46 protein-coding genes and 1 tRNA gene (1 of these 47 running past the window's edge) are annotated in these 56,930 nt (G+C 73.1%); 23 read left to right on the forward strand and 24 right to left on the reverse strand.

The window, feature by feature from the left end; translation table 11 throughout:
* Positions 1-14: 14 nt before the first annotated feature.
* From ACIGXE_RS01425 to ACIGXE_RS01470, 10 genes are all read right to left on the reverse strand, one after another.
* Complete coding sequence (locus ACIGXE_RS01425) at positions 15-1,292, reverse strand: hypothetical protein (RefSeq protein WP_399741269.1); 1,278 nt, start codon at positions 1,290-1,292, stop codon at positions 15-17.
* 15 nt (positions 1,293-1,307) lie between these two features.
* On the reverse strand, positions 1,308-2,312 hold the full coding sequence (locus ACIGXE_RS01430; RefSeq protein ID WP_399743681.1) for a glutamate ABC transporter substrate-binding protein: 1,005 nt from the start codon (positions 2,310-2,312) through the stop codon (positions 1,308-1,310).
* A gap of 182 nt (positions 2,313-2,494) precedes the next feature.
* Entirely contained in the window at positions 2,495-3,973 is a 1,479-nt protein-coding gene (locus ACIGXE_RS01435) for a hypothetical protein (protein WP_399741272.1), read from the reverse strand.
* A gap of 292 nt (positions 3,974-4,265) precedes the next feature.
* Positions 4,266-5,249 (reverse strand): N-acetylglucosamine kinase, encoded by a 984-nt coding sequence (locus ACIGXE_RS01440; protein WP_399741275.1) that lies wholly within the window; start codon positions 5,247-5,249, stop codon positions 4,266-4,268.
* Positions 5,240-6,505 carry a 6-phospho-beta-glucosidase gene (locus tag ACIGXE_RS01445; protein ID WP_399741278.1) on the reverse strand — a complete coding sequence of 422 codons (1,266 nt, stop codon included), beginning with the start codon at positions 6,503-6,505 and terminating at the stop codon, positions 5,240-5,242. Before ACIGXE_RS01445 ends, ACIGXE_RS01440 begins: the two co-directional genes overlap by 10 nt.
* Positions 6,506-6,513: 8 nt before the next feature.
* A complete protein-coding gene (locus ACIGXE_RS01450; protein WP_399741281.1) occupies positions 6,514-7,419 on the reverse strand; it encodes a carbohydrate ABC transporter permease in 906 nt (301 codons plus the stop codon).
* A 3-nt stretch (positions 7,420-7,422) separates the two neighbouring features.
* A complete protein-coding gene (locus ACIGXE_RS01455; protein ID WP_399741284.1) occupies positions 7,423-8,364 on the reverse strand; it encodes a carbohydrate ABC transporter permease in 942 nt (313 codons plus the stop codon).
* Positions 8,365-8,366: 2 nt separating this feature from the next.
* Entirely contained in the window at positions 8,367-9,710 is a 1,344-nt protein-coding gene (locus tag ACIGXE_RS01460; RefSeq protein WP_399741287.1) for an ABC transporter substrate-binding protein, read from the reverse strand.
* A gap of 61 nt (positions 9,711-9,771) precedes the next feature.
* Complete coding sequence (locus ACIGXE_RS01465; protein WP_399741290.1) at positions 9,772-10,986, reverse strand: ROK family transcriptional regulator; 1,215 nt, start codon at positions 10,984-10,986, stop codon at positions 9,772-9,774.
* Between the two features lie 211 nt (positions 10,987-11,197).
* On the reverse strand, positions 11,198-12,319 hold the full coding sequence (locus tag ACIGXE_RS01470; protein ID WP_399741293.1) for a mechanosensitive ion channel family protein: 1,122 nt from the start codon (positions 12,317-12,319) through the stop codon (positions 11,198-11,200).
* A gap of 224 nt (positions 12,320-12,543) precedes the next feature.
* Between ACIGXE_RS01470 and ACIGXE_RS01475 the strand changes: the two genes are divergently transcribed.
* Entirely contained in the window at positions 12,544-13,116 is a 573-nt protein-coding gene (locus tag ACIGXE_RS01475; protein WP_399741296.1) for an HNH endonuclease, read from the forward strand.
* A 58-nt stretch (positions 13,117-13,174) separates the two neighbouring features.
* On the opposite strand, the gene ACIGXE_RS01480 is transcribed toward ACIGXE_RS01475, so the two are convergent.
* Positions 13,175-16,210: a beta-N-acetylglucosaminidase domain-containing protein gene (locus tag ACIGXE_RS01480; protein WP_399741299.1), complete on the reverse strand. Its 3,036-nt coding sequence runs from the start codon at positions 16,208-16,210 to the stop codon at positions 13,175-13,177.
* A 159-nt stretch (positions 16,211-16,369) separates the two neighbouring features.
* On the opposite strand from ACIGXE_RS01480, the gene ACIGXE_RS01485 reads away from it, so the two are divergent.
* Genes ACIGXE_RS01485 through ACIGXE_RS01495 form a run of 3 tightly spaced genes read left to right on the forward strand, consistent with a single transcriptional unit; the run spans position 16,370 to position 19,009 of the window.
* Entirely contained in the window at positions 16,370-16,621 is a 252-nt protein-coding gene (locus tag ACIGXE_RS01485; RefSeq protein WP_399741302.1) for a hypothetical protein, read from the forward strand.
* A 1-nt stretch (position 16,622) separates the two neighbouring features.
* On the forward strand, positions 16,623-18,749 hold the full coding sequence (gene malQ / locus ACIGXE_RS01490; RefSeq protein ID WP_399741305.1) for a 4-alpha-glucanotransferase: 2,127 nt from the start codon (positions 16,623-16,625) through the stop codon (positions 18,747-18,749).
* Positions 18,750-18,769: 20 nt separating this feature from the next.
* Entirely contained in the window at positions 18,770-19,009 is a 240-nt protein-coding gene (locus ACIGXE_RS01495; protein ID WP_399741308.1) for a hypothetical protein, read from the forward strand.
* 79 nt (positions 19,010-19,088) lie between these two features.
* On the opposite strand, the gene ACIGXE_RS01500 is transcribed toward ACIGXE_RS01495, so the two are convergent.
* Entirely contained in the window at positions 19,089-19,586 is a 498-nt protein-coding gene (locus ACIGXE_RS01500) for a MarR family winged helix-turn-helix transcriptional regulator (RefSeq protein WP_399741311.1), read from the reverse strand.
* A 131-nt stretch (positions 19,587-19,717) separates the two neighbouring features.
* On the opposite strand from ACIGXE_RS01500, the gene ACIGXE_RS01505 reads away from it, so the two are divergent.
* The 5 genes from ACIGXE_RS01505 to ACIGXE_RS01525 all read left to right on the forward strand — a co-directional run bounded on the left by ACIGXE_RS01505 (position 19,718) and on the right by ACIGXE_RS01525 (position 25,734).
* Positions 19,718-20,671, forward strand: a complete 954-nt coding sequence (locus tag ACIGXE_RS01505; RefSeq protein ID WP_399741314.1) for an EamA family transporter — start codon at positions 19,718-19,720, stop codon at positions 20,669-20,671.
* Between the two features lie 5 nt (positions 20,672-20,676).
* Positions 20,677-21,690, forward strand: coding sequence for a DMT family transporter (locus ACIGXE_RS01510; protein WP_399741317.1), 1,014 nt, complete (start codon positions 20,677-20,679; stop codon positions 21,688-21,690).
* A gap of 136 nt (positions 21,691-21,826) precedes the next feature.
* Positions 21,827-22,753 (forward strand): LysR substrate-binding domain-containing protein, encoded by a 927-nt coding sequence (locus ACIGXE_RS01515; protein WP_399741320.1) that lies wholly within the window; start codon positions 21,827-21,829, stop codon positions 22,751-22,753.
* Between the two features lie 65 nt (positions 22,754-22,818).
* Entirely contained in the window at positions 22,819-23,940 is a 1,122-nt protein-coding gene (alc, locus tag ACIGXE_RS01520) for an allantoicase (protein ID WP_399741323.1), read from the forward strand.
* A gap of 57 nt (positions 23,941-23,997) precedes the next feature.
* Complete coding sequence (locus ACIGXE_RS01525) at positions 23,998-25,734, forward strand: FG-GAP-like repeat-containing protein (RefSeq protein ID WP_399741325.1); 1,737 nt, start codon at positions 23,998-24,000, stop codon at positions 25,732-25,734.
* 68 nt (positions 25,735-25,802) lie between these two features.
* On the opposite strand, the gene pepN (ACIGXE_RS01530) is transcribed toward ACIGXE_RS01525, so the two are convergent.
* The 4 genes from pepN (ACIGXE_RS01530) to ACIGXE_RS01545 all read right to left on the reverse strand — a co-directional run bounded on the left by pepN (ACIGXE_RS01530) (position 25,803) and on the right by ACIGXE_RS01545 (position 33,777).
* A complete protein-coding gene (pepN, locus tag ACIGXE_RS01530) occupies positions 25,803-28,376 on the reverse strand; it encodes an aminopeptidase N (RefSeq protein ID WP_399741328.1) in 2,574 nt (857 codons plus the stop codon).
* A gap of 141 nt (positions 28,377-28,517) precedes the next feature.
* Entirely contained in the window at positions 28,518-29,534 is a 1,017-nt protein-coding gene (locus ACIGXE_RS01535; protein WP_399741332.1) for an aspartate-semialdehyde dehydrogenase, read from the reverse strand.
* A gap of 194 nt (positions 29,535-29,728) precedes the next feature.
* Entirely contained in the window at positions 29,729-33,046 is a 3,318-nt protein-coding gene (locus ACIGXE_RS01540; protein ID WP_399741335.1) for a S8 family serine peptidase, read from the reverse strand.
* Positions 33,047-33,234: 188 nt separating this feature from the next.
* Positions 33,235-33,777 (reverse strand): CGNR zinc finger domain-containing protein, encoded by a 543-nt coding sequence (locus ACIGXE_RS01545; protein ID WP_399741338.1) that lies wholly within the window; start codon positions 33,775-33,777, stop codon positions 33,235-33,237.
* Positions 33,778-33,920: 143 nt separating this feature from the next.
* Here ACIGXE_RS01545 and ACIGXE_RS01550 point away from each other — a divergent pair, with 143 nt between their 5' ends.
* The 5 genes from ACIGXE_RS01550 to ACIGXE_RS01570 all read left to right on the forward strand — a co-directional run bounded on the left by ACIGXE_RS01550 (position 33,921) and on the right by ACIGXE_RS01570 (position 37,622).
* Positions 33,921-34,376 (forward strand): VOC family protein, encoded by a 456-nt coding sequence (locus tag ACIGXE_RS01550; protein WP_399741341.1) that lies wholly within the window; start codon positions 33,921-33,923, stop codon positions 34,374-34,376.
* Between the two features lie 54 nt (positions 34,377-34,430).
* On the forward strand, positions 34,431-35,336 hold the full coding sequence (locus ACIGXE_RS01555) for a pyridoxamine 5'-phosphate oxidase family protein (RefSeq protein WP_399741344.1): 906 nt from the start codon (positions 34,431-34,433) through the stop codon (positions 35,334-35,336).
* The gene (locus ACIGXE_RS01560; protein ID WP_399741347.1) at positions 35,333-35,905 is read left to right on the forward strand and encodes an HPP family protein; all 573 of its coding nucleotides are present in this window, start codon (positions 35,333-35,335) and stop codon (positions 35,903-35,905) included. Before ACIGXE_RS01555 ends, ACIGXE_RS01560 begins: the two co-directional genes overlap by 4 nt.
* Before the next feature lie 9 nt (positions 35,906-35,914).
* Positions 35,915-36,382: an NUDIX hydrolase gene (locus ACIGXE_RS01565; RefSeq protein WP_399741350.1), complete on the forward strand. Its 468-nt coding sequence runs from the start codon at positions 35,915-35,917 to the stop codon at positions 36,380-36,382.
* 91 nt (positions 36,383-36,473) lie between these two features.
* A complete protein-coding gene (locus ACIGXE_RS01570; protein WP_399741353.1) occupies positions 36,474-37,622 on the forward strand; it encodes a serine hydrolase domain-containing protein in 1,149 nt (382 codons plus the stop codon).
* Positions 37,623-37,625: 3 nt separating this feature from the next.
* Here ACIGXE_RS01570 and ACIGXE_RS01575 read toward each other — a convergent pair whose 3' ends face one another.
* Positions 37,626-38,456 (reverse strand): hypothetical protein, encoded by an 831-nt coding sequence (locus ACIGXE_RS01575; RefSeq protein WP_399741356.1) that lies wholly within the window; start codon positions 38,454-38,456, stop codon positions 37,626-37,628.
* A 173-nt stretch (positions 38,457-38,629) separates the two neighbouring features.
* Positions 38,630-41,176 (reverse strand): aminopeptidase N, encoded by a 2,547-nt coding sequence (gene pepN, locus ACIGXE_RS01580; protein WP_399741359.1) that lies wholly within the window; start codon positions 41,174-41,176, stop codon positions 38,630-38,632.
* A gap of 134 nt (positions 41,177-41,310) precedes the next feature.
* Between pepN (ACIGXE_RS01580) and ACIGXE_RS01585 the strand changes: the two genes are divergently transcribed.
* Complete coding sequence (locus ACIGXE_RS01585; protein WP_399741362.1) at positions 41,311-41,943, forward strand: DsbA family protein; 633 nt, start codon at positions 41,311-41,313, stop codon at positions 41,941-41,943.
* A gap of 126 nt (positions 41,944-42,069) precedes the next feature.
* Here ACIGXE_RS01585 and ACIGXE_RS01590 read toward each other — a convergent pair whose 3' ends face one another.
* The 3 genes from ACIGXE_RS01590 to ACIGXE_RS01600 form a co-directional block, all read right to left on the reverse strand.
* Positions 42,070-42,714 (reverse strand): superoxide dismutase, encoded by a 645-nt coding sequence (locus ACIGXE_RS01590; protein ID WP_399741364.1) that lies wholly within the window; start codon positions 42,712-42,714, stop codon positions 42,070-42,072.
* A 251-nt stretch (positions 42,715-42,965) separates the two neighbouring features.
* Positions 42,966-44,429 (reverse strand): amino acid permease, encoded by a 1,464-nt coding sequence (locus tag ACIGXE_RS01595; RefSeq protein ID WP_399741367.1) that lies wholly within the window; start codon positions 44,427-44,429, stop codon positions 42,966-42,968.
* A 117-nt stretch (positions 44,430-44,546) separates the two neighbouring features.
* Complete coding sequence (locus ACIGXE_RS01600) at positions 44,547-45,995, reverse strand: amino acid permease (protein WP_399741370.1); 1,449 nt, start codon at positions 45,993-45,995, stop codon at positions 44,547-44,549.
* 264 nt (positions 45,996-46,259) lie between these two features.
* Between ACIGXE_RS01600 and ACIGXE_RS01605 the strand changes: the two genes are divergently transcribed.
* On the forward strand, positions 46,260-46,853 hold the full coding sequence (locus ACIGXE_RS01605) for a biotin transporter BioY (RefSeq protein WP_399741373.1): 594 nt from the start codon (positions 46,260-46,262) through the stop codon (positions 46,851-46,853).
* A 224-nt stretch (positions 46,854-47,077) separates the two neighbouring features.
* Here the strand turns inward: ACIGXE_RS01605 and ACIGXE_RS01610 are convergent, their stop codons facing one another.
* Positions 47,078-48,553 carry an amino acid permease gene (locus ACIGXE_RS01610; RefSeq protein ID WP_399741375.1) on the reverse strand — a complete coding sequence of 492 codons (1,476 nt, stop codon included), beginning with the start codon at positions 48,551-48,553 and terminating at the stop codon, positions 47,078-47,080.
* 195 nt (positions 48,554-48,748) lie between these two features.
* Here ACIGXE_RS01610 and ACIGXE_RS01615 point away from each other — a divergent pair, with 195 nt between their 5' ends.
* Positions 48,749-49,243 carry a ribose-5-phosphate isomerase gene (locus ACIGXE_RS01615; protein ID WP_365340029.1) on the forward strand — a complete coding sequence of 165 codons (495 nt, stop codon included), beginning with the start codon at positions 48,749-48,751 and terminating at the stop codon, positions 49,241-49,243.
* Positions 49,243-50,061 carry an Fpg/Nei family DNA glycosylase gene (locus ACIGXE_RS01620; protein WP_399741379.1) on the forward strand — a complete coding sequence of 273 codons (819 nt, stop codon included), beginning with the start codon at positions 49,243-49,245 and terminating at the stop codon, positions 50,059-50,061. The genes ACIGXE_RS01615 and ACIGXE_RS01620 overlap by 1 nt, the downstream gene beginning before the upstream one ends.
* A gap of 37 nt (positions 50,062-50,098) precedes the next feature.
* Here the strand turns inward: ACIGXE_RS01620 and ACIGXE_RS01625 are convergent, their stop codons facing one another.
* Positions 50,099-51,328 (reverse strand): GNAT family N-acetyltransferase, encoded by a 1,230-nt coding sequence (locus ACIGXE_RS01625; protein ID WP_399741382.1) that lies wholly within the window; start codon positions 51,326-51,328, stop codon positions 50,099-50,101.
* Positions 51,329-51,435: 107 nt separating this feature from the next.
* On the opposite strand from ACIGXE_RS01625, the gene ACIGXE_RS01630 reads away from it, so the two are divergent.
* The 5 genes from ACIGXE_RS01630 (at position 51,436) to ACIGXE_RS01650 (ending at position 56,756) form a co-directional block, all read left to right on the forward strand.
* The gene (locus ACIGXE_RS01630) at positions 51,436-52,581 is read left to right on the forward strand and encodes a PP2C family protein-serine/threonine phosphatase (RefSeq protein WP_399741385.1); all 1,146 of its coding nucleotides are present in this window, start codon (positions 51,436-51,438) and stop codon (positions 52,579-52,581) included.
* Positions 52,582-52,733: 152 nt separating this feature from the next.
* Complete coding sequence (locus ACIGXE_RS01635) at positions 52,734-53,504, forward strand: ABC transporter ATP-binding protein (protein WP_399741388.1); 771 nt, start codon at positions 52,734-52,736, stop codon at positions 53,502-53,504.
* Positions 53,504-55,924: an FtsX-like permease family protein gene (locus ACIGXE_RS01640; protein ID WP_399741391.1), complete on the forward strand. Its 2,421-nt coding sequence runs from the start codon at positions 53,504-53,506 to the stop codon at positions 55,922-55,924. Before ACIGXE_RS01635 ends, ACIGXE_RS01640 begins: the two co-directional genes overlap by 1 nt.
* A 4-nt stretch (positions 55,925-55,928) precedes the next feature.
* Complete coding sequence (locus ACIGXE_RS01645) at positions 55,929-56,402, forward strand: HD domain-containing protein (RefSeq protein ID WP_399741394.1); 474 nt, start codon at positions 55,929-55,931, stop codon at positions 56,400-56,402.
* 159 nt (positions 56,403-56,561) lie between these two features.
* Complete coding sequence (locus tag ACIGXE_RS01650; RefSeq protein ID WP_365340041.1) at positions 56,562-56,756, forward strand: hypothetical protein; 195 nt, start codon at positions 56,562-56,564, stop codon at positions 56,754-56,756.
* Between the two features lie 107 nt (positions 56,757-56,863).
* On the opposite strand, the gene ACIGXE_RS01655 is transcribed toward ACIGXE_RS01650, so the two are convergent.
* A tRNA-Gly gene (locus ACIGXE_RS01655) sits at positions 56,864-56,930 on the reverse strand (it continues 4 nt past the right edge of the window).

The following is a 56,930-nucleotide window of genomic DNA, read 5'->3' on the forward strand; positions in this document are numbered from 1 at the left end:
TCCGGACTCCCCGCTCACCACTGACTTCCCCTGCCGTCCCTCGGCCCCGACAGCGTCTCCGCCGCCGCCTGCTGGTACCGCAGCACCGCCTGCTCGGCGGCCCGCAGGTCGCACGGGGCGCTCCACAGCATCCGGCGGGCCGCGTCGTACCGCTCGATCAGCAGCGGATCCTCCGCGGCGCCGAGCCGGGCCACCTTCGCCTTGTACGCGTCGAGCCGGCCGCGCAGCTCGGCGCGGACCGCCAGCGGCGCGGTCACCGCCGTCAACGACTCGCGGGCCCGGAGCAGTTCGTCCTCCGCCTCCCGCTCCAGGGAGTCCAGGAGCGGCGAGAGCCGGTGCCACTGGGCGTGCCTGCGGTACTCGGCGGCCGTGGCGAGCCGCTCCTGGAGCGCCGTCGGCGGACCGCTCACCGCCGGCACCTCCGAGGCGGCGATCTTCGCGAGCACCTCGCCGCGGGCCGCCCGGGCCTCGGCGAGCGTGCGGTCGGCCCGGGACAGCACGTCCCGCAGCCGCAGCAGCCGGTCCTCCGAGTCCTGCCGGACCTGGAGCACCGCCTCGATCTCCCGCCGGATGTCCTCCAGGGCGCGGGCCGCCGTGTCGTACCGCCCGGTGTCCGGGCGCCCGCCCCCGGGGGCCGAACTGCCCTGCGCCGACACCCAGAAGGCCAGCGGGTCGGACACGACCTGGGCGCGCAGCGCCGCCAGCTCGGCGGTGATCTCCGCGAGCTCGTCGCCGGCCGGGTGCTCCCCGGGACGCACCCCGACCGAGTGCGCGAGGGAACGGGTCCGGCCGAGCTCGGCGGCGAGCAGGTCTATCCGGGCGGGCAGCGCCGACCAGACGGCGTCGGCGGTGACCACCACGTCGAGCGAGGAGGCGTACAGCTCGTTCATCCGCCGGACCAGGCCGTCCAGGGTGAAGCGCTCGGCCAGCCGCTCCCGCTCCCGCGCCGCCCCCGGCACGTGCACGCTCTCGCCGCGCAGCCGGTCGGTGAGCTCGGCGAGCTCCTCCCGCCCGGGCCAGCGGCGCCGGGCCCGCACCTCACGGGCGTCGTGCAGCGCGGCCGTGTACGCGTCGAAGTACGCCCACAGCAGGGTGATCGTCCGCTCGGTGGCCTGCCAGCGGTCCCGGGTCGTGCCGGTCAGCTCGGCGCCCTCGAGCAGCCTGCGGCCGGCGTGGTCCTGGAGCGCGAGGAGCGAGTCCTCGACCGCCTTGTGCTCCGCGCCGAGCCGCGCCAGCGCACGGTCCACCTCGTCCCGGTCCATTACCGGCCCGGGGGGTCCCGCGACGCCCATCGATCACCTCTCGTTCTACTTGTACTTGGGAGCGGGCGGCCCGGATATCCCGGGCAGGTCCGCCTGCAGCCACTTCGCGTACGCAGCCTGCCAGGGGCCCTGCCGGTACTGCACGAGCACCTGGTTGACCCGGCGGACCAGGTCGTCGTTGCCCAGCTTGGCGGCGACCCCGTAGTACTCGGTGGTGAAGGGTCTTCCCTTGAGCTCGACCGCCGGATCCTGGGCGGCCTGGCCGGCGGCCAGCGCGTTGTCCGTGAGCACCGCGTCGACCTCGCCCATCTGGAGCCGGGCCAGACAGTCCAGCTGGTTGGGCACGGTCAGCAGGTCCGGGTCGTCCTTGGTGCCGTCGCCCACGTCCTTGTAGACCGCGCCGAACGACTTCTCGTCCAGCGCCTCGTAGGCCGTGGAGCCCTCGGCGGTGCAGACCCGCTTGCCGCTCAGGGAGTTGTCGTAACCGGTGATGGGGGAGGACTTGGGGGCGAGGACCTGCTGGCCGGCCTGGAAGTAGGCGGTGGAGAAGGCGACCTGCTGGATCCGCTTGCAGTTGATCGTCATCGTGCGCACCACGAGGTCGACCTTGTCGCTCTCCAGGGCGGCGATCCGCTGGTTGGTCGGGATGGTGCGGAAGATGACCGCGTTCTCGTCGCCGAGGATCCCCTTGGCGATCGCCTTCGCCAGGTCGATGTCGAAGCCCTGCAGCTCGCCGGGTATCTCCTTCACCGAACCGTCCGGGAGCCGGGTGACCGTCGGCGGCGTGCGGAAGCCCCACTTGTAGCTGGACTGGTCGACGCCCACGACGAGCTTGCCGCGCTCCTTGATCCTGGCGACCGTCGGCCCGTCGGCGGCCGAGGGCGTCAGCGAGGCCTCGGGGTCACGGCAGGTCTCGGCGCTCTCCGCGCTGACCTGGATCCCGTGCCCCACACCCGGACCGGAGCCGACCGCGGCGGCCGGGTCGTCCCCGCCGCTGCGCGGCAGCGCGAACAGGGCCAGCGCGGCGGTCAGTCCGCAGGCCACGGCCATGGCCCCGACCCCGCCCCAGCCGCGCAGCCGCGCGAGCCCGCGGGGTGCCGGCCGGGACGGCCGGGACGCGTACGCGGAGCCGTGGGGCAGAGCGGCGCCCGGCCCGCCCACGGGCCCGACGCCGTCCGGCACCGCGCCCGTCCCGCTCGTCTGCTCGACGCCGTCCGGCATCCCGCCCCCTCTCACCGGTACTCCGACAGTCTGCGGTTGACGCCCGCCACGGCGCACACCGCGGCGAGCACGCCGAGCGCGGCCGCGCCGAACGGCAGGCCGGTCAGCGCGTCCCGGCCGCCCTCGGCGGCGCGGGTGAACTCGTCCTGCTCGTGCGCCAGCGCCCGGCCGAGGGCCGCGTCGACCTGGTCGAAGGACTGGCCGGTCGACTCCGTGGTGCCGATGACGCGGTTCATCGCGCCGGTGAAGTCGCCCGCGTCGTCGAGGACCCGGGCCTGCTCGTGGCGCGTGCGCCACTCGCCGGTGCGGGCGGCGGCCTCGGTGAGCGGGCCGCTCCCCGCCTCGTCGTCGGCGAGCCGGCGCGCCGCCTCCAGCGCGGAGCCCAGCGCGGCCACGCTGCTCGTGTAGTCGGCCTCGTACTTGTCGCGCTTGCCGTCCTCGGTGAGCACGGCGCCGCGCGCGACCACGGCCAGGTTCTCGTTGGCGCGGGCCTTCAGGGAGCTGATCCGGGCCTCGTTGAGCACCTGGAGCGACTCCTGGCCGTGCGCCCGGGCGTCGTTCAGACCGGCCCGGGCCAGGCCGTGGCCGGTGAGCAGCCACAGCAGGGCGGCCACGCAGGCGGCGCTCGCGGCGAGCAGGCCGCGGTTGAACACCCGGTTCGTCCGCAGGTAGTTGCGGCGCTGGGCCCAGGCCAGGGAGGCGAGGACGACCACCCCGAGGGCCAGCGACAGGAAGGGCCAGGCGCGCGCCTCGTCGTCGTCCTGTCCGAGCCGCGCGGTCTCCAGCGCGTACAGGCGCTCGGCGGCCGGCAGCAGCTCACGGCTCATCGTCTGGTTCGCGTACCGCAGGTAGGCGCCGCCGAGCGGCAGGCCCTGCCGGTTGGCGGCACGGGCGCGCTCGATCAGGCCCGTGTAGCGCGGCAGGTGCTCGTTGAGCGTGGCGATCTCGCGGGCCGCCACGCCGTCGGCGTCCGTGCTGGCGGCGGCCCTGACGAGCAGCCGGGAGGCGGTCGTGACGTCGTCCGCGTACCGCCGGCGGATCTGCGCGGACTCCTGTGGGCCGGCCAGGAAGCCGCTCGCCGCGGTGGCGTCCGCGTCGGCCAGCGAACGGTAGATGTCGGCGGCGTCGGCGCTCAGCGGCTGGCTGCGGCCCACCACGTCGTCCGCGTACGAGGCCCGGTCGGCCACCTCGAAGGACGCGACGGCCCCGAAGGCGACGACCAGAAGGGCCAGGACGGCGCCGAGGATCCGCAGCCGGCCCGGCTCGGTCGTGGCGGCCCGGCGCAGCACCTCGCGCCCCTGTGCCCAGGCACCGGGCGCGGCGGGCGGCGGCACGGCCCCGGACCCCGCCCCGGCCGGCCCCGACCGACCTGCCCGGCCCGGTCGTCCCGGCTGCCCCGGCTGTGCGGGCACGCCGGAACCCGGCCGCGCGGTCGCGGCGGTGGCGCCGGGCGCCGCCGAGGCGGCGGCCGCGTTCGGCGGGTATGTCACGTGACCTCCCCCTCGGTCTGAGACGTCGACCCGTCCTGCCGGTGGAGCGGCGGACGGACTACCCGGCCAGCAGTATGGCCGCAGCGCCCGTCCCGCACACCGGGATTGACCTGATCTTGTTCCTATCGTGCCCCACGCGTCCGCCGCTTCCGCAGGCGAACCCCCCTTCGCACCCCTCTCACCTTGAATACGTCGCGCGGCCGAAATCGGTTCCACCCCGGACGTCCTCGAACGGGTGAACATGCGTGCGGGGCGCCCCCGGAAGGACGCCCCGCGACACACCCGGCCCGGCTCAGGACGCGTAGTGCTCCCGCAGCCGCGCCGCCGCCGACCCGGACGCCCCCACCGCGTCCAGGGCCAGCAGTCCCGCCCCGAGCACCGGCGGCGCGGTCACCACGCCGACCACCGCCTTCGGCGCCTTCACGGCGAGCAGTTCGGCGATCCGCCGGTCCAGCCGCGGATGCCGCGCGGCCAGCACGCTGCCGCCCAGCATCACCGGCGCCGCCACGTCGAGCAGCCCGAGCCGCCCGAGGGCGACCGAGGCCAGCGCCACGACCTCGTCGGCCAGCCGGTCGACCAGCGCCTGGGCCACCGGATCGCCCTCCGCGCTGGTCCGGAACAGCACCGGCGTCAGCTCGTGCTTGCGCTCCAGCGGGACGCGGCCCAGGTGCAGCGCCTCGATCAGCGCGTACATCGTCGGCAGCCCGAAGTGCGCGGGCAGCGCGCGGGCCAGCGCGGTCGGCTCGCCCCGGCCGTCCTCGGCGCGCGCGGCGAACCACAGCGCCTCGTCGGCGAGCCCCCCGCCGCCGCCCCAGTCGCCGGAGATCTTCCCGATCGCGGGGAAGCGGGCGGTCCGCCCGTCCGGCACCATTCCGACGCAGTTGATACCCGCCCCGCACACCACGGCCACGCCCCGCGGCTCGTCGATCCCGGCGCGCAGGATGGCGAAGGTGTCGTTGCGGACCCCGACCGAGCGGCTCCAGCGCCGCGCGTACAGGGCCTTCTCCAACTCCAGCTCCTCCACCGCGAGATCGGCGTTGGCGAGACAGGCGGCAATATGTGCGAACACGGGCGAAAGCCCCGCGCCCCCAGCCGCCGTCCATGCCCGCTCCACGATCTCCGCGACCGTGTCGAAGGCCGCGTCCACCCCGACCACCGGCGGCTGGAACCCGCCGCCGCGCGCCGCGCCGAGGACGGTGCCGTCCGGGGCCAGGACCGCGACGTCGGTCTTGCTGTTGCCGGCGTCGATCGCCAGCAGTGTCCCGTTCAGGCCCACGCGAGGTGCTCCCGGTTGTGCGCGATCAGCCGGTCGGTCAGCCCGTCGGCCCGGTCGAACTGCCCCACCAGCGGGTGCGCGAGCAGCGCCCTGAACACCCGGTCCCGACCACCGCGCAGGGCGGCCTCCAGGGCCAGGTCCTCGTAGGCGGTGACGTGCGAGATCAGGCCCGCGTACAGCGGGTCGAGCGGGGCCACCGGCAGGGGCGAGGCCCCGCTCGGCCCCACCGCGGCCTGCACCTCGATCACGGCGTCGTCCGGCAGGAACGGCAGCGTGCCGTTGTTGTACGTGTTCACCACCTGGTACGGCGAGCCTCCGCCACCGAGGAGCGAGGCCGCCAGGTCCACGGCCGCCTCCGAGTAGAACGCGCCGCCGCGCCGGGCGAGCAGCTCGGGCTTCTCGTCGAGCGCCGGGTCCCCGTACATCTCCAGGAGTTCCTTCTCCATCGCCGCGACCTCCGCCGCCCGCGAGGGCTTGGTGCGCAGTTCCTCGACGACGGCGTCGTGCGCGTAGAAGTAGCGCAGGTAGTACGAGGGGACGACGCCGAGCCGGTCCAGGACGGAGCGCGGCAGGCGCAGGTCGGCGGCGATCGCGTCGCCGTGCTCGGCGAGCAGCCGGGGCAGCACGTTCTCGCCCTCGGGGCCCCCGAGCCGTACCCCGGTCTCCCAGGTCAGGTGGTTGAGGCCCACGTGGTCGAGATGCACCTCGGCGGGCGTGACACCGAGGTGCGCGGCGAACCGCCGCTGGAAGCCGATCGCCACGTTGCACAGGCCGACCGCCTTGTGGCCTGCCTGGAGCAGCGCCCGGGTCACGATGCCCACCGGGTTGGTGAAGTCGATGATCCAGGCGTCCGGGTTGGTGCGGCGGACCCGCTCGGCGATGTCCAGGACCACCGGGACGGTACGCAGCGCCTTGGCGAGACCGCCGGCGCCGGTGGTCTCCTGGCCGACGCAGCCGCACTCCAGCGGCCAGGTCTCGTCCCGCTCGCGGGCCGCCTGCCCGCCGACCCGCAGCTGGAGCAGGACGGCGTCGGCGCCGTCGACGCCGGCGTCGAGGTCCTGGGTGGTGACGATCGTCCCGCCGTGCCCCTGCCGGGCGAAGATCCGGCGGGCGAGCCCGCCGACCAGGTCGAGCCGCTCCGCGGCCGGGTCGACGAGGACGAGTTCGGTGACGGGCAGGGTCTCGCGCAGGCGCGCGAACCCGTCGATCAGTTCGGGGGTGTAGGTGGAGCCGCCCCCCACGACAGCGAGCTTCATAACGTCGGCTAGCCCTTCACTCCGGTCAGTGTGACGCCCTCGACGAACGCCTTCTGGGCGAAGAAGAAGACGAGGATCACGGGGGCCATGACCAGGACGGTCGCGGCCATGGTCAGATTCCAGTCGGTGTGGTGCGCGCCCTTGAAGGACTCCAGGCCGTAGCTCAGGGTCCACGCGCCCGGGTTCTCGGAGGCGTAGATCTGCGGTCCGAAGTAGTCGTTCCACGCGGCGAAGAACTGGAAGAGCGCGATCGCCGCGATGCCCGGCTTCGCCATCGGCAGGACGACGCGGACGAGGGTGCGCAGTTCGCCGCAGCCGTCGACCCGGGCCGCGTCGAGGTACTCGTCGGGAATGGTCAGCAGGAACTGGCGCAGCAGGAAGATGGAGAAGGCGTCGCCGAAGGCCATCGGGACGATGAGCGGCCACAGCGTGCCGGACAGGTCCAGCTGCTTGGCCCAGAACAGGTACATCGGGATGACCACGACCTGCGGCGGCAGCATCATCATCGAGATGACGAGCATCAGCGCCGGCCGGCTGCCGCGGAAGCGGAACTTGGCGAGCGCGTAGGCCACCGGGACCGAGGACACCACGGTCAGGACGGTGCCGAGGCCCGCGTACAGCAGGGTGTTGCGCCACCAGGTGAGGAATCCGGGGGTCTCGAGGACGCGGACGTAGTTGTCCCACTCCCAGGTGTCCGGGGTGAGGTCGCGGGTGAGCGCCTGCTGGTCGCTCATCAGCGAGGTGAGCAGCACGAAGACGAAGGGCAGCACGAAGAACAGCGCGGCCGCGACGCCGAGCGAGTGCACCGCGATCCAGTGCAGGACCGCCTTGCGGCGGGCGGTGCGACCGGCCGGGGTGTCGGCGGTCCGCGCCGCCACCGGGGCGGCTTCGCGTTCCTGGAGGGTCTGGCTCATGGTTCAGTCACCTGCCTGGACGAGACCGCCGCGGCGGCGCATGAGCAGAGCCGTGCAGGCCATGGCCAGGGCGAAGAGGACGAGGGCGGTGGCGCAGGCCGCTCCGTAGTCGAAGCGCTGGAAGCCGAGGTTGTAGACGAGCTGCGGCAGGGTGAGCGTGGACTTGTCCGGGTAACCGGGCTCGAACTGCTGGCCGGAGCCGCCGATGACCCCGGAGGCGACCTTCCCGGCCACCAGCGGCTGCGTGTAGTACTGCATGGCCTGGATGACCCCGGTGACCACGGCGAACATCACGATCGGCGAGATGTTCGGCAGCGTGACGAAGCGGAAGCGCTGGAAGGCGGACGCCCCGTCGAGCTCGGCGGCCTCGTACTGCTCCTTCGGCACGTCGAGCAGCGCGGCCATGAAGATCACCATGAGGTCGCCGACGCCCCACACCGCGAGCATGGTGAGCGCGGGCTTGGACCAGGCGGCGTCGTTGAACCAGGCGGGCGCCGGGACGCCCAGCCCTTCGAGGACCGAGTTCACCGGGCCGGTGCCGGGGTTGAGCAGGAAGACGAAGGCGAGGGTCGCCGCGACCGGCGGAGCCAGGTACGGCAGGTAGAAGAGGGTGCGGAAGACCCCCGCGCCCGTCTTGATCCGCGTGATGAGCATGCCGACACCGAGCCCGAAGACGACCCGGCAGGCCGTCATCACGACCACCAGCCAGAGCGTGTTGCGCAGCGCCGGCCAGAACAGCGGGTAGTCCCGGAAGATGTACGTCCAGTTGGCCGCACCGTTGAAGGACGGGGCGGCGAAGCCGTCGTAGTCCATGAAGGAGAAGTAGACGGTCGAGACCAGCGGGTACGCGAAGAAGACGCTGAAGCCGATCAGCCAGGGCGACAGGAACGCCGCCGTACGAAGCGCCGCGCGGCGGCGCTTCGAGCGGAGGGTGGGTGTGCTCACGGCTACTTCGCCTTGGCGATGTCGGTGTCGATCTGGCGCGCGGTCTTCTCCAGGCCGCCCTTGAGGTCGCCGACCGCGCCCTTCTCGTACTGGAGGGCGAAGTCCTGCAGGGTGTTGAGATAGGTCGCGCCGTTGACCGCGCCCGCGGGGGTGTTGGACTTCGGGTGCCGGGCGATGTCCAGGAAGGTCGTGAAGCGCGGGTCGAACTTCAGGTTCGGGGACTTGAGGGCGTCGAAGGTGGAGGGCACGTTGCGGATGCCGTTGGCGAAGGCGACGACGGCCTCGGTGTCCGTGGTCATGAACTTGACCAGTTCCCAGGCGGCGTTCTGCTTCTTGCTCTGCGGGGCGATGCCCATGATCGTGCCGGACAGGAAGCCCTTGCCGTAGTCGGCGGCCTGGCTGTCGGGGACCGGCATCGGGGCGACGCCGATCTCGAACGGCACCTTGGCGTCGGTGGCCATGCCCAGCCGCCATTCGCCGTCGAGCTGCATGGCGACCTGGCCGGTGTGGAAGGGGTGCTTGGCGCCCCACTCGTCGCCGAAGCTGGTGCGGTACTTCTCCAGCTTGGCGTAGCCGCCGAGCTCGTCGACCATCTTCTTCTGCGTGGTCATCATCTCGGCGACGCCGGGGTCGGTCGCGACGGTCGACCTCCCCTGCGCGTCGAAGTACGCCGGCCCCCAACTGCCCAGGTAGTGCTCGGTGGTGGTCTCGTAGCCGTGGTAGTTCGGCATGAAGCCGAGCTGCTCGTAGCCGTCGCCCTTGGCCTTGGTGAGCCGCTTCGCGTAGGCGAGCAGCTCGGAGTACGTCCTCGGCGGCTTCGCCGGGTCGAGGCCGGCCGCCTTGAAGGCGGTCTTGTTGTAGTAGAGGCCGTAGGCGTCGGTGAGCAGCGGCATGGCGCACCGCCTGCCCTCGAACTGGGTGTAGTCGAGCAGCGTCTTCGGGATGATCTTGTCGAGGTCGAGCTTGGACTTCTCGATGAAGGGCTTGAGGTCGGCGAAGGCGCCCGACGAGCAGAACTTGCCGACGTTGGACGTGGTGAAGGACGAGACGACGTCGGGTCCCTTCGAACCACCGGTGCGCAGCGCCTGGTTGAGCTTGTCGTCGTTGATGTTGCCGACGACCTCGACCTTGATGTTCGGGTGCGCCGCCTCGAAGCGCTTGATGTTCTCGTTGATGGCCTGCACCTCGGAGGGGGCGGACCAGCCGTGCCAGAAGGTGATCGTGGCCTTGGCGTCGGGGTCGTCGGTCGCGCCGTTGTTCGCGGAGCCGGTACAGGCGGAGGCGAAGAGGGCTATGGAGGCGGTGGCGGCGAGCGTGGCGACCAGCCTGCGGGGGCGTGCGGGCATGACGAGTACTCCCTGGAACGGGTCGAGGTGAGGTGAGGGGAGAGCAGGGGAGGGGGACGGGCTAGCGGGAGGTGTCGAACACCTCGTCGCGGGTGGCGGCGAGGGCGGATTCGAGCGCGCCGCGCAGGACGGGGTGCCGGTCGACGGCGGCGAGGACGAGCCGCGGCCGGGAGGCCGCGAGATCGGCGAGCTGGGTCTGGACGCGGGCGCGCAGCGGCTCGCCGCCGGGGCTGACGGCGGCGCCGGACAGGACGATCAGCTCGGGGTCGAGCACGGCGACGAGGGCGGCGAGGCCGGTGGCGAGGCGCTCGGCGTAGGAGTCGAGCAGTCCGGCGTACCGCTCGTCCTCCTCGTGCCGTTCCGCGGCTTCGCGCAGGAGCCGGGCGGCGACCTCGACGTACGGCTGTTCGGGCGTGCGGATGCCGAGGGCCTTGGCGATCCGGGGTACGGACTGCACGCCGGCGAGCTCCTGGAAGCCGCCCGAGTTGGCCTTGGCGACCTGCCGGACGAGCGGGGTGCCGGGTACGGGCAGGAAGCCGACCTCGCCGGCGCCGCCGGTGAAGCCGCGGTGCAGGCGCCCGCCGAGGACGAGCGCGGCGCCGAGTCCGGTCTCGTTCCACAGGAGCACGAAGTTCTCGTGACCGTGGGCGGCGCCGAGGCGCTGTTCGGCGATGGCGACGAGGTTGACGTCGTTCTCGTACTCGAACGGCATGGGCAGGGCGACGGCCAGCTCGTCGAGCAGGGTGGGCGAGTGCCAGCCGGGCAGGTGGGAGGCGTAGCGCAGCCGCCCGGTGGCCGGGTCGAAGGCGCCGGGCGTGCCGATGACCAGGCGGTGTACGTCCCCGAGGGCGAGCCCCGCCTCCTTCGCGGCCCCGCCGAGGGCGTCGACGACCTGCCGCACCACGTCCTCGGCCCCGCGCCCGGGCGTGGGGACCTGGAACTCCCCGACGACCTCGCCGGTGATGTCGGCGACGGCGGCGTGGATGCGCTCCGGGCTGACGTCGAGCCCGGCGGCGTACGCGGCACGCGGGTTGACCGCGTACAACTGCGCGTTCGGCCCCGGCCGCCCCGCGGTGGTCCCGGTGGCGACGACGAGCCCGGCGGCCTCGAGGCGCGCGAGCAGCTGCGAGGCCGTCGGCTTGGACAGCCCGGTGAGCTTCCCGATCCGCGTCCGCGACAACGGCCCGTGCGCGAGCAGCAGATCGAGGGCGGCGCGGTCGTTCATGGCGCGCAGCACGCGCGGGGTGCCGGGGGTACCCGGGGTCGTACCGGCCATGAGGCTCTCTCCACCTTGCCGAGATGCACTGTTAGGAAAGTTTCCTATTGGGTTGGGAGGAAGGTAAGGCCGAGGTCAGCGGAGCGTCAATACCCACGGAGCCGATCGTTACCCCGGTGACGTCCGGCGGGGAGCCGGGTGGTTCCGCGGCCGGACGCGGAAGGGGCGCCTCGCCGGACCGGCGAGGCGCCCCTTCCACAGGTGCTTGAGGTTACTTCGTGATCTCCGGCTTCGGGAGCGGGGTCGCCGCCGCCGACTGCGGGGAGGACGGGGAGGAGAAGACCGACGGGGCCGACATGCCGGCGGTCGGGTCGGACTTCGCCGGTTCGTCCGCCTGGGCCGGGATGCCGCCGACGATGCGGATGCCCGCCCGGTCCAGGGCGCGCTTGATGCGCCAGCGCAGTTCGCGCTCCACGCCCAGCCGCTTGCCGGGCATCGTCTTCGCGGAGACGCGGACCGTCATGGAGTCGAGGAGGACCTCGGTCAGGCCCAGCACCTCCACCGGGCCCCACAGGCGCTCGTTCCAGGGCTCTTCCTTGGACATCGACTCGGCCGCCTCGGTGATCACCTCGCGCACCCGGTCCAGGTCCTCCGTCGAGCGGACCGTCACGTCCACCGCGGCCGTCGCCCAGCCCTGGCTGAGGTTGCCGATGCGCTTGATCTCGCCGTTGCGCACGTACCAGATCTCGCCGTCGACCCCGCGCAGCTTCGTCACCCGCAGACCGACCTCGATGACCTCGCCGGAGGCCACGCCCGCGTCGATCGAGTCGCCCACGCCGTACTGGTCCTCGAGGATCATGAACACGCCCGAGAGGAAGTCCGTCACCAGGTTCCGCGCGCCGAAGCCGATCGCGACACCGGCCACACCGGCCGAGGCCAGCAGCGGTGCCAGGTCGATCTTGAAGGCGCCCAGAATCATCAGCCCGGCCGTGCCGAGGATGAGGAACGACGCCACCGAGCGCAGCACCGAACCGATCGCCTCCGAGCGCTGCCGGCGCCGCTCGGCGTTGACCAGGAGGCCGCCGAGGGCCGTGCCCTCCACCGCCTGAGCCGACCGGTTCATCCGGTCTATCAGCTTGGTCAGCGCCTTGCGGACCAGCATCCGCAGGGTGAGCGCCACCACGAGGATGAGGACGATCTGCAGGCCCGTGTTCAGCCAGGTGGACCAGTTCTGCTCCACCCAGCCCGCGGCGTTCGTCGCCTTCTCGGCCGCCTCGTCCAGGGTCACCGGAACGTGCGTCGGGTCGTCGGCGGCGTCGGGGGCGGCGCTCAGGGCGCCGGACCAGGACACGGGGGGCACGGGGGGACCTCCAGGCAGGCGTTCGCAATCCATCCACACTAACGGGGACCGTCGGCCTCCCCGTCCGCTTGTGCACACGTGTGTGTACGGGAAGACGGCCCGCGGCCGGGGAAGACTCCCGAACACGTCCCGATGTGGTCGAGAACACCCCAGGGCCGTTACCCACACGTGGTGGCGCACCGGCCCGCCATGAGGAGAAACTGGGAGCAGTTCGTCCCGGCGCGAGCCACGCGCCGCCGGCGTCTTAGGAGGCATCCGTGCCGCATGTCCTGGTCCTCAACGCGTCGTACGAGCCGCTCGGCGTCGTACCGCTCCGCCGCGCGCTCGTCCTCGTCCTGGAGAACAAGGCACTCTGCCTCGAGGAGTCCGGCGCCTTCCTGCACAGCGAGAGCCGTGTCATCGCCGCGCCCAGTGTGGTGCGCCTGAAGCGGTTCGTGCGGGTCCCCTACCGGGGGCCCGTTCCCTTGACCCGCAGAGCGCTGTTCGCCCGTGACGGCGGGCGCTGCATGTACTGCGGTGGCGTCGCAACCAGCGTCGACCACGTCATTCCGCGCAGCCGCGGGGGGACGCACGCCTGGGAGAACGTCGTGGCGGCCTGCCGCCGCTGCAACCACGTCAAGGCCGACCGGCACCTGCGCGAGCTGGGCTGGCGGCTGCGGCACCAACCCGCCCCGCCGACCGGACTGGCCTGGCGGATCATCGGAACCGGCCACCGCGACCCGCGGTGGCTGCCCTACCTCCAGCCCTACGGCGCGGACGACGTCCTGGCCCGGATCGACTCCGTCGGCACCGCCCCCCACCCGCCTCAGGGGGCCGTGACGACCGGTTGAGCCGGGCCTTTCGCGTATCCGGCTCCCCGCCGGAGCCGTCCGGCTCCGGCGGGGAACTTCAGGGGGAGGAGGGCGGCGTCGCCCCGCCCTCCGGCTCCTGCTCGCCCGCGTCCGCCGGAACGTCACCCGGCTGCTCCGGCGTGCGCGGACGGTCCTCCACCGCGTAGGTCTCCACCGTCCACAGCGAGTAGCCGTACTCCGTCGCCCGCGCGTCTCCCTGCACCCGCAGGAAGCGCGTGTCGGCGGCGTCCATGCGGACCGACTCCACGCCGCCCCGGCCGTCCCGGACCGTCGCCGCCGTGCGCCAGGTGCGCCCGTCGGCGGAGACCTGGACGCGGTAGCGGGAGGCGTAGGCGTCCTGCCAGTGCAGCACCACCCGGCCTATCCGGGCCGGCTCGGCCAGCTCCATCTGCCACCACGCGCCGTCCTCCAGGGGCGAGGACCAACGGGTGGCCGGGTCGCCGTCCAGGGCGTGCGCGGCCGGGAAGTCGGGGGTCTCGTCGCCCGAGGACGAGGCCGTGGCCGTACGGGCCAGGTCCGGGCCGCCGGTCCGGGGGAACGCCCGCACGGTCAGGACCCGCTCCTCGCCGGCGAACGCCACCGGGACGGTGTACGAGCCGGCCGGCACGTCCGCCGCCACCGACACCTCCAGGGGAACGGTCGCCCGGGTGCCGCGCGGCACCACCCCCTCCTTCGGCAGCCGGACCGTGATCCCCTTCGGCGCGCGGGCGGTCAGCGCCCCGCGGACCTCCGCGGCGCGCCGGCCCTCCAGGACCACGTCCACCCGCTGGGCCGGCCCGCCGATCTCGGCGTCCGTCTCGGCACGGGCCAGCTCGAGCCCCGCGCGCGGCTCGTCGGCGAACCACGGCACCAGGGACCGCACCCGGCCCGGCACGCCGCTCCACACGATCCGCAGGGCGTCGGCCCGGAGCCCCTTCAGGTCCGCCTGGGTCCAGCCCGAGGCGGCGAGCGGCCCGAGGCGGCGCCAGCCCTCGCCGGGCACGTACGCCTCCAGGAAGCCGCCCGCGACCCCCGGCTCGGTCATGACGGTGAGCGTCTCCACCGGCCGCGAGCGGTCCAGGCGGACCGTGTACGCGTCCTCCGCCACGTCCGCCCGCACCGCCCGGCCCCGGTCGGCGCCCGTCCAGGCCGCCGACTCCTGCGCCGCGCGCGCGAGGAAGCCGTCGAGGACGCCCTCGCCGACCGTCACCCCGCCCGGCTTCAGTCCGGCGCGCCGCCGCTCCAGGTCCAGCTGGGCCCGCCAGGCACCGGCGCCGTCGCCGCGGGCCTGGGCGAGCAGCATGTCCACGGCCGTCTCACCCGCCGCGCCGTAGCGCGCGAGCCGGTCCAGCCACGGGCCGGCCTCGGTGCCGAGCGTGCCGCCGGCCGTGTCCTTCAGGCGCGCGGGCGCCTCGCGCATGACGGTGAACGCGGCCCGCAGCTCGCGCGCGGCCTTCTCCCGGGCCGCCGGGTCACGGCCGGCGCGGCTCGCCCAGAAGGCGGAGGCGAGCGGCTTCAGATAGGCGGACTCGCCGTCCGGGTCGAGGATCGAGGAGGCGCCGTTCCCGGCGAGCGCCCGCAGTGCCTCGCGGGCCTTCGGCTCCGGCCCGGCCAGCTCGTCGACGGCGGCGCGCCAGGACTCGTCCGGGCGGTAGGCCTTGGGGTTCCAGGCGTAGTCGGCGGTGGTGAAGAGGGCCACCCGGGAGGCCGCGGCCTGCTCCATGCCGGTGGCGAGGAAGCCGGCGGAGCCGGACGCCACGGCCGGCGCGCGGCCGGTCGCCGGGCCGAGGAAGAGCCGGTCCTGCGCGTAGTCGTTCACCGGGTAGTTGTCCATGGTGACGAGCGGGTGGCGCAGCGCCTTCCGCGCCCCGGCCAGCTCGCCGCCGGTGATGGTGCGCGGCACCGCCCCGACACCCGTCCAGGCCACCTCCACGCGCGCGTCGAGCGCGTCGGCCAGGGCGGTGCGGTAGGCGGTGGCGCCGTCCTGGTAGTACTCCGTCGGCATCAGCGACGGCGCCGCGGCGCCCGGGTGGCGCTCGGTGAGGTGCCGGGCGACGGCGTTCGCCACGCGCGCGTGCGCCCGGGCGGCGGCCTCCGGGCCGCGCCCGAAGGTGTCGGCGTCGTCGGAGCAGTGCCACTCGCTGTAGCTGACGTCCTGGAACTGCACCTGGAAGGCGCGCACCCCGAGCGCCCACATGGCGTCGATCTTCCTCGTGAGCGCCGCCAGGTCGGCGTCGGAGGACAGGCACATGGCCTGGGCGGGGGCCACGGCCCAGGCGAGCGTCACGTGGTTGGCGGCGGCCCGGGCGGCGAGCTCGCGGAACGCGGCCCGCTCGGCGGCCGGATAGGGCTCGCGCCACAGCGCCCGCCGGTACGGGTCGTCCCCGGGCGCGTACAGGTAGCGGTTCTGCTTGATGCGGCCCATGAAGTCGAGCTGGGCCAGCCGGTCCGCCTGCGACCAGGGGCGGCCGTAGAAGCCCTCGGTCAGGCCGCGGACGGCGGTGGCGGGCCAGTCGCGGACCACCACGCCCGGAAGGGTGCGGTCCGGGCCGACGAGTTGACGGAGTGTCTGGACGGCGTGGAAGAGGCCGTCGCCGCCGACGCCGTCGAGCACGACGGTGTCCCGGCCCTGGATCCTGCCGGCCGCGAGCCGGTAGCCGCCGTCCGGCAGGTCGCCCCGCTCGGGCACCCGCAGGGCGCGCAGCGCGGCCTCCGTTTCGAGGCTGTCGCCGAACCGGATCAGCGGGCCGCGCCCCGGAGCCGTCCCGTGCACGGTGCGCACCCCGGCCGCCCGGAGCAGGTCGCGCAGGGCCGTCACGGCGTGCGGGTCGGCGTCGGGCGCGGTGAGCAGCGTCACCTCGGAGCCCAGCGCGACGGCCGGTCCCGTCCTGGTCAGCGACTGGGGGCGGGGCCACACGCCGGACGTCGTGCCGACCGAGGGCGCCGCCGGGGTCGCCGTCGGGTCGGGGGCGGTCACGGGGGAGGGGTCGCCCGGCGCCGCGTACGCGCCGCCCGGCGTGGCTCCGCCGAGGAGCCCGCCGATGACCGCGACCGCCACGGCCGTCGCGGTCCGCTTCCTGCGTCCGAGGTGCACAGGGGGCTCCCTTCGGTCCCTTGGGTCACGACTGGGTCACGAGCCCACCACCCGGGCCGACGGAGTGTCAATGCGGCTGGTCGAACTGTCTGCTTTGCCCGGCGGCCTTTCGGCGAGGTGGCACCGTTTCGCCAAATTCGGCCGGTAAAACGGGGAACGATGGGTAGGGCTCCACCCACTGTCCTGATGTCTTACCTGTCGAGACGAAACCCGGGAGATCCCGTGACCGCGACCGACCACGCCTGCAAACGGATACGCATTCCCCGCCAGGGCGTGCCGCTCACCAGCGAACCGCCCCTCGCCGATGCCACGCCCCTCATCAGCGAACCGCCCCTCGCCGAGGCGGCCCCCTTGACCAGTGAACCCACCGCCCGCACCACAGCGGGCGGTTCGGAGTCCCCCGGAGTGTGACGTGACCCTGGCCCGTCTCGCCGCCCTGCACGGCGTCGCCACCGACTACGCCCCTTCCGAGGGCGTCACGGTCACCGTGCCCGACGCCACCGTGGTGGCCGTCCTGCGCGCCCTGGACGTCGACGCGTCCACGCCGGAGGCCGTCGCCGCGTCGCTCGACGCGGCGGAACGGACCGGCCGGGAGCGGCTGCTGCCGCCCACCGTGGTGCTGTGGCGGGAGGAGCCGGGGGAGCCGGAGGGGGCCGCCGCCGACACCCGCGCCGCGGGCCTCCGGCCGCCCCGCGGCCTGCCGCCCGGCACCCGGCTCACGGTCACCACCGAGGACGGGCGGACCGTCACGGGCCCCGACTGGCGCGGACTGCCGCTCGGCGTGCACCGGCTCGCCGCGCACGCCCCCGACGGGCGCCGCTGCGCCGCCACCCTGATCGTGGCCCCCGCGCGCGTGCCGGTCCCCGAGGGGCGCGCGTTCGGCCTGCTCGTCCAGCTCTACTCGCTGCTGTCCGCCCGCTCCTGGGGCATGGGCGACCTCGGTGACCTGCGGGAGCTCGCCGACTGGGCGGGCCGCGCGCACGGCGCCGGCTTCGTGCAGGTCAATCCGCTGCACGCGGCCGTGCCGGGGGCGCCGACCGACCCCTCCCCGTACCGCCCCTCCTCGCGCCGCTTCCCCGACCCGGTGCACCTGCGGATCGAGGACGTCCCCGAGTACGCGTACGTCGACCCGGCCCGCCGCGAGGAGCTCGACCGGATCCTCGCCGAGGCGGCCGAACTGCGCGAACGGGTCCTCGGCAAGGGCGCCCTGATCGACCGGGACGCGGTCTGGGACGCCAAGCGGCGCGCCCTGGAGCTCGTGCACACCGTCGAGCTGGGGCCCGGCCGCCGGGCCGCCTACCGGGACTTCCTGGCCGAGCGCGGCCGGGCCCTGGAGGACCACGCCACCTACCAGGCGCTCGCCGAGCGGTACGGGCACCAGTGGCGGGCCTGGCCGGACGGGCTGCGCGACCCGCGCGCCGCCGAGGCGGCCGTGCGCGCCGACGCCGAGCTCGCCGAACGGGTCGAGTTCCACTGCCGGCTCGCCTGGCTGACGGACCGGCAGCTCGCCGACGCCGCACGCACCGCGCGGGAGGCCGGGATGCCGGTCGGCATCGTCCACGACCTGGCCGTGGGCGTGCACCCGGACGGCTCCGACGCCTGGGCGCAGCAGCACGTGTTCGCCGCCGGGATGTCCGTGGGCGCCCCGCCCGACGCCTTCAACGCGCGCGGCCAGGACTGGGGCCTGCCGCCCTGGCGCCCCGACGTGCTGGCCGCCGAGGGCTACGCCCCGTACCGCGGGCTGCTGCGCGAACTGCTGCGGCACGCGGGAGCGTTGCGCATCGACCACGTGATGGGCCTCTTCCGGCTGTGGTGGGTGCCCGAGGGCGGCGAGCCCACCCAGGGCACGTACGTGCGCTACGACCCCGAGGCGATGCTCGCCGTCCTCGTCCTGGAGGCGCACCGGGCCGGCGCGGCGGTCGTCGGCGAGGACCTGGGGACGGTCGAGCCGGGGGTGCGTGAGGCGCTCGCCCGGCGTGGGGTGCTCGGCACCTCGGTGCTCTGGTTCGAGCGGGACTGGGCCGGTACGGGCCGCCCGCTGGCCCCGGAGGACTGGCGGGCCGACTGCGTGGCCACCGCCACCACCCACGACCTGCCGTCCACCGCCGCGCGGCTCTCCGGGGACCATGTGACGCTGCGCCACCGGCTCGGGCTGCTCACCGGCGACCTGGAGCGGGAGCGCGGCCGGGACAGCGCCGAGACCACCGAATGGCTGGGGGTGCTCCAGCGGCTCGGCCTGCTGCCGGAGGGACCGGGCGACGAGGCCGCCGAGATCCGCGCCGTCCACCGCTTCCTGGCCGCCACCCCGGCCCGCCTGGTCGGGGTGTGGCTCCCGGACACGGTGGGGGACCGCAGGCCGCAGAACCTGCCGGGGACCTGGGACCAGTACCCGAACTGGCGGCTGCCGGTCGCGGGCCCGGACGGGCAGCCGCTCACCCTGGAGGAACTGGCCGCCGCGCCCCGCGCGCACGACCTGCTCCGGACCCTCGCGGAGCGGGTCCGAGCCCGTACGGCACCCCCGGGCGCGCGGTCCGTTTAGGTGTTCGCTACTTTTGCACCGTGGACAAGAAGAACGCCCTGCGCGCCGGCGCCGTCGCGGCCGGTACGACGCTGATGATGCTGCTCATGTCGTCCCCCGCGCTCGCGCTGACCCGCGACGACGGCGACGACCCGGCCCCCAAGCTGTCGGTCGCCGAGACCCTCGGTCTGTACGTGGCCGCCCCGCTGGTGCTGTTCCTGGTCATCGCGGGCCTGGTGATGGTGCTCGACCGGTCGAAGGACCGCGTCAAGAAGGCGTAGGTCTCACTCCTCCGTTCCCGAGGGCGCCGCGCGGTACGTCACCGCGCGGCGCCCTCGTGTGTCTCCGGCCGCCCCGGTGTCACACCGTGGTGGCGAGGAGCTTGCGCAGCAGGCCCGCCAGCTCTTCCGCCTCTTCGCGGGTGAGCGCGGCCTCCAGGGCCTCGCGCTGCCGGCCGAGCCCGGCGCCGACGGCCTGGTCCACGAGCTCCCGGGCCTCCTCGGTGAGGGTGACCCGCAGGCCGCGGCGGTCGTGGGGGTCGGGGCTGCGGGTGATGAGCCCGGCCCGCTCCAGCTTGTCGAGCCGGCCGGTCATCCCGCCCGTCGTGATCATCAGGGTGGCGGTCAGCTCGCGCGGGGAGAGCGTGTACGGCTCGCCCGAGCGCCGGAGCGTGGCGAGCACGTCGAACTCGCCCAGCGACATCCCCCCGTACGGCGCGTAGGCCTTGTCCACCTTGGCGCGCATGGCGTTGGCGAGCCGGTAGATCCGGCCGAACACGGCCATCGGCAGGGTGTCCAGATCGGGGCGGACCCGCGCCCACTGGTCGGCGATGGCGTCGACGGCGTCGTGATTCTCCATGGCCCCAGTTTCCCTCTTGGCTGACTCAGTTGCAAGAAAGCCACTTGCACGCAAGTAGCTTAGTGGTAAGTTAATTACCGCCAAGCCAGTCCGGGTCGCCGCCCGGCCCGTCCAGCGCAGGGGGAACCGTCATGTCCCGCAAGGCCGCCACCATCGCCCTCACCGCCCTCGCCCCGATCTCCTGGGGCTCGACCTACTTCGTCACCACGGAGTTCCTGCCGCCCGACCGGCCGCTGTTCACCGGCCTGATGCGGGCCCTGCCCGCCGGCCTCCTGCTCCTGGCCGTCACCCGGAAGCTGCCGCAGGGCGCCTGGTGGGGGAAGTCCGCGGTCCTCGGCGCCCTCAACATCGGAGCCTTCTTCCCGCTCCTCTTCCTCGCCGCCTACCGCCTGCCCGGCGGAGTGGCCGCGGTCGTCGGCTCGGTCGGACCGCTCTTCGTCGTGGGCCTCGCCGCGCTCCTGCTGGGCGACAGGCCGACCGTGAAGGCCACGCTCACCGCCGTCGCCGCCGCCTTCGGCGTCAGTCTCGTCGTCCTCAAGGCGGGCGCCGCCTTCGACACCGTCGGCGTGGTCGCCGGACTGCTCTCCTCGCTGTCGATGTCCGCGGGCACCGTCCTCACCAAGCGCTGGGGCCGCCCCGAGGGCGTCGGCGCCCTCGCCCTCACCGGCTGGCAGCTCACCGCGGGCGGTCTGGTCCTGCTGCCCGTCGCCCTGCTGATCGAGGGCGCCCCGCCGGCCCTCACCGGCACCAACCTCGCCGGCTACGCCTACCTCGCCTTCGGCAACACCGCGATCTCCTACTTCCTCTGGTTCCGTGGCATCGAGCGCCTGAGCGCCTCCTCGGTCACCCTGCTCGGCCCGCTCTCCCCGATCACCGCCGCCGTCATCGGCTGGGCCGCGCTCGGCCAGGCGCTCGGCCCGGTCCAGCTGGCCGGCATGGTGATCGCCTTCGGTGCCACGGTCGTGGGGCAGCTGAACCCGGCGCCGAAGCCCCGGAAGGCGCCGGTGGCCGAATCGTTCAGCTCTACTGAAAAGAACGGTCAGGAAGTTTCGATGGACCTGGAAGGTTCGGCGGTGCGACGGTAGGCGGCATGACACCGACCACCGCACGCCGACCGACCGTCACCGCCACCGACGACACCGCCCCCGACTCCAACGCCACCGATACCGCCGTCACCGCCCGTACCACCGCCACGGCCACCGAGAGGCCGGCGCCCGCGAGGAAGACCCGGGGCGCCGGCCTCGGCGTGCTCCTGGCGCTGCTCGCCACCCTCGTCTGGAGCGGCAGCTTCGTCGCCACCCGCGACATGGCCGACTCCGTCCCGCCCGTCCAGGCCGTCTTCTGGCGCTGGGTCATCGCCCTCGTCGCCGTCGCCCCGTTCGCCGCCCGGCCGTTCTGGCGGCAGCGCAAGGTGATCCGCCGTCACCTCCGGTTCGTCGCGCTCGCCTCGCTGTTCGGTGTCACCCTCTACAACACCCTGGTCCACCAGGCCGGTCTGACCACCTCCGCCTCCAACATGGGCATGATCATGGCCGCGTCCCCGGTGCTGATGGCGGTCTACGCCCGGATCGGCGGCGAACGCCTCGGCGCCCGCCGCCTCCTGGGCATGCTGGCCGCCGTCCTCGGTGTGCTGCTGCTCGTCGGCAAGGGCTCCCTCGCCCTCGAGCTCGCCGCCGGCGACCTGTGGATGTTCGCCGCCGCCCTGTCGTTCGCCACGTACAGCGCGATGCTCAAGCGCAAGCCCGCCGGGATCGACGGACTCGCCTTCCTCGTCACGACCTTCGCGCTCGGCGCCCTGATGCTCGCCCCGGCCTACGCGGCCTCCCTCACCGTCCAGGGCGGTTTCCCCGTCACGCCCGGCACCGTCGGCCCGCTGCTCTACGTCGGCGTGATGTCCTCCGCCGTCGCCTTCTTCGCCTGGAACAAGGCCATCGGCCTGATCGGCGCGGCCCGGGCCGGAGTCGTCTACTACCTCCAGCCGGTCTGCGTCGCCCTCCTCTCGTACGCCCTCCTCGGCGAGCGCCTCGGCGTCATGGGCGGGGCGTGCATGGCGCTGATCCTGGGCGGCGTCGCCCTGGCCAGTGCGACCCGCGCGCGGGGATGAGCGGGACGCGCGCCCACAGGCAGGCGCCGTCGACAGGCGGGCGCGTTCGCGGGCGGGCTCGTCTGCGGGAGGGCGTCCCCGGCCGGGGCCACCGGCCGGGGACGCCCCGTACGCCGTGCCCGGTAGGTTGCGCCCCATGACCGAGTGGGACATCAAGAAGCTCCAGATCCTCCGCACCCTCCGCGACCGCGGCACCGTCACCGCGACCGCCGAGACCCTGCTCATGACCCCCTCGGCCGTCTCCCAGCAGCTCAGCAACCTGGCCAAGCAGCTCGGCGTGCAGCTCCTGGAGGCGCACGGCCGGCGGGTCCGGCTCACCGACGCCGCGCATCTCGTACTGCGGCACGCCGAAGCGGTGTTCGCCCAGCTGGAGCGGGCCGAGGCCGAACTCGACGCCCATCTGCGCGGCGAGGCCGGGCGGGTGCGGGTCGCCGCGTTCTCCACCGCCGTGCCCGCGCTCGTCGTCCCCGCCGTGCAGGCGCTGCGCCCCGCCCATCCCGGGCTCGACGTCCGGGTCCGGGAGGCCGAGGCGGCGGAGGCGTACGAACTGCTCGCGACCGGCGAGGCCGAACTGGCGCTGTCCCTCGCCGCCCACGCGCCGACCGCCCGCGACCCCCAGTTCACCCGGGTGCCGCTGCTCGCCGACCCGCTCGACCTCGCCCTGCCCGCCGGGCACCCGCTCGCCGACGCCCCGGGTCTCCGGCTCGCCGACCTCTCCGCCGAACCGTGGATCTTCGGCGGCTCCGGACCCTGGTCGGAGATCACCACCGCCGCCTGCGAGGCGGCCGGCTTCGTGCCCGAACAGGCCCACAGCGCGGCCGGCTGGACCGCGATCCTCGCCATGGTCGAGGCCGGCATGGGCGTGGCCCTGGTGCCCCGGATGGCCGCCGCCGAGCGCCGTACGGGCACGGGTTCGGGCGTCGTCATGCGGGTGCTCTCCGCCGACCAGCCGCGCCGGCACGTCGTCGCGGCGGTACGGCGCGGGGCGGAGGAGGGCCCGGCCGTGGCGCGGGTCCTCGCGGCGCTGCGCCAGGCGGCCGTCCAGCGGGAAAGTGTTCAGTAGAGCTGAAAAGATCTGTCGAAAACATTCGATGGACCTGTGTGGTCGTGCGGCGGCACAGTCGAGACATGAGCCTCTACGACGACACCGACCCGCACGCCAACGACGCCGCCCCCTACGCCGGCGGCGACCCCTACGCCGACTACCGCGCCGGGGACTTCCCGTTCACGGAGCTCGTCGACCTCGCCGACCGCCGCCTCGGCGCCGGAGTCGTCGCGGCCGGCGACGAGTTCTTCGCCGAGCGCGAGAACCTCCTCGTCCGGGAGCGGGCCGTCTTCGACCCCGAGCACTTCGGGCACAAGGGCAAGGTCATGGACGGCTGGGAGACCCGCCGGCGCCGCGGGGCCGACGCCGACCACCCGTTCCCCGCCCCGGAGGACCACGACTGGGCGATCGTCCGCCTCGGCGCCCCGGGCGTCATCCGCGGCGTCGTCGTCGACACCGCCCACTTCCGCGGCAACTACCCGCAGCGGGTGAGCGTCCAGGCCACCGCCGTCGAGGGCACCCCCGGCCCCGAGGAGCTCCTCGGCGCCGCGTGGGAGGAGCTCGTCCCGCCCACCCCCGTCCGCGGCCACGCCGCCAACGGCTTCGCCGTCGACGCCGAACGGCGCTACACCCACGTACGGCTCTGCCAGCACCCCGACGGCGGCATCGCCCGCCTCCGGGTGCACGGCGAGGTCGTCCCCGACCCCGAGTGGCTGGACGTCCTCGGCACCCTCGACCTCCTCGCCGTCCTCAACGGCGGTGTGTACGAGGACGCCTCGGACCGCTTCTACTCCTCGCCGACGCAGATCATCCTGCCCGGCACCTCCCGCAAGATGGACGACGGCTGGGAGAACCGCCGCCGCCGGGTGCGCGGCACCCACGACTGGGTCCGTTTCCGGCTCGCCGCCCAGGGCGCCGTCCGCGCCGTCGAGATCGACACCGCGTACCTCAAGGGCAACAGCGCCGGATGGATCGCGCTCCAGGGGCGCAACGGCGAGCACGGCGAGTGGTTCGAGATCATCCCGCGCACCCGGCTCCAGCCCGACACCCTGCACCGCTTCCGCCTCGCGGCACAGGCCGTCGTCACCCACGTCCGCCTCGACGCCTTCCCCGACGGCGGTATCGCCCGGATGCGCCTCCACGGCAGCCTGACCGAGCAGGGCGCGGCCGAACTGCGCGCCCGGTACGCCCGGTTGACCGCCTGACGTCCCGCCTGTCGGCCACTCCGACAGCTGTACGAAAAGATCACTAGGCTCCCGGGCATGAGACTTCTCCACAGAGCGGCCGCCGTGCTCGCGCTGCTGGCCGCCGCGGTCCTCCCGACCGCGGCGCCGGCCGCCGCCGACGTCGTCGACCCCGCCACCGCACCGCCGGTGCGGGTCATCACGTACAACGTCTGCGGCGCGTCCACCTGCCAGAGCACCCTGGACCTGCCCGCCTGGACCGCCAAGGTCAAGGAGCAGACCCTCGCCTGGGACGCCGACGCCCTGATGCTCCAGGAGCTCTGCTTCACCCAGTGGACGTCGGTGCGCACCGCGCTGGCCGAGGCCGGCTACACCGCCGTCTGGGGCTTCGCGAAGAAGACCCCCGGGTGCGAACACTGGGGCGGCACCGACACCGGCTTCGGCCTCGGCATCTTCGTCAAGGCCTCCGCGGTCGACCGCTACACGGCCAACCTGACCACCCCCGGCACCGAGCCCCGCCCGGTGCTGTGCGCCCGGGGTCCGATCGACGGCCGTACGACGCTCGTCTGCAATGCCCACCTCGACCAGAAGATCACGCCCGACAACGGCTCGGCCGAGGCGCTCCGGTACGTCGACGGTTGGGCCGCGGGGCTCCCCGTGATCCTCGGAGGCGACTTCAACGCCGGTACGGAGCCGGTCTACGACCCGATGCTCGACCCGGTCCGCCAGGGACTGCCCGGCACCGGCCCCTTCGCCGAGGCCGACGAGAACGACCACGACTGGTACGCCCGGGCCGGCTGCGACGCCGCGGCCACCGAGTGCCACTCGGGCGAGCCCACCGTGGCCTCCGGCAAGAAGTTCGACCACGTCTTCCTGAGCGCCCGGGACTTCCACACCGTCCGCGCCGACGCCCTCGAACCCGAGATGCCGGCCGGCGCGAAGCCGCTCTCCGACCACCAGCTGCTCGTCGCCGCCGCCTACCCCGAGCCCCGGCCCGGCACCTCCGTCGGCGGCGACCTCACCGGCGACGGCCGGGCCGACTTCCTCGCCGTCAAGGACGACGGCAGCCTGCGCCTCTACTCCGGCACCGGCGGCGGCGCCCTCGCCGGCATGCGCCAGATCGGCACCGGCGGCTGGACCGGCGCCGCCGTCAGCCACCGCGGCGACTGGACCGGCGACGGCCGCGAGGACGTCCTCGCCCGGATCGGCGACGAGCTGTGGGTCTACCCGAACAAGGGCAGCGGCGAGCTCGGCGCCCGGATCGCCATGGGCGGCCGCCCCACCGGCTGGTCCAACGCCGGCGCCACCCCGCTGGCCGCCGGCGACGTGGACGGCGACGGCCTGCCCGACGTCCTCGCCCGCAGCACCACCGGCCTCTGGCTGCACCGCGGCGGCCCGGCCGTCGACGGCAGGCCGACCTTCGCCGCCAAGGCGGCGCTGCAGATCGGCGACGCCGAGTGGGCCGGCTACGACGTCATCCTGCCCGGCGACGTGACCGGCGACGGCAAGGCCGACGTGTGGGGCCGTGACCGCGTCACCGGGCAGATCCGGCAGTACGCGAGCCAGGGCGCCCAGCACCTGGCCACACCCCGCGACCTCACCGGCGGCCCCTGGACCGCCGCCGACCGGCGCCTCGCCGTCTCCGCCGGCGACGTGACCGGCGACGGCCTCACGGACCTGTGGACCACGCGCACCGCGGGCACCGCCGAGGACCTGGAGTTCCTCCCGGGCACGGCCAGTGGCATCGCGGGCGGCCTCGGCACCCCGACCACCATCGGCACCGGCGGCTGGCAGTGGCTCACGGCGCTGGGCTGACCCGGTGAAGGCAGAGGGGCCCTGGACCGAAACCGGTCCAGGGCCCCTCCCTTGTCTCACACGAGCCGTCAGGCGGACGCCGCGTCCGCCGCCCGCGCCTTCAGGGCCCGCTCGACGCCCGCGCGGCACTCCGTGACCATACGGCGCAGCGCCGGAACGGGGTCGTGCTCCGCGATCCAGGCGTCCGTGGCGTCCAGGGTCTCCTGCGAGACCTGGAGCGTCGGGTAGAGGCCGACCACGATCTGCTGGACCATCTCGTGGCTGCGGGTCTCCGAGACACCCTTGACGGCGGCGAAGTACTTCTCGGTGTACGGGGCGAGCAGCTCGCGCTGGTCGGCCTGCACGAAGCCGCCGATCACCGCCTCCTGCACCGCGTTCGCCAGCTTGTCGGACTCGACGACCGACGCCCACGCCTCGGCCTTGGCGGCCTCGGTCGGGCGGGCCGCGCGGGCCGTGGCGGCGTGCCGCTCGCCCGCCGCCGTACGGTCGCGCTCCAGCTCCGCCGCGATCTCCGGCTCGTCGAAACGGCCGGTCGCCGCGAGCCGCTGCACGAACGCCCAGCGCAGCTCGGTGTCCACGGCCAGCCCCTCGACGACCTCGCTGCCGTCGAGCAGCGCGGCGAGCAGGTCGAGCTCGGCCTCCTCACGGGCGGTCGCCGCGAAGGCCCGCGCCCACGCCAGCTGGTGGTCGCTGCCGGGGGCCGCGGCCCGCAGCTGCTCCTGCGCCGCCGCGCCCCAGCGGGCCAGGCCCTCGGCCCGCCACTCCGGCGCCGCGTACAGGTCGAGGGCCGCCTTGACCTGGCCCTGCAGCGACTGGACCACGCCGATGTCGCTCTCCTTGACGATGCCGGACAGCACCAGGTCCAGGTACGCGCGCGTGGGCATCTCGCCGTCCCGCGTCATGTCCCAGGCCGAGGCCCAGCACAGCGCCCGCGGCAGCGACTCGGCGAAGTCGCCCAGGTGCGCGGTGACGTTCTTCAGGGACACCTCGTCGAGGCGGACCTTGGCGTACGACAGGTCGTCGTCGTTGAGCAGTACGACCGCCGGGCGCTGCCGGCCCGAGAGCTGCGGGACCCGCGTCAGCTCGGCCGCGTCGATGTCGAGCTCGACCCGCTCGGTGCGGACCAGCTTGCCCGCGCCGTCCAGGTCGTAGAAGCCGATCGCGATCCGGTGCGGCCGGAGCACGGCCTCGCCCTTCGCGCCGGCCGGCAGCGCCGGGGCCTCCTGGCGGACGGCGAAGGAGGTGATGACGCCGTCGTCGTCGGTCTCGATCGCGGGGCGCAGGATGTTGATGCCCGCGGTCTCCAGCCACGCCTTCGACCAGGCCTTCAGGTCACGGCCGGAGGTCTCCTCCAGCGCGCCGAGGAGGTCGGTGAGACGCGTGTTGCCGAACGCGTGGCGCTTGAAGTACGCCTGCACGCCCTTGAAGAACTCGTCCTGGCCGACGTACGCCACCAGCTGCTTGAGGACGGAGGCGCCCTTGGCGTAGGTGATGCCGTCGAAGTTGACGAGCACGTCCTCCAGGTCGTTGATCTCCGCCATGATCGGGTGCGTCGACGGGAGCTGGTCCTGGCGGTAGGCCCAGGTCTTCTCCGCGTTGGCGAAGGTGGTCCAGGCGTGCGGCCAGCGGGTGCCCTCGACGGAGGCCTGGCAGGCGACCGAGGTGAAGGTCGCGAACGACTCGTTCAGCCACAGGTCGTTCCACCACTCCATGGTGACGAGGTCGCCGAACCACATGTGGGCGAGCTCGTGGAGGATGGTCTCGGCCCGGCGCTCGTACGCCGCGTCCGTCACCTTCGACCGGAACACGTACTGGTCGCGGATGGTGACCGCGCCCGCGTTCTCCATCGCGCCCGCGTTGAACTCCGGCACGAAGAGCTGGTCGTACTTGGCGAACGGGTAGTCGTACGCGAACTTCTCCTGGAACCAGGTGAAGCCCTGCCGCGTGACGTCGAAGATGTGGTCGGCGTCGAGGAACTCGGCCAGCGAGGGACGGCAGTAGATGCCCAGCGGGACGACCTGGCCGTCCTTCTCGTACGTCGAGTGCACCGCGTGGTACGGGCCGACGATCAGCGCCGTGATGTAGGTGGAGATCCGCGGGGTCGGCTCGAAGACCCACACGTCGTCCTTGGGCTCCGGCGTGGGGGAGTTGGAGATCACCGACCAGCCGCTCGGCGCCTTCACGGTGAACTGGAAGGTCGCCTTGAGGTCGGGCTGCTCGAAGGACGCGAAGACGCGGCGCGCGTCCGGCACCTCGAACTGGGTGTACAGGTAGGCCTGGCCGTCGACCGGGTCGACGAAGCGGTGCAGGCCCTCACCGGTGTTGGTGTACGCGCAGTCCGCGACCACCTTCAGCTCGTTGCGGCCCTCCTTGAGGTGCGCCAGCGCGATCCGGGAGTCCCGGAAGACGGCGGCCACGTCGAGGGCCTCCCCGTTCAGCACCACCTCGTGCACGGCGGGGGCGACGAGATCGATGAAGGTCTCGGCACCGGCCTCGGCGGAATCGAAGTGGACGGTGGTGACGGACCGGTAGGTGCCGCCCTCCTGCGCACCGGTGAGGTCGAGGTCGACCTCGTACGCGTCCACGGACAGCAGCTTCGCCCGCTGCTGCGCCTCTTCACGGGTCAGGTTTGTGCCAGGCACCCGGTCAACTCCTCGGTTTCGTGACGTTTGGCCCATCCTTCCACGGGGTGTGCGGGCCGCGCACGGTTCCTTTCCCAGGGCGAACACGTCAAGGGGCGGCCACCCGCGCGGGTGGCCGCCCCTGAGGCGTACGGACGGGTGTCAGCCCTTGAGCTCCGCCGCGACGAGCTCCGCGATCTGCACGGCGTTCAGCGCCGCGCCCTTGCGCAGGTTGTCGTTGGAGAGGAACAGCGCCAGGCCGTGCTCGACGGTCTCGTCGACCCGGATGCGGCCCACGTAGGAGGCGTCCTTGCCGGCCGCCTGGAGCGGGGTCGGGATCTCGGAGAGCTCGACGCCCTCGGCGTCCTTGAGCAGCTCGTAGGCGCGCTCGACGCTGATCGGACGCTCGAAGCGGGCGTTGACCTGGAGCGAGTGGCCGGAGAAGACCGGGACGCGCACGCAGGTGCCGGAGACCTTGAGGTCCGGGATCTCCAGGATCTTGCGGGACTCGTTGCGGAGCTTCTGCTCCTCGTCCGTCTCGAAGGTGCCGTCGTCGACGATCGAGCCGGCCAGCGGCAGCACGTTGAAGGCGATCGGGCGCTTGTAGACGCCGGGCTCCGGGTACGCGACGGCCTCGCCGTCGTGGGTGAGCTCGGTCGCGCGCTCGGCGACGGCCTTGACCTGGCCGTCCAGCTCGGCGACACCGGCCAGGCCCGAGCCGGAGACGGCCTGGTAGGTGGTGGCGACCAGGGCGGTCAGGCCGGCCTCCTGGTGGAGCGGCTTGAGGACCGGCATGGCGGCCATCGTGGTGCAGTTCGGGTTGGCGATGATGCCCTTCGGGCGGTCCTTGATCGCGTGCGGGTTGACCTCGGACACCACCAGCGGGACGTCGGGGTCGCGGCGCCAGGCGGAGGAGTTGTCGATGACGACGGCGCCCTGCGAGGCGACCTTCTCGGCGAGGGCCTTGGAGGTGGTGCCGCCGGCCGAGAAGAGGACGATGTCGAGACCCGTGTAGTCCGCGGTGGAGGCGTCCTCGACGGTGACCCCGTCCAGGACCGTGCCGGCGGACCGGGCGGACGCGAAGAGCCGCAGCTCGTCCACCGGGAAGTTCCGCTCGGCCAGAATCCTGCGCATGACTGTGCCGACCTGACCGGTGGCTCCGACGATTCCGACCTTCACGGGACTCCTCCGAATATGTGTGCAGGGTGGTGCCGCGACCATCATGCGTACGGCCCGGGGCGCCTTGTCCAATCGATTGTCCAAGGGACGGGACGGCCCCGCGAGACCTGAAGACGCCAAAGGGGGCGGACACCGTTCCGGTGCCCGCCCCCTCTACTCCGCATGTCGGAGTGTGAGCCTCGTCATGGTCCCCGCTACGGCGTGACCTTCTCGATCACGACGCTGCCGGTGCCCGCGGCGGTGCCGCGCGCGTTCAGCAGCTGGACCTCGCCGAAGAAGCTCCGGCCCTCGGGCGCGGCGGCGTTCACCAGGACCTCGGCGGCGACCTGCGCGGAAGCGCCGTTCGCCAGCTGGACCTGCTTCGACTCGTCGACCTTCACCGAGCCCAGCGCGGACGAGAAGTACACGTCCTTGTAGTCGTAGCTGGTGCCCTCGGCCGACGGCACCGAGTAGCCGTCGATGACGACGGTGTAGGTGCCCGCGGCGGGCTTGATCAGGGTGACGGACTCCTCGGAGTCGCCGTCGGCGGACTGGCCGACCTGCGTGTCGCCGAGCTTGACCGTGAGGTCGAGGTCGGCGGCCAGGTCGGAGCTGTTGCCGATGGCGATGTCCAGGCGCTCCACGCCCTCACCGATGGTGACGGTCTTGATCTGCTGCTCGTGGTGCTTGATGAGCGCCTTCTCGGTCTTCTGTGAACCGAGCGGGCCGCCCTTCAGGTGCCCGTCCAGCGCGGCGAAGCCGTTGGTGACCTTCCACTGCACGGCGGCCGGGGTGCCGACCTTCGCCTCGGCCACGGTCTGGACGGCCGGGTCGAAGTCGGCGCCGAGGACGGACACGTTCAGCGCGAACGGGTTGTCCAGGTCCGGCGAGGTGCGGCGGGACTCGACGATGATCTCCCAGACGCCCGGGACCGGGTTGGCGTAGGAGCGCAGGTCCGGACGGCAGGTGTTCGCCGGGTTGTAGTGCGGGTAGCACTGGTTGGTCGCGTTGTCCTCCAGGGCCACGCCGTACGGGTGCTGGGTGATGAACCGGGTCTGGCTCTTCTCCTTCAGCCCGCTGAGCGAGACCTCCAGGGTCTTGGCGCCCTTCGGCACGGTCACGAAGTACGACTTGTGGCTGTTGCGCTCCGTCGAGCCGGTGGCCGAGAAGCCGTAGCCCGGGGCGACCAGGGCGTTCGAGACGACCGAGGTGGCGAGGATCTGCTTGTCGACGCCCTCGGTGCGCTCGTCGTCGGCCTCCAGGATGACGCTGTGCACGCCCGCGGTGGTCGGACGGGCCTGGAGCTTGACGGTGACCGGCTTGTTCAGCGGCAGGTCGATCTCGTCGTCGCCGAGGATGCGGAAGGTGCCGTCGTTGTACTTCAGGTCCAGCTCGTGCTCGATCGGCCGGTCCGGGCCGCTCGTGCGCGTGATGGTGACGTCGTAGACCTTCTTCTGGCCGACCTTGAGGCCGCCCTCGCGGTCGTACACACCGGTGCCGGTGTGCGGGGCCGGGAAGATCACGGTGTCGACCGGGGCCTCGACCTTGTAGTCGTGGGCGGTGGCACCGTCCTTGATCGACTCCCAGGCCTCGACGATGTCGATGAGGCCGGCGCCCTGCTCGTGGGCCGCGACGCCCGGGATCCGCCGGGCGGTCGAGACGAGCGCGGTGCGCAGGGTGAGCGGGGAGAGCTCGATGTGCTTCTGCTTCGCGGCGGAGATCAGCAGCGCGCTCGCGCCCGCCGCCTGCGGCGAGGACATCGAGGTGCCGTTGAGCATGCCGTAGCCGGCGGGCAGCGTGTAGCCGGCCTCCGCGACGCCCGCGCCGGGCTGCCAGGTCGGGATGGTGTTCACGGCCGAGCCGGGGGCGGTGATGGTCGGCGTGAAGCCGCCGTCCTCACGCGGGCCGCGCGAGGAGAACGGGAACATGTTGTACCGCTTGGTCACGGCCGAGCCGTAGTTGGCGGCCCAGGTCTCCCGGGAGACGCCGGCGCCGACCGACAGGACCTTGTCGGCCAGGCCGGGGTCGCCGATCGTGTTGATGCCGGGGCCCTCGTTGCCGGCCGAGATGACCAGCTGCACGCCGTACTCGTCGATGAGACGGGTGTAGAGGCGGGCGCGCACGTTGTCGCCGTCGTTCTGCAGCGGGAGGCCGCCGATCGACATGTTGACGATGTCGACGCCGCGGTTGGCGACGAGGTCGATCATGCCCTCGGTGAGGGCGGTGTTGGTGCAGCCGCCGGTCCAGGTGCAGGCACGGGCGGAGACGATCTTCGCGCCGGGGGCGGCGCCGTTCATCCGGCCGCCGAAGAGGCCGTGGGCGGCGGTGATGCCGGCGACGTGGGTGCCGTGGGAGGACTCGACGAGACCGACGTTGACGAAGTCGGCCTTCTTGCCGACCCAGGTGCCGCCCAGCGGGTCCATCGGCACGTCCTTGCGGATCTGCACGACGAACGGGGTCTTCTCGACGACCTCGGTGGCCGGGTTGTCGGTGCCGAAGTAGCCGATCTGGTAGCCGTCCTTGTACGGCTTCATCGGCTCGTTGTTGGTGAAGTCACCGTCCTGGTCGGTGTCCACGCGCACGGTGCCGGCGGCCGGGTCGTACAGCAGGCCGAAGCGGTCGGTGGTGTCGCCGTCCCGGTTGATGTCGCCCTTGGGGTCGCCGCCCGCGGTGACCGACTCGCTGAAGCGGCTCCACTGGAACGAGCCCTCGGGGGCCTTCCAGCTCTGGCCGCCGGCGGTGAAGGCGGAGCCCGTGACCGGGGTGATCTGGGCGCGCCAGGTGCCGTCGCTCTCGGTGAGCGGGTCGGTGGCGGTGACCCAGTCGACGATCTTGCGCTCGCCGGTGGTGGTCTTCTGCAGGGCCGGGTGGCCGAGGTCGACACCGGAGTCGAGGATGCCGATGGTCACGCCGCGGCCGTCGGCCTTGGGGTGCTCCTTGACGAAGTCCACCGCACCGGTCTCGAAGGACGGGTTGTAGGGGTTCTTCGCCGGGGTGTACTTGCCGGGGGCCGGGTACGTCTGGGTGACGGTCGTGCCGTCGACGGCGCCCGTGGTGCCCGCGTCCGGGGTCGGGTCGTCGATCTCGATCTCCGCCTGGAGGTCGATCGACTGGACCGAGGACAGCTTGGTGGCCGCCTTGATGGCGGCGTCGGCCTTCGCGGTCGGCAGGGTGGCGCGGACGTAGCCGAGCTTGTCGTCCTGCTTGCCGACGGAGGCGCCCGGGACGGCGTCGAGCTGGCCCGCGACCTGCTCGGTGGCGCCGGGGGCGGTGGCGACGAGGACGGTGACGTTCGGGGTGCCGGCGGCCTCGGCCTCGGACAGGCGCTGGGCGTCGGTCGCGCCGAGCTTGTCGCCGGCGTCGGCGGTCTTCACCGGGGAGGTGGCGGCCGGATCGTCGGCGGCCAGAACCGGGGCCGCACCGGCCGCGACGAGCGCGGTCACGAGTCCGGCGGCGGCGGCGATACGGGCCGCGCGTCTGGTCCCGGTGGTCGAGCGCCCGGGTATGGAGCTCTGGGTTTCGGGGGTGGTCATTTACATCCCTGATTGTGAAAGAAGAGGGTCCGGATTCCGGTACCGGATGACCGCTCAGCCTTTCGCAAGTGACAGGGGTTTGGGGAGAGTTACCGGGCGGCGGAATGCGCGCATGGCGCACATCCGCCACCGCGGAACATGCGCCATGGGGGACGAACCACCCGCAACGGGGACGATGCGCCAGGGGATCAGTGGTCCTTTGTACGGGCATAGTGGCGCGAGGCCTTGGCCCGGTTGCCGCACGCGGCCATGGAGCACCAGCGGCGGGTGCCGTTCCGCGAGGTGTCGAAGAAGTGCAGGATGCACGCGTCGTGGGCGCACTTGCGGATGCGCTCGGGATTCGCGCGCAGCAGTTCGAGGTAGTCCCGCGCGGCGGTCCAGCCCGGCCCCCAGGCGGGATCGGCGAATTCCGGCTCCTCGCCGGGCCCTTGGGGAGTGAGGGTGGCCCGGATCCGCCCGTGCCCGAGCACCGCGTCGACCTGGGCGGTGGCCGCGGGGTCGCCGGGCCGGTCGACGAGCGCGGCGAGCGCGTCCCGGGCGGTGAGGGTGTGCCGCAGGGTCGTGGCGTCGGCGGCGAACCGCCCGTCGAGCCCGTTGGCGCCGAGCCAGACGCCGAGTCCGTCGAGGTCGGCGAGCAGATCCTGCCGGACCCCGTCCGCCATCCACCGGGTGTTGAGCAGATCCAGGGAGACCGGCTCGCCGGTGAGCGGCCGAGGGTCGATGACGGTCATGGGCGGCGCCTTCCTCGGCGATGGAGCGGGACTAACCCCTCAAGAGTACGTGACCGGTTGCGTTCCCGGCTCCTAACCTTTAAAGTCGAATTGAAAGGTTAGCCCCGGGCGACCGGGGGACCGTCATCAAGAGGGGAATCACCATGTCGTTCACCGGAACGCTCGCCTTCGCCCACGTCGGTCTGAACGTCACCGACCTGGAGCGCTCGCTCGGCTTCTACGGGGACGTCCTCGGCTTCGAGGTCCTCGGCGAGGGCAAGGAGGAGGGCCGGCGGTACGCCTTCCTCGGCCAGGGCGGCAAGCTCGTCCTCACCCTCTGGCAGCAGGCCGAGGGCGCGTACGACTCCGGTCGCGCGGGCCTGCACCACCTCGCCTTCCAGGCCGAGTCCATCGACGAGGTGCGCGCCGCGGAGGCCGCGCTGAAGGAGCGCGGCGCCTCCTTCGCCTACGAGGGCGTCGTCGCCCACGCCGAGGGCGCGGCCTCCGGCGGCGTCTTCTTCCACGACCCGGACGGCACCCGCCTGGAGATCTCGGTCCCGAAGGGCGCGGAAGAAGCCGAGGCTCCCGCCGGCACCGCCCCCACCTGCGGCTTCTTCTAACCCCGCCCGCCGCCCCCCACGAGCCCGAACCCCGCCGTCCCACCGGAGGCCGCCGTGACCACCGCGTACCACCCCGGTTCCCTCACCGTCCAGGAGAGAGCCGGCGTCCGCCACCTCGCCGAACACGTGGGCCGTTCCATCGGCGACGGCATCCGCCCCGTCGCCGCCGCCTTCCTGGAGTCCCAGCCCATGCTGATCCTCGGCGCGGCGGACGCGGACGGCCGTGTGTGGGCGAGCCTGCTGACCGGTGAGCCCGGGTTCGCCCGGGCCACCGGCCCGCACGGCATCTCGGTCGCGGGCGGCGTCCCCGCCCACGACCCCCTGTCCACGGCCGTCACCGCCGCCGGCACCCCGGTCGGCACCATCGCCCTGGACCCCCGCACCCGCCGCCGCATGCGCCTCAACGGCATCGCGCGCCCCAGCGCGCGCGGTCTGACCGTGGACGCCGAACAGGTCTTCTCCAACTGCCCCAAGTACCTGCAGAAACGCGAGCTGTACGGCTTCGCCGACGCCGCCTCCCGCTCCGCGGACCGAGCCGTGCGGCACGGCACGGCGCTCACCCTCGACCAGGAGCGCTTCGTCCGTGCCGCCGACACCTTCTTCGTCGCCAGCGCGGCCGCCGACGGGGTGGACGCCAGCCACCGCGGCGGCAACCCCGGCTTCGTCACCGTGGCTTCGTCCACGGAGCTGAGCTGGCCCGACTACGCGGGCAACGCCATGTTCCTCACCCTCGGCAACCTGGAGGCCGACGGCCGCGCCGGCCTGCTCTTCCTCGACTGGCGCACCGGCACCACCCTCCAGCTCTCCGGCACCGCCCGCACGGCCTACGACCCCGAGGGCGCCCGCACGGTCCGCTTCAGCGTCGCCCAGGTCGTCGAAGCGCCCGGCGCCAGCCCCCTCCGCTGGTCGGAACCGGAGTACTCACCGGCCAATCCCCCCGTAACGGAGCCCCGCCCGTGACCACGGCCCCGCCCACGCCCCCGCCCGCACCGGGGGCTCCGCCCACACCCGCACCGACACCCGCACCGCCACCCCCGGCGCCGCCCGCCGCTCGCCCGGCGGCCCCCGCCCGCCCGCGGCCCGCCGCGCTGCTGGGCTCCACCGCGGTGAGCGTCACCGCGGTCCTGCTCCTCGTCGCCGTCGGCACCGTCCTCCACCAGCCGCTGCTCATCCCGCCCCTCGCCGCGAGCATGGCGCTCGTGGCCGGAGCGCCCGACCTGCCGCTGGCCCAGCCCCGCTCGGTCGTCGGCGGCCAGCTCCTCTCCGCCCTCACCGGCTTCGCCGTCCTGGCCCTCACCGGCCCCGGCCCCTGGGGCGCCGCCCTGGCCGGCGGTCTGGCGCTCGGTGTGATGGCCGCCGCCCGCACCCCGCACTCCCCGGCCGCGGCCACCGCCGTGATCGTCACCGTCCAGAACCCGCCGTTCCCGACCTTCCTCGGCCTCCTCGCGCTCGCCGCCCTCCTGCTCGTCGCCACCGGCCTGGCCGGCGCCCGCCTCACGGGCCGCCGCTATCCCGCGTACTGGATCTAACCTCCTCCTATGAAGCAGGAGTTGAGGGTGGCGGCCTACGCCGTGTGTGTCCGCGACGGGGAGATACTGCTCGCGCGGTGGGTCGACCGGGAGGGGCGGAAGCGGTGGACCCTGCCCGGCGGCGGGATGGACCACGGGGAGGAACCCGTCACGACCGTGGTGCGGGAGGTCGAGGAGGAGACCGGGTACGTGGCCGAGCCCACCCTGCTGCTCGGGATCGACTCCATCCGGCGCAACCGGCAGCGCCGGCTCGGCGGGCCGGAGGACTGGCAGGGGCTGCGGATCCTGTACGAGGCGCGGATCTCCGGCGGTGCGCTGAGGAACGAGACCGGCGGTTCCACCGACCTCGCCGCCTGGCATCCCCTCGACTCGGTGCCCTCGCTCGAGCGGGTCGAGCTCGTCGACATCGGCCTGCAACTGTGGCGTGACCGGCCCCCCTTGGGGCGCTCCCACCTCACCGATCCGACGAACGGCTGAAAACGGCTCAACCGTCACCAGCGGGCTCAACCCGCCGCTCACTTCCCGCGGTCCCCTCCCGTGACCGCAGTTCACGATCACGGGAGCCCGCATGTCAGCCGCACGTACCGTCCGTACCCTCCTCGCCGCCGGACTCGTCGCCGGGATCACCGCCACCGCCCTCGCCGCGCCGGCCGTCGCCGCCGCGCCGCCGGCCGGGCCGACCCACGCCGCCACCCAGCAGGCCCTGGACGCGGCCGTCGCCGCGGGCGTGCCCGGGGCCGTCGCGCAGGCCCGCGACGGCAAGGCCCGCTGGGTCGGGACGGCGGGGGAGCGGAAGGGGGTCGATCGGTTCCGGGTCGGGTCGATCACCAAGACCTTCACCGCCACCGTCCTGCTCCAGCTCCAGGCCGAGGGCCGCCTCGACCTCGACGACCCGGTCGAGAAGTGGCTGCCCGGCGTGGTGCGCGGGCACGGGCACGACGGCCGGAAGATCACCGTCCGCCAGCTGCTCAACCACACCAGCGGCATCTACAGCTACACCGAGGATCCGGCCTTCCAGGAGAAGGTCTTCGGTCCCGGCTTCCTCCAGCACCGCTACGACACCTGGACCCCGAAGCAGCTCGTCGCCGTCGCGATGGCGCACGAGCCCGACTTCGCCCCCGGAACGGCCTGGAACTACTCCAACACCAACTTCGTCCTGGCCGGGATGGTCGTCGAGCGGGTGACCGGGCGTCCCTACGGCACGGCGGTCGAGAACCGGATCATCAAGCCGCTCAAGCTGCGGGCCACCTCCGTCCCCGGCACCGACTCCCGGATGCCCCGGCCGAACTCCCCCGCCTACTCCAAGCTCTCCCGTGAGACCGGCGGGCCCACGTACGAGGTCGGCGCTCTGAATCCGAGCATCGCCGGCGCGGCCGGCGAGATGGTCTCCGACGCCAACGACCTGCAGACCTTCTACCGCGCGCTGCTCAAGGGCCGGCTGCTTCCGGCGGCCGAGATGAAGGAGATGACCGACACCGTCCAGATCTCCCCCGAGCTGCCCGGCGTCGGCTACGGGCTGGGTCTCATGCGGCAGAAGCTGAGCTGCGGCAAGGAGGTCTGGGGGCACGGCGGCGGCATCCACGGGTCCCATTCCGAGGCCCAGGCCACCCGGGACGGCGAGCACTCCCTCGCCGCGAACTTCAACGCCGACTGGACCGGTGACACCCAGCAGGTGATCGAGGCGGAGTTCTGCGGCACGGTCCCGGCGAAGCGGTAGCCGTCAGCGGGGCAGGACGACCACGTAGGCGGCCGGCTGCCGGTCCGACGCGGCCATCAGGGCCGTACGGACCACGGTCGCCTGCTGGTCCATCGCCTCGCGCAGCTTGCGCGGGGTGATGTGGACGACGGTGATGCCCAGCCGCTCCAGGTGCTCGCGCTTGCGCGTGTACTCCGACCAGAGCGCGTCGTCCTCCTGCCGAGGCGCCCGGGTGTCCAGCTCCACGGCCACCGCCTGGTCCGGCCAGTAGGCGTCCAGGCCCCCCAGGTGCGGGCCGCCCGGCAACCGCAGGTCCACGTTCCACAGCGGGTCCGGCAGCCCGAACTCGCGCACCATCTCGTAGAGCCGCTCCTCGGCGATCGACCGGCCCTCGGCGAGCAGCGCGTCCACCGCGTCCACCACGTGCGGCCGGGTGAGCAGCCGGGCGCGGTTCAACTCCCGGACGACCGCGCCCGGTTCGCAGTGACCGCCGCTGACGGCCTCGGTGAGCAGCCGACGCACCACGCCCGCGTCGGAGAGCGCCGAGACCGCGTCGGCGAGTGCCCGGGGGACCGGGGCGACCGGCAGTCCGTCGATCTCGACCGGCTGCGGCCACTCGGTGGCGCGCACCACCCGGACCTGGCCCGTCGACCGGAGCCGGCGCGTGCGCGGCACCAGGACGTCGACCCGGTCGATCATGCCGGGCGGGGGAGCGGAGGCGAAGCGGTGCAGGGAGAGCGCGGCGAGCCCGGTGAGCATCGTCTCCGACCGGGCGTACCCGACGGCCTCCCGGAACCGGTCCACGCCGGTGTGGGGGAGGGGGGAGAGGGGGGCGTTGGGGGTGTTGTGGTTCATGTCGACGGTCTTCCGTCGTCCGGACCGCAATTAACCGCTGTTACAAGGGTGTCGCTCAATCCGGACAACTCCGCACTAAAGTACGCGCGTTCGAGTGCCGAGGTACGGAGGCCCCCGGCGGTGCGCTCACCGCCGGGGGCCGTCCTCACTGTCCGCTCATACGACGGACGCGACTACTCCGCGCGCCCGTCGCACTCCTGCGCCCGCAGCGCCCGCGCCAGGTCGTCGCGGGCCTCCAGGACGAGCCGGCGCAGCGCCGGGGCGGCGGAGGCGTGGTCCGCGAGCCACGCGTCCGTGGCCGCCAGGGTCTCCGGGCGGTCCTGGAGCCCCGGGAACAGACCGCGCACCACGTCCATGCCGATCTGGATGGAGCGCTCCGCCCAGATCCGCTCGATCGCCGCGAAGTACTTCTCCGCGTACGGCGCGATCAGCTCGCGCTGCGAGGGCCGCACGAAGCCCGCGATGGTGGCCTCCACCAGGGCGTTGGACAGCGCGTCCGACTCGACGACCTGCGCCCAGGCCTGCGCCTTGACCGCCGCCGAGGGGCGGGCGGCCAGGCAGCGCACCTGGTGCCGCTTGCCGGTGGCCGTGTCGTCGCGGGTCAGCTCCTCGGCGATCCGGGCCTCGTCGGCGCGGCCGTGCGTGGCCAGCGGCTCCAGGAACGCCCAGCGCAGCTCCTGGTCCACGTCGAGCCCGTCGATCGAGGCCGAGCCGTCGAGCAGGCCCTCCAGGAGCTGGAGGTCGGCGTCCGAGGAGGCCACGGCGGCGAAGAAGCGCGCCCAGGTCAGCTGGTGCTCGCTGCCCGGCGCGGCGCCGCGGAGCTCGCGCAGCCCGCCCTCGGCGAGCAGCCGCCCGCCCTCGGGCCGCCATCCCGGCGCCGCGTAGTGGGTGACCGCCGCCTGCGCCCAGGCGTGCACCATCTGCAGCACGCCGATGTCGGTCTCGCGGCCCGCGAAGTCGAGGACCACGCGCACGAAGTCCCGGGCGGGCATGAGGCCGTCGCGGGTCAGGTTCCACAGCGCGGACCAGCACAGGGCGCGGGCCAGGGGGTCGGTGATGTCACCGAGGTGGCCGCGCAGGGTGGTCAGCGAGGCCTCGTCGAAGCGCACCTTGCAGTAGGTGAGGTCGTCGTCGTTGACGAGGATCAGGTCGGGCCGCTCCGCGCCCGCGAGCTCGGTCACCACCGTGCGGGCGCCGCTGATGTCGGCCTCCACGCGCGCGTACCGCACGAGTTCACCGCCGGAGATCCGGTAGAGGCCGACCGCGGCGCGGTGCGGACGCAGCTCGTCGCCCTCCTGGAGGACGGCGAGCTCGGTGATCCGGCCCTCGGCGTCATAGGTGACGACCGGGGTGAGGCTGTTGACGCCGGAGGTCTGCAGCCAGGACTTCGCCCAGGCCTTCATGTCCCGGCCGGAGGTCTCCTCCAGGACGGTCAGCAGGTCCGCGAGGCGCGTGTTGCCGTAGGCGTGGCGCTTGAAGTAGCGGCGCGCGCCCTCCAGGAACGCGTCCCGGCCCGCGTACGCCACCAGCTGCTTCAGGACGGAGGCGCCCTTGGCGTAGGTGATGCCGTCGAAGTTGAGCTTGGCGTCCTCCAGGTCACGGATGTCGGCCGTGATCGGGTGCGTGGACGGCAGCTGGTCGGCGCGGTACGCCCAGGCCTTGCGGTTGTTGGCGAAGGTCACCCAGCTGTTGGTGAAGCGGGTGGCCTCGGCCAGCGAGAACGAGCCCATGAAGTCGGCGAAGGACTCCTTCAGCCACAGGTCGTCCCACCACACCATGGTGACCAGGTCGCCGAACCACATGTGGGCCATCTCGTGCAGGATCACGTTGGCCCGGCGCTCGTACGCCGCCTGCGTCACCTTGCCGCGGTAGATGTACTCCTCGCGGAAGGTCACCATGCCCGGGTTCTCCATCGCGCCGAGGTTGTACTCGGGCACAAAGGCCTGGTCGTACTTCCCGAAGGGGTACGGGTAGTCGAAGTTGTCGTGGAAGAAGTCGAAGCCCTGCTTGGTGATCAGGAAGACGTCGTCCGCGTCGAAGTGCTTGGCGAGCCCCTTGCGGCACATCGCGCCCAGCGGGATCTCCAGGTCGCCCCGCTTGTAGGTGTCCGTGACGTAGTGGTACGGGCCCGCGACCACGCAGGTGATGTACGTGGAGATCGGCGCCGTCTCGGCGAACCGCCACCGTCCCGCGGCGTCCTGCTCGCCCACGCCGTTCGACCAGACCGTCCAGCCCTCGGGCGCGTCCACCTCGAAGCGGTACGGGGCCTTGAGGTCGGGCTGCTCGAAGTTGGCGAAGACCCGACGGGCGTCGGCCGGCTCGTACTGGGTGTAGAGGTAGACCTCGCCGTCCTCCGGGTCGACGAAGCGGTGCATGCCCTCGCCGGTGCGGCTGTAGGCGCACTGGGCGTCCACGACCAGCTCGTTCTCGTCGGCCAGGCCGTCGAGCGTGATCCGCGCGCCGTCGAAGACGACCGCCGGGTCGAGCGCCCGGCCGTTGAGGGTGACCGCGTTCACCGAGGGGGCGACGAGGTCGACGAAGGTCGCCTCGCCGCTGCCCGTGCGGCGGAAGCGGACGGTGGTCACGGAGCGGAAGGTGCGCACGCCCTTCCCGGACTCGCCGACGGCCGAGCGCAGGTCGAGGTACACCTCGTACCCGTCGACGGACAACAGCTCCGCCCGCTCGTGGGCCTCGTCGCGGGACAGGTTCTCACCGGGCACGGTCACTCCTTCGTGGCTCGTTCGAAACAGCACCGATCCTCCCATGTGCCACTGTCGCCGGGCACCAGGGGAATGCGGGAGCGGACCGGTCGCGTTGCCCGGTTGGCGCATTCAGAGCACTCCCGAGGAGAGACATGTCCGAGACCAGGACCACCGCCGACTTCTACTTCGACCCGCTGTGCCCGTGGGCCTGGATGACCTCCCGCTGGATGCTGGAGGTGGAGAAGGTGCGCCCGGTCGACGTGCGCTGGAAGGTGATGAGCCTCGCCGTGCTCAACGAGGACCGTCTCGACGAGCTGCCGGCCGAGTACCGCGAGCTGATGGCCAAGGCCTGGGGTCCGGTCCGAGTCGTGATCGCCGCCCAGCAGCTGCACGGCGACGAGGTCGTCGGCAAGCTCTACACGGCGCTCGGCACCCGCTTCCACAACAAGGGCGAGGGCCCGACCCGCGAGGCGATCGTGGCCGCGCTCGCCGACGTCGGCCTGCCGGCCGAGCTCGCCGACCACGCCGACAAGGACACGTACGACGCCGAGCTGCGCGCCTCCCACAAGGAGGGCATCGACAAGGTGGGCCAGGACGTCGGCACCCCGGTGATCGCCGTCCCCGGCGCGGACGGCGACGAGGTCGCCTTCTTCGGCCCGGTCGTCACCCCGACCCCGCGCGGTGAGGCGGCGGCGCGGCTGTGGGACGGCACGCTGCTCGTGGCGTCGACGCCCGGCTTCTTCGAGATCAAGCGCACGCGGACGGCCTCGCCCAGCTTCGAGTGAGCGCCGCCTCGTGCACGGACGGCCCCCGCGGTTCACGTCACCGCGGGGGCCGTCCCTTTTCATCCGCCTGCCCGGTGAAGGTGGAGAAGACGATCACGAGCAGGAGCCGGGGAGTCCTGGAGGGGCTCAGAAGGCGATCAGCGGAACGCTCGCCTGCGCGGCCCGGTAGCGCTTCTGCACGTCCTGCCAGTCGACGACCTGCCACATGGCCTCGATGAAGTCGACCTTCTGGTTCTTGTACTGCAGGTAGAAGGCGTGCTCCCAGGCGTCGAAGACGAGGACCGGGACCGAGCCCTGGCCGACGTTGCCCTGGTGGTCGTAGACCTGCTCGACGATGAGGCGGCGGCTGATCGGCTCGTAGGCGAGGACACCCCAGCCGGAGCCCTGGGTGGTCGCCGCGGCCTTGGTCAGCTGCGCCTTGAACCTGGCGAAGGAGCCGAAGGACTCGGTGATCGCGTCGGCCAGCTCGCCGACCCCGTCGGCCGCCAGCGGCTCGCCGCCGCCTCCGTCCTTCGGGCTGTTCATGTTGTTCCAGTAGATGGAGTGCAGGATGTGGCCCGAGAGGTGGAAGGCCAGGTTCTTCTCCAGGCCGTTGATCGAGCCCCACTGCTCCTTGTCGCGGGCCTCCTCCAGCTGCTCCAGCGTGTCGTTCGCGCCCTTGACGTAGGCGGCGTGGTGCTTGTCGTGGTGCAGCTCGATGATCTGCGGATTGATCACCGGCTCCAGCGCCGCGTAGTCGTACGGCAGCTCCGGAAGTGTGTAGATCGCCATGCGCCGAACCCCTGACCCCTTCGATCGACTGCTCGGTGACTGCTTATTGCAAGCTATGTGCAAGTGCAGGCTAACAGCAGATGCGGCATAAGTTGATCAGTCTCTGGGCCTGGGTCCGTGAAGCCGCGTCTCTTGGCCGGCCCCCCGGCCGGCCACTCCCCGGCCGGCCCACCCCCGGCCGGTCCGGAAACGCGACGCGCCCCGCCGGAAAGCCCGGCGGGGCGCGGTCATACGGGAGGGAGGGCAGCCGATCAGGCCTCGTCGGTCACCGTCTCGGAAGGCGTCGGGTTCCCGGCCGGCGTCGGCGTCGCGGGGGCCGTCCCGCGCCTCTTCTGCAGCGCGAGGCCGATCGCCGCGAGCACCAGCGTCAGGGCGCCCGTCGAGTAGAGCTGGACGCGGGTGCCCTCCTCGCGGGCCATCAGGACGAAGACCGCGAGCATGCCGGCCAGCGCCACCCAGGTGAGCACCGGGAAGCCCCACATCTTCACGACCAGGGTCTCCGGCGCCTCGCGCTCGGTGCGGCGGCGCAGCACCAGCTGGGAGGCCGCGATGAAGAACCAGACGACCAGGATGATCGCGCCGATGGTGTTGAGCAGCCAGATGAAGGCCTTGTCCGGCGACCAGTAGCTCAGCAGCACACAGCCGAAGCCGACGACGCAGGAGACGAGGACGGCCGGGCGCGGCACGCCGCCGAAGGTGCGGCCGAGCGCCTTCGGCCCCTGGTCACGGGCGACCAGCGAGCAGGCCATGCGGGAGGCGCCGTAGATGTTGGCGTTCATGGCCGAGAGCAGGGCGACCAGGACGACCACGTTCATGATCTGGCCGGCCGCCGGGATGCCCAGGTGGTCGAGGGTGGCGACGTACGGGCCCTTCTCGACGACGGCCTTGTCGCCCCACGGGACGAGGGTGACGATGACCGCCATGGAGCCGATGTAGAAGACCGCGATGCGCCACATCGCCGTACGGACCGCCTTGGCGACGCCCTGCACCGGGTGCTCGGACTCGGCCGCGGCGATGGTGACCGTCTCCAGACCGCCGTACGCGAAGACGGAGGCGAGCAGGCCGACGATCAGGCCCTCGGAGCCGTGCGGGAAGAAGCCGCCGTCCCCGGTCAGGTTGGCGGTGCCCGGGGCGTCGGAGCCGGGCAGCACACCGGTGATGGCGAGCACGCCGATGCCGAGGAAGAGGACGATCGCGCCGACCTTGAGCGCGGCGAACCAGAACTCGAACTCGCCGAAGTTCTTCACGGCCGCCAGGTTGGTGCCGCAGAACACCAGCATGAAGAGGGCCACCCAGGCCCACGCCGGGGTGCCGGGGAACCAGCCGGTCATGATGTTCGCGGCGCCGATGCCCTCCAGGCCGACGGCCACGCAGAGCAGGAACCAGAAGGCCCAGCCCGCGGTGAAGCCGGCCCACGGGCCGAAGGCGCGCTCGGCGTGGACGGAGAAGGAGCCGGAGGCCGGGTTGGCCGCCGACATCTCGCCCAGCATCCGCATGACCAGCATGACGAGCACGCCGGAGATCGCGTAGGCGAGGACGATCGACGGGCCGGCGGCCGCGATGCCGGCGCCGGAGCCGACGAAGAGGCCGGCGCCGATGACGCCGCCGAGGGCGATCATCGACAGATGGCGCTGCTTGAGGCCGTGCGTCAGGCCGGTGGGAGCGGTCGCGCCGTCCTTGCGGTCGGCCGGGGCGGGCGCGGTGGTCCGAGACATGGGCGAACCCTGTTCAGTAGCTGAGACGGGGAGGGTGCGCCACAGTCTGTGGGGCCGCACCGCTCACAGGGAACGGATGTCCGCTATACGGTCACGACCTTCACACAAGGTGAAGATTCAGTCTCGCTTCGTGGAGGAGCCGGACGAGGCGGCGGCCGGGGCCGGAGCCGGCGTCAGGGCCGGGGCGCGCCGCGCGCGCAGCTCGCGCACCCCCGCCGCCGCCAGGACCGCCGCCGTCGCCCCGGACGACCACAGCACCTGCGGCCGGGAGCCGTCGTCGAGCAGCATCAGCACGAGCACCGCCGCCATCGCCGCGAGCGCCGTCCAGGTCAGCCACGGGTAGCCCCACACGCGCAGGGTCAGCGACTGCGGCGCCTCGCGCTCGATCCGGCGCCGCAGCCGCAGCTGGGACACCGCGATCAGCGCCCACACGAACAGCAGGACCGCGCCGACCGCGTTGAGCATGTAGAGGAAGACCGAATCCGGCCACCTGAGATTGAGCAGCACGGAGACGAAGCCGAAGGCCACGGACGCGAGCACCGCCCGCCGCGGCACCCCGCCGCGCGCGATCCTGAGCAGCCCCTTCGGCGCCTCCCCGCGCTCGGCGAGCGAGAACACCATCCGCGAGGAGCCGTACAGATTGGCGTTGAGCGCCGACAGCAGCGCCACGAACACCACCACGTTCATGATCTGCCCGGCCGCCGGCACCCCGATCGCGTCCAGGACCGCCACGTACGGGGACTCGCCCGGCTTCATCGCGGTCCACGGCAGCAGGGTGACGATCACCAGCATCGAGCCCACGTAGAAGAAGAGGATGCGCCACACGGCGCTGCGCACCGCCCGGGCCACGTTGCGCGCCGGGTCGTCCGACTCGGCCGCCGCGATCGTCACGACCTCCAGACCGCCGAAGGCGAACACGACGGCCAGCACCCCGGACACCACGCCCGACCAGCCGTGCGGCAGGAAGCCGCCCTGGCCGGTCAGATACGTCAGGCCCACCGGTTCGGACGAACCCGCCGCCGTGGGCAGCCATCCCGCGATCGCCAGCACGCCGAGCACCAGGAACAGCACGATCGCGCCGATCTTGAGCGCGGCGAACCAGAACTCGAACTCGCCGAAGTTCTTCACCGCCGCCAGGTTCGTGACCGTGAACACCACCATGAAGAGCAGCACCCAGCCCCACTGCGGGACCCCCGGCACCCAGCCGTGCGCGATCCGGGCCGCGCCGGTCGCCTCCACGGCGAGCACCACCACGAGCAGGAACCAGTAGAGCCAGCCCACCGAGAAGCCCGCCCAGCGCCCGAGCGCCCGTTCCGCGTGCACCGAGAAGGCGCCGGAGGCCGGCATCGCCGCCGACATCTCGCCCAGCATGCGCATGATCAGCATCGCGAGCGCGCCCGCGATCAGGTACGAGACGACGATGCCGGGACCGGCGACCGCGATGCCCGCGCCCGAGCCCACGAAGAGCCCCGCGCCGATCACCCCGCCGAGGCCCAGCATCGTCAGATGACGCTGCTTCAGTCCGGGGGAGAGGGGCTCCGGTTCGGGGGCCGGGGAGTCGTGCATGAGGGATTCGCGCTCTCGGACGGTTTATGGAGACCCCACAGTCTCTCCGGTGACGGGCCCGTGGCGCAAAAGGGACCACTGTGCAGGAGTTCCCAGTGACAAGGGTCACTCTGCATTCGGTGGGGAAAACGGGCTTTGTTTGATCTCCACGAAGGGCTCAACCCCCGCTTTGTGGGCGGCTGATGGTGATCGGCCGGTCACCGCTGGCATACGGTCGAGCCTGTCACGCCCTGTCAACCGTCCCCCTCACCCCGCGGAGTACCGATGAGCACCGCCGCCGCCCCCGTCTCCTCCCTCCGTTCCGGCACGGTCCTGGCCGACCTCGTCCCGGCGAGCCGGGTCCGCGACCTCGCGCTCGTCGTCGGCGGTGCCGCGCTGACGGGCCTCGCCGCCCAGCTCTCCGTCCCGGTCCCCGGCTCCCCGGTCCCGGTCTCCGGCCAGACCTTCGCCGCCCTGCTCGTCGGCACCGCGCTCGGCGCCCGCCGCGGCTTCCTCTCCCTCGGCCTGTACGCCGTCGCCGGCATGGCGGGCGTGCCGTGGTTCGCCCAGGCCACCTCGGGCTTCGCCATGCCGTCCTTCGGCTACATCCTCGGCATGGTGCTGGCCGCCGCCGTCGTCGGCGGCCTGGCCCGCCGCGGCGCCGACCGCTCGGTCCTCCGCACCGCCGGCACCATGGTGCTCGGCTCCGCGATCATCTACGCGGTCGGCGTGCCGTACCTGGCCCTGGCCACCGGCATGAGCTTCGGCCAGGCGGTCGCCGCGGGCCTCACCCCGTTCCTGATCGGCGACGCGCTCAAGGCCGCCCTCGCCATGGGCGCCCTGCCGGCCGCCTGGAAGCTCGCCGGCCGCAAGGGCTGACGCTCTCTCCCTCCGAAGAGGCTCGCCGGATCGGGTTCCGACCTGGTCCGGCGAGCCTCTTCGTCGTACCGGCGTCGTTATCGTCGGCGTCGGCGTCGGCGTCGGCGTCGTCGTGCGGCTCACCGGCTTCCGCAGGCCGGACACGGAAAGGCCCTCCGTTCCCGAGGTGCTCGGTGTACGGAGAGCCTTTCGCGGATGCCTGACGGTCTCCCTCAGGCGGGGGTTCAGACCGTGTCGGTGAGCTCCGCCTGCTCGCCCTTGGCCTTCACGAGCCGGTCCTTGACGAGACCGATCGCGAGCACGAGGGCCGCGACGAGCAGCGAGAGCACGACCTGCTCACGGTTGCTGCCGCCGTCGTAGACCATGTAGCCGAGGACGAAGACGATCATCGCGGCGGTGGCCCAGGTCAGGTACGGGAAGAGCCACATCTTCACGATCAGCTTCTCGGGCGACTCGCGCTGGATGATCCCGCGCATCTTCAGCTGGGTGAGGCAGATGACCAGCCAGACGAAGAGGGCGACGGCGCCGGAGGAGTTCAGCAGGAAGGCGAAGACGGTGTCCGGCCACTTGTAGTTGAAGAAGACCGCGACGAAGCCGAAGGCCACCGAGGCGAGGATCGCCGCCACCGGCACACCGCGCTGGTTGGTGCGGGCGAAGGCCTTGGGCGCGTCACCGCGCCGGCCGAGCGAGAAGGCCATGCGGGAGGCGGTGTACAGGCCCGAGTTGAGGCAGGACAGCACGGCGGTCAGGACGATCACGTTCATGACCTGGCCGGCGTGCGGGATGCCGATGGAGTCGAGGGCGGCGACGTACGAGCCCTTGTCGACGATCGACTTGTCGTTCCACGGCAGCAGGGTGAGGACCACGAAGATCGAGCCCAGGTAGAAGACGCCGATCCGCCAGATCACGCTGTTGGTGGCCTTGGTGACGGCGCGCTGCGGGTCCTCCGACTCGCCGGCGGCCAGGGTGACGATCTCGCTGCCCATGAAGGAGAAGACGACCATCAGGACACCGGTGAGGATCGCGCCCGCGCCCATCGGGAAGAAGCCCCCGGCGTCGGTGAGGTGCGCGAAGCCCGCGCCGGGGTTGTCCGAGCCCGGCAGCACGCCGAAGACGGCCAGCAGGCCGACGACCACGAAGGCGGCGATGGCGACGACCTTGATGCCCGCGAACCAGAACTCGAACTCGCCGTACGAGGAGACCGAGGCGAGGTTGGTGGCGGTGAGCACCACCATGACGATGAGCGCCCAGCCCCACTGCGGGACGGCCGGGATCCAGCTCTCCAGGATCTTGGCGCCGGCGGTCGCCTCCACGGCGAGCACGACGACCCAGAAGAACCAGTACAGCCAGCCGATGGTGAAGCCGGCCCAGCGGCCGAGCGCCTGGTCGGCGTAGGCCGAGAAGGAGCCGGAGGAGGGGCGGGCGGCGGCCATCTCGCCGAGCATCCGCATCACGAAGACGACCATGGCGCCGACGAGCGCGTAGGAAAGGAGGATGGCGGGGCCGGCCGCGGCGATTCCGGAGCCGGAGCCGACGAAGAGGCCGGCGCCGATGACGCCGCCGATGGCGATCATCGACAGGTGGCGGTTCTTGAGGCCGGCCTTGAGGCCGTCGGAGCCGTGGGTGCCGGGGGAGAGCTGCGAATCACCGGTGTTTCCGGTGTTGCCGCCTTCCTTCGCCAGGGTCGGCTGCGTGTTCATGAACGCTTCCTTCGTGTGGGGACAGGCTCGGGTCGCGAGCCGGAGCCATGTAACCCGGAGACCCGCGAGTACGGAAGGGCTGACTCCGGATCGTGATTCAGGACATAAGGTCCGGACCAATAGGACGGAAGTCCCGGACCAAGGTCCCGACCCCGCTGACCGTTACCCGGGCCCCGGCGTGCCACACTCGGAACCATGCGCGTCTACCTCGGCTCCGACCATGCCGGATACGAACTCAAGAACCACCTCGTCGAGTGGCTCAAGGCCCACGGCCACGAGCCCGTCGACTGCGGCCCCCACATCTACGACGCCCAGGACGACTACCCGCCGTTCTGTCTGCGCGCCGCGGAGCGGACGGCCGCCGACCCGGACAGCCTCGGCATCGTGATCGGCGGCTCCGGCAACGGCGAGCAGATCGCCGCCAACAAGGTCAAGGGGGTGCGCGCCGCCCTCGCCTGGAGCGTGCAGACCGCCGCCCTCGGCCGCGAGCACAACAACGCCAACGTCGTCGCCGTCGGCGCCCGCATGCACTCCCAGGACGAGGCCACCACCTTCGTCGAGGTCTTCCTCAAGACCCCCTACTCGGGCGACGAGCGCCACACGCGCCGCATCGACATGCTCGCCGCGTACGAGACCACCGGGGAGCTCCCGCCCATCCCGGCCCACCACCCCCAGGAGCCCACCGCCTGATGCCCGAAGGGCACACCATCCACCGGCTGGCCGCCGACTACCGGGAACGGTTCGGCGGCCGGCCTGTGCGCGTCTCCAGCCCGCAGGGCAAGTTCGCCGACTCCGCCGCCCTCCTCGACGGCTGCGTCCTCGCCGGCACCGAGGCCCACGGCAAGCACCTCTTCCTCGGCTTCCCCGGCGACGAGTGGGTCCACATCCACCTGGGCCTCTTCGGCAAGGTGACCTTCGGCGACACCACCGACGCCCCCGCGCCGCCGCCCACCGACACGGTGCGGCTGCGGCTGGCGAACCCCGACGCCTACGTCGACCTGCGCGGCCCGACGACCTGCGCGCTGATCACGGACGCCGAGAAGCGGGCGATACACGACCGGCTCGGCCCCGACCCGCTGCGCCCCGCGGACGGCCCCGAGAAGGCCTGGCGCCGGATCTCGAGGTCCCGCACGACGATCGCCGCCCTGCTCATGGACCAGAAGGTCGTCGCGGGCGTCGGCAACGTCTACCGCGCCGAGGTCCTCTTCCGGCACGGCATCGACCCGTACCGCGCCGGCCAGGACCTGACCGAGCGGGAGTGGCGGGCGATCTGGGACGACCTGGTCGCGCTGATGCGGGAGGGCGTCCGCCTGAACCGGATCGACACGGTCCGTCCCGAGCACACCCCCGAGGCGATGGGCCGCCCGCCCCGCGTCGACGACCACGGCGGCGAGGTCTACGTCTACCGCCGCACCCACCAGCCCTGCCACGTCTGCGCCGCGGAGATCCGCACCGCGGACCTGGCGGCCCGCAACCTGTTCTGGTGCCCCGGCTGCCAGACGTCGTAGCCGCCCGCCTCGTGGGGGTCCGTTCCTTCCCCGGACCTCAGAAACCGTGCGGCAGCCAGGGGGCGACCGGCGACCCGAAGGCGACCGACGTCTCCAGCAGCGCCCCCCGCCGCACCTCCCGCACCCGCCCCGCCGCGGCGAGCGACACCAACGACGTCCCGCCCAGATAGGCCGCCCCCAACTCCCGTACGGACAGGGCGAGATCGGCGGGCTCGTCGGTGCGCACGCACACCGCCCCCTCGACGTCCCCCGTCAACCGCCAGCGCCCCTCGTTCCAGGGGCAGAACGCGTCCGCGACCTCGAACACCACGTCCACCGGCGCCTGGTACGTCCGCGCCGCGAGCGCCCCGCCCACCTCCACCAGCCGCACGTGCAGCGCGTCCCGCACCGTCGGCTCGCAGCGCCGGACGTCCGTGACCAGGTGCTGCCAGGCGTCGTCCACCGGCCGGCTGCGGAACCGTACCTGCGAGGTGAGGTCCACCGAGCACAGGTAGCGCCACAGCGCGGCCTCCGCCGCCGGGTCGAGGCCGGCCAACTGGTCCACCGAAACCGAACCGTTGGCACCCGCGAAGGACCACTCCGGTTTCACGGCGTAGTGCGCGTACCCCACCACCTCGCCGTCCCGCTCCGCCAGCACGCACAGCCGCGGCGAGGCGCCCTCGCGCTCGCCCGGCGGATCGAGCAGCGCGAGCCGCTCCCAGCCGGGCCGCCGCTCCAGCATCCCCGGCCGGGAGGTGACCAGCCCCGCGTACACCGCCTCCGTCGCGTCCAGCGCCTCCGTCGGCGACGTCACCCGCAGCGACACCTCGTCCGTGCCCTCCGGCACGACCAGCCGCACCCGGGTCGTGTCGATCGCCGCGTGCGCCGAGTACGCGCCCACGCCGTACCCGAAGCGCCCGTAGATCTCCGGCTCCGAGGCCGTGAGCACCGCGAGCGGCTCGCCCCAGGACCGGACGTCCTCCAGCTGGCGCCGCATCATCGAGGTGAGGACGCCGCGCCGCCGGTGCGTCCCGGCCACGCTGACCATCGTCACGCCGGCCGCCGGCACCACGGCGCCCCCGGGCACGGACAGCCGGAAGGTGAACGCGCCCGCCGTGCCGACGCAGAGGTCCCCGTCCCACGCGCCGATGAACCGCTCGTGCTCGGTCAGCTCCTGCCAGAGCTTGCGTTCCTCGTCCGCTTCCGGAACACCCCCGAACGCGAGTTCCAGTACGGCGTACCACTTGTCCCATTCCGAGGGGTCGAGAGCCCGCAGTCGAGTCGTCATATGCCAACGAAATCAGCTCTCCACCACCCGACGCGACCCGGTTTCGAATGCAATGTCACCTGGGTCCCCCTGCACGAGCTCCGATCGGGTGGATAGGGTCCAGGCCAATGGGACGTCGCGGCGGAGTGGACTCGTACGCGGCCCGGATGCGCAAGAGCGCCCACCGGGTCCGCGTCGCGCTGCGCCGGTCCGGGGTCGACTACTTCCGCGGCGACGGCTCCGACTGGGTCGCCCTCGTGGGACTCCTCCTCACCGTCCCGGCCATCGCCTCCGGCACCCTCGTGAACCCCGTGTGGTGCTCGCCGGTGGCGCTCGTGCTGCCGATCGTCGCCGGCGGGCTGATCCTGCGCCCCGCCAGCCTCCTCGGCCTGTACGCGGCGGCCGCGGGCGCGCTCATCGTCGAGTCCGTGGTGCTCGGCCCGTACACCCAGGGCCCCGCCCGGGTCACCCCCGGCACCGTCCTGGTCGTCGCCGCCTGCGGCCTGTTCGGACTGCTCATCGCCCAGTTCCGGGCCCGCGTCGGCGTGCCCTGGCGCCGGGGCGGCACCATGCTCTTCGACCTGCGCGAACGCATCCGCGTGCAGAGCGCGCTGCCCCGCCTCCCGGCCGGCTGGCACCGCGAGATGGCGCTCCGCCCGGCCGGCGGCCAGTCCTTCTCGGGCGACTTCGTCGTCGCGGCCCGCACCAACGGCGGCCGCACCCTGGAGGTCCTGCTCACCGACGTCTCCGGCAAGGGCATGGACGCGGGCTCCCGCGCCCTGCTGCTCTCCGGCGCCTTCGGCGGCCTGCTCGGCTCGCTGCCCCCGCACGGCTTCCTGCCCGCCGCCAACGCCTACCTGCTGCGCCAGGACTGGGACGAGGGCTTCGCCACCTCCATCCACCTCGTCCTCGACCTGGAGTCCGGCGACTACGAGCTCCTCTCCGCCGGCCACCTTCCCGCGCTCCAGCTGCACGCGGGCAGCGGACGCTGGGAGGAGAAGGCCGCCGAAGGCCCCCTCCTCGGCGTCTACGACGGCGCCGAGTTCCACCCGGTCAAGGGCTCGCTGCGCCCCGGCGACGTCCTCATGCTCTTCACCGACGGCCTCGTGGAGAGCGCCGACCGTGACATCGCCGAGGGCATCGACCGCCTCACCGGCGAGGCCGACCGCTATGTCACCGCCGGCTTCGAGGGCGCCGCCTGGCACCTCATCGAGGCCTGCGCGAAGGACGTCAACGACGACCGCGCGCTGCTCCTGATCAGCCGCGACGGCTAGGGCGCGGACCGAGGCCCGTCCGGCCGCCCGGGGCCGGCCCCCCGCGCCGGGTGGGGACAACCCCACCCATGATCCACCGGCCGCCGTCATGGTCCCCGACCTGCCCCGATCCGTACGTTCGTAGGGACGATCACGAACGTACGGAGGAACCCATGGCCCGGGACGCCGCCCCCACGACGGCAGCCGTCGAACTCACCGCGGTACGACGCCAGTACGGCAGGGGAGACCGTGCCGTGCACGCCCTGCGCGGCATCGACCTGAGCCTGCCGCGCGGCAGCTTCACCGCCGTCATGGGCCCCTCCGGCTCCGGCAAGTCCACCTTCCTCCAGTGCGCGGCCGGACTCGACCGCCCCACCGCCGGGTCCGTCCGGCTCGGCGGCACCGAGATCACCGGCCTCGGCGAGAACAGGCTCACCGAACTGCGCCGCAGCCGCCTCGGCTTCGTCTTCCAGGCCTTCAACCTGCTGCCCTCGCTCACCGTCGAGCAGAACGTCCTGCTCCCGCTGCGGCTCGCCGGCGGCCGCCCCGACCGGCAGCGCGCCGCCGAGGTCCTCGCCCAGGTCGGCCTCGGCGACAAGGGCGCCCGCCGGCCCTCCGAGCTGTCCGGCGGCCAGCAGCAGCGGGTCGCCATCGCCCGGGCCCTCGTCACCCGCCCCGACGTGATCTTCGGCGACGAACCGACCGGCGCCCTGGACACCACGACCGCCGGCGAGATCCTCGCCCTGCTGCGCGGCGCCGTCGACCGGCTCGGCGCGACCGTCGTCATGGTCACCCACGACCCCGTCGCCGCCTCCCACGCCGACCAGGTGCTCTTCCTCGCCGACGGCGCCCTCGCCGACCGCCTGCCCCGGTCCGCCCCGGCCCGGATCGCCGGCCGCATGACCGAGCTCACCGCCGCCGCCCGGGTCGGGGTGGCCGCCTGATGTTCCGCCCCAACGGCCTCGCCCGCGCCGCCGTCCGCTTCAAGCCGTCCTCCTTCGCCGGCACCTTCGTCGCCCTGCTGCTCGCCGCGGCCGTCGTCTCCGGCTGCGGCCTGCTCCTCCAGACCGGCATCACCGCCTCCGTCCCGCCCGCCCGCTACGCCGGCGCCCCCGTCGTCGTCGCCGCCGACCAGCAGGTGCACGTCACCGTCGACCGGGGCGCCGAGCGCGAGACCGTCTCCGCCGCCGTCCCCGACCGGGCCCGGCTCGACGCCTCCCTGGTGCGCGCCGCCGCCGCCGTCCCGGGCACCGCCCGTGCCGTCGGCGACGTCGCCTACCCCGTACGGGACGCCACCGGCGCCCCGCTCACCGCCTCCGGCTGGGGCTTCGCCGCCCTCACCGGCACCCGCCTCACGGCCGGCACGCCCCCGGGGCCCGGCGAGGCGGTGGCGGAAGGCGGCCACGCGCGCGTGGGGGAGCGGATCACCCTGGACACCCCCGCCGGCCGCACCACCCTCACGGTCTCCGGCACCACCGCGGCGCCCGGAATCCTGCTCTCCGACGCCCAGGCCCTCGCCCTCTCCGGGCATCCCGGTCTCGTCGACGCCGTGGCCGTCCGGCCCGAGGACGGCACCGCCCCCGGCACGCTCGCCGCCCGGCTGGACCGCGCGCTGCACGGCACGGCCGAGGTGTACACCGGGGACCGGCGCAGCCTCGCCGAAGGGGCCGCGCTGCCCGCCGCGAAGGAGATGCTGATCGCGCTCGGCGGATCCTTCGGCGGCACCGCCGCCCTCGTCGCCGTCTTCACCGCCGCCGGCACCGTCGCGCTCTCGGTGGGCCAGCGGTCCCGCGAGTTCGCCCTGCTGCGGGCGATCGGCGCGACCCCGCGCCAGCTGCGCCGCTCCATCGCCACCGAGTCCCTGCTGCTCGCGCCGCTCGCCGGCGCCCTCGGCTGCCTGCCCGGCCTCGCCCTCGCCACCTGGTGGTTCGGACAGCTCCAGGACAAGGGCGCGGTGCCCGAGGGCGTGCGGCTCGACACCGGCCCGCTGCCGTTCTGCGCCGCCGTCCTCGCCGTCGTCCTGACCGCCCTGCTCGCCGGACGCGCCGCCGCCCGCCGCCCCGCGCGCATCGCACCCGGCAGCGCCCTCGCCGAGGCGCAGGTCGAGCGGCGCGCGACCGGCCCCGTCCGTACCGCGTTCGGGGTGGCCGCCCTGGCCGGCGGTGTCGTGCTCGCCGGCGTCGCCGCCGCCCAGTCCGGCGAGAGCGCCGCCAACGCGGCCCTCGGCGTCGTCATGCTGTTCATGCTGGCCGTCGCCCTGCTCGGCCCGCTCATCGCCCGGCTCTGCGCGGCCCTGTCCGGGCTGCCGCTGCGCGCCTCCGGCGCCGCCGGACACCTGGCCGCCGCCAACTCCCGCGGCAACGCGCGCCGGCTGGCCTCCGCGCTCACCCCGATCGTGCTCGCGATGTCCTTCGCGTCCACCCTCGTCTTCCTGCACACCAGCGTCGACCGGGCCACCGAGCACCAGCAGCGGGCCGGAGTCGTCGCCGACCACGTCGTCACCGCCCCGGCCGGTCTCCCCGCCGGAGCCGTCGAACGCGCCGCCGGCCTCCCCGGCGTCACCGCGGCCGTGGCCGTCCAGCACACCGCGGTGCTCCTCCCCGACCGCGACGCGGGCTTCCGGAGCGCCACCGCGCAGGGCGTCTCCGCCGACCCCACCCCGGTCCTCGACCTCGACGTGCGCAGCGGCTCGCTCGCCGCCCTGCGCCCCGGCACGGTCGCGGTCGACGCCAACCTGGCCGACGCCGCGCACGTACGCCCCGGGCAGCGCCTCGACCTGCGGCTGCCCGACGGCCGCACCGCCTCGCCCCGGGTCGTGGCGACCTACGGCCGGGGCCTCGGCCTCGCCGAGGTCACCCTCGCCGCCGCCGACCTTGCCGGCCATGTCACCGTCCCGTACGCCGGGGAGCTCCTCGTCCGCGGCGGGCGGCCCGCCGATCTCGCCGCCCTCGGCACCGTCACCGACGCCGCCGGCCGGCTCGCCGCGCAGAGCCGCGACCGCGAGCTCAGTGCCTGGGCCAACACCACCATGGCCGCGGTCCTCGGCGGCTTCGCGGCGGTCGCCGCGGTCAACACCCTGGTGATGACCGTCCTCGACCGGCGCCGCGAACTGCGCACCCTCCGCCTCGTCGGCACCACCCGCCGCCAGGTCCTGGGCATGATCCGCCGGGAGTCCCTGCTCGTCACCCTGGCGGGCCTCGCGCTGGGCACCGGGATCGCCCTGGCCACCCTCGTGCCCATGACCCGCGGCCTGACCGGCGAGGGCCCGTACATCCCGCCGCTCGTCTACGGCTCCTTCGCCGTCGCCACCGTCGTCCTCGGTCTCGCGGCCACCGCCCTGCCCGCCAGGGCCGCACTACGCTGACCGCATGACCGGCACCCCGTACCTCACCCTGGCCGAGATCGAGGCCCTGGCCGTCGCCGCCCACGCGGGACAGACCGACAAGGCGGGCCGCCCGTACGCGGAGCACCTGCGGGCCGTCGCCGAGGGCGTGCGGGTACGGGGCGGCAGCGACGCGCAGATCGCGGCGGCCTGGCTGCACGACTCGGTCGAGGACGACGCCCTGTCCGAGGCGTGGCTGGCGGAGGCCGCCCTGCCGGCGGAGACCAAGGCGATGGTCCGGGCGCTCACGAAGCGCCCGGGGGAGGCCACCGAGGACTACACCCGTCGGATTCTGGCCACCCCCGGCGCGCTCCTGGTCAAGGAGTCGGACCTCGCGCACAACGCCGACCCGGACCGGCTGGCCGTCCTCGACGCGCCGACGCGGGAGCGGCTCACCGCCAAGTACGCCACGGTGCGCGCCCTGTTGGGGCTCGCGGCGCCCGGCGCCCCGACGCCGTGATCAAGACGAAATTCGTCACCTTGGCCTGATTCCTACGTCGACGATTCGTCACCCGGCCGCGGTGGGCAGGAAGTTGGTGGCACGATAGGTACGGCGGGGGTGTTCTGTGACGTGCGCTCCCGGGCGGCAAGGCGGGACCGACCGAGGGTGTGATCAGTTGTGGCCATTTCACTGTCCGTGGTGCTGCTGTTGGCGATCATCATGGTGGTGTTGATCCGTGGCGGGAACCTGAAGGCCGGACCGGCCGTCGTCGCGGTGCTCTTCGGCTTCTTCCTCGCCTCCACGGGCATGGCCGACGACATCCAGCGCTTCCTCGACTCGATAACGCAGACCGTCGGGTCCATCAAGTTCTGAGCCCGTACGAGCCTCGGGAGCGCGTACGGCCGACGCTTTCGCGCGCGTGCGACCGAAGGACGACGAAGGCCCGCCGGACGGTGTCCGGCGGGCCTTCGGTCGTACAGAGCGGGCGACGGGAATCGAACCCGCGTAGCTAGTTTGGAAGACTAGGGCTCTACCATTGAGCTACGC

Origin of the sequence: Streptomyces sp. NPDC053431, from assembly GCF_044544925.1 — a bacterium.
Lineage (GTDB): Bacteria > Actinomycetota > Actinomycetes > Streptomycetales > Streptomycetaceae > Streptomyces.

Bases quoted from the DNA above. Each gene is read 5' to 3' on its own strand.
- ACIGXE_RS01425 (WP_399741269.1), bottom strand. From the start codon at position 1,292: ATGGGCGTCGCGGGACCCCCCGGGCCGGTAATGGACCGGGACGAGGTG.
- ACIGXE_RS01430 (WP_399743681.1), bottom strand. From the start codon at position 2,312: ATGGCCGTGGCCTGCGGACTGACCGCCGCGCTGGCCCTGTTCGCGCTG.
- ACIGXE_RS01445 (WP_399741278.1), bottom strand. From the start codon at position 6,505: ATGAAGCTCGCTGTCGTGGGGGGCGGCTCCACCTACACCCCCGAACTG.
- ACIGXE_RS01450 (WP_399741281.1), bottom strand. From the start codon at position 7,419: ATGAGCCAGACCCTCCAGGAACGCGAAGCCGCCCCGGTGGCGGCGCGG.
- ACIGXE_RS01460 (WP_399741287.1), bottom strand. From the start codon at position 9,710: ATGCCCGCACGCCCCCGCAGGCTGGTCGCCACGCTCGCCGCCACCGCC.
- ACIGXE_RS01465 (WP_399741290.1), bottom strand. From the start codon at position 10,986: ATGGCCGGTACGACCCCGGGTACCCCCGGCACCCCGCGCGTGCTGCGC.
- ACIGXE_RS01470 (WP_399741293.1), bottom strand. From the start codon at position 12,319: ATGGATTGCGAACGCCTGCCTGGAGGTCCCCCCGTGCCCCCCGTGTCC.
- ACIGXE_RS01485 (WP_399741302.1), top strand. From the start codon at position 16,370: ATGGGTAGGGCTCCACCCACTGTCCTGATGTCTTACCTGTCGAGACGA.
- ACIGXE_RS01500 (WP_399741311.1), bottom strand. From the start codon at position 19,586: ATGGAGAATCACGACGCCGTCGACGCCATCGCCGACCAGTGGGCGCGG.
- ACIGXE_RS01505 (WP_399741314.1), top strand. From the start codon at position 19,718: ATGTCCCGCAAGGCCGCCACCATCGCCCTCACCGCCCTCGCCCCGATC.
- ACIGXE_RS01510 (WP_399741317.1), top strand. From the start codon at position 20,677: ATGACACCGACCACCGCACGCCGACCGACCGTCACCGCCACCGACGAC.
- ACIGXE_RS01515 (WP_399741320.1), top strand. From the start codon at position 21,827: ATGACCGAGTGGGACATCAAGAAGCTCCAGATCCTCCGCACCCTCCGC.
- alc (WP_399741323.1), top strand. From the start codon at position 22,819: ATGAGCCTCTACGACGACACCGACCCGCACGCCAACGACGCCGCCCCC.
- ACIGXE_RS01525 (WP_399741325.1), top strand. From the start codon at position 23,998: ATGAGACTTCTCCACAGAGCGGCCGCCGTGCTCGCGCTGCTGGCCGCC.
- ACIGXE_RS01540 (WP_399741335.1), bottom strand. From the start codon at position 33,046: ATGACCACCCCCGAAACCCAGAGCTCCATACCCGGGCGCTCGACCACC.
- ACIGXE_RS01545 (WP_399741338.1), bottom strand. From the start codon at position 33,777: ATGACCGTCATCGACCCTCGGCCGCTCACCGGCGAGCCGGTCTCCCTG.
- ACIGXE_RS01550 (WP_399741341.1), top strand. From the start codon at position 33,921: ATGTCGTTCACCGGAACGCTCGCCTTCGCCCACGTCGGTCTGAACGTC.
- ACIGXE_RS01565 (WP_399741350.1), top strand. From the start codon at position 35,915: ATGAAGCAGGAGTTGAGGGTGGCGGCCTACGCCGTGTGTGTCCGCGAC.
- ACIGXE_RS01570 (WP_399741353.1), top strand. From the start codon at position 36,474: ATGTCAGCCGCACGTACCGTCCGTACCCTCCTCGCCGCCGGACTCGTC.
- ACIGXE_RS01575 (WP_399741356.1), bottom strand. From the start codon at position 38,456: ATGAACCACAACACCCCCAACGCCCCCCTCTCCCCCCTCCCCCACACC.
- ACIGXE_RS01585 (WP_399741362.1), top strand. From the start codon at position 41,311: ATGTCCGAGACCAGGACCACCGCCGACTTCTACTTCGACCCGCTGTGC.
- ACIGXE_RS01590 (WP_399741364.1), bottom strand. From the start codon at position 42,714: ATGGCGATCTACACACTTCCGGAGCTGCCGTACGACTACGCGGCGCTG.
- ACIGXE_RS01595 (WP_399741367.1), bottom strand. From the start codon at position 44,429: ATGTCTCGGACCACCGCGCCCGCCCCGGCCGACCGCAAGGACGGCGCG.
- ACIGXE_RS01600 (WP_399741370.1), bottom strand. From the start codon at position 45,995: ATGCACGACTCCCCGGCCCCCGAACCGGAGCCCCTCTCCCCCGGACTG.
- ACIGXE_RS01605 (WP_399741373.1), top strand. From the start codon at position 46,260: ATGAGCACCGCCGCCGCCCCCGTCTCCTCCCTCCGTTCCGGCACGGTC.
- ACIGXE_RS01610 (WP_399741375.1), bottom strand. From the start codon at position 48,553: ATGAACACGCAGCCGACCCTGGCGAAGGAAGGCGGCAACACCGGAAAC.
- ACIGXE_RS01615 (WP_365340029.1), top strand. From the start codon at position 48,749: ATGCGCGTCTACCTCGGCTCCGACCATGCCGGATACGAACTCAAGAAC.
- ACIGXE_RS01620 (WP_399741379.1), top strand. From the start codon at position 49,243: ATGCCCGAAGGGCACACCATCCACCGGCTGGCCGCCGACTACCGGGAA.
- ACIGXE_RS01625 (WP_399741382.1), bottom strand. From the start codon at position 51,328: ATGACGACTCGACTGCGGGCTCTCGACCCCTCGGAATGGGACAAGTGG.
- ACIGXE_RS01630 (WP_399741385.1), top strand. From the start codon at position 51,436: ATGGGACGTCGCGGCGGAGTGGACTCGTACGCGGCCCGGATGCGCAAG.
- ACIGXE_RS01635 (WP_399741388.1), top strand. From the start codon at position 52,734: ATGGCCCGGGACGCCGCCCCCACGACGGCAGCCGTCGAACTCACCGCG.
- ACIGXE_RS01640 (WP_399741391.1), top strand. From the start codon at position 53,504: ATGTTCCGCCCCAACGGCCTCGCCCGCGCCGCCGTCCGCTTCAAGCCG.
- ACIGXE_RS01645 (WP_399741394.1), top strand. From the start codon at position 55,929: ATGACCGGCACCCCGTACCTCACCCTGGCCGAGATCGAGGCCCTGGCC.